46 protein-coding genes and 13 tRNA genes (2 of these 59 running past the window's edge) are annotated in these 57,671 nt (G+C 41.9%); 18 read left to right on the top strand and 41 right to left on the bottom strand.

Annotation, left to right across the window (positions count from 1 at the left end; genetic code table 11):
* The 5 genes from glyA to S4054249_RS05440 all read right to left on the bottom strand — a co-directional run.
* A protein-coding gene (glyA, locus tag S4054249_RS05460; protein WP_023398518.1) for a serine hydroxymethyltransferase crosses the window boundary here: on the bottom strand, positions 1 to 170 show its beginning. The gene continues 1,087 nt to the left of window position 1, outside the view; the window shows 170 of its 1,257 coding nt (coding positions 1-170); its start codon is at positions 168 to 170; its stop codon lies beyond the left edge, outside the window.
* 257 nt (positions 171 to 427) lie between these two features.
* Positions 428 to 1,711, bottom strand: coding sequence for a threonine synthase (gene thrC, locus S4054249_RS05455; protein WP_046356683.1), 1,284 nt, complete (start codon positions 1,709 to 1,711; stop codon positions 428 to 430).
* Positions 1,712 to 1,721: 10 nt separating this feature from the next.
* Positions 1,722 to 2,651 carry a homoserine kinase gene (gene thrB / locus S4054249_RS05450; protein ID WP_046356684.1) on the bottom strand — a complete coding sequence of 310 codons (930 nt, stop codon included), beginning with the start codon at positions 2,649 to 2,651 and terminating at the stop codon, positions 1,722 to 1,724.
* 11 nt (positions 2,652 to 2,662) lie between these two features.
* Positions 2,663 to 5,080 (bottom strand): bifunctional aspartate kinase/homoserine dehydrogenase I, encoded by a 2,418-nt coding sequence (thrA, locus tag S4054249_RS05445; protein WP_046356685.1) that lies wholly within the window; start codon positions 5,078 to 5,080, stop codon positions 2,663 to 2,665.
* A gap of 293 nt (positions 5,081 to 5,373) precedes the next feature.
* Positions 5,374 to 5,739, bottom strand: a complete 366-nt coding sequence (locus S4054249_RS05440; RefSeq protein WP_046356686.1) for a response regulator — start codon at positions 5,737 to 5,739, stop codon at positions 5,374 to 5,376.
* A 209-nt stretch (positions 5,740 to 5,948) separates the two neighbouring features.
* On the opposite strand from S4054249_RS05440, the gene S4054249_RS05435 reads away from it, so the two are divergent.
* Together S4054249_RS05435 and rdgC are read left to right on the top strand one after the other, a co-directional pair.
* A complete protein-coding gene (locus S4054249_RS05435) occupies positions 5,949 to 7,709 on the top strand; it encodes a sensor histidine kinase (protein WP_046356687.1) in 1,761 nt (586 codons plus the stop codon).
* A 150-nt stretch (positions 7,710 to 7,859) separates the two neighbouring features.
* Positions 7,860 to 8,768, top strand: a complete 909-nt coding sequence (gene rdgC, locus S4054249_RS05430; RefSeq protein WP_046356688.1) for a recombination-associated protein RdgC — start codon at positions 7,860 to 7,862, stop codon at positions 8,766 to 8,768.
* 52 nt (positions 8,769 to 8,820) lie between these two features.
* Here the strand turns inward: rdgC and S4054249_RS05425 are convergent, their stop codons facing one another.
* On the bottom strand, positions 8,821 to 9,660 hold the full coding sequence (locus S4054249_RS05425; protein WP_039611633.1) for an HDOD domain-containing protein: 840 nt from the start codon (positions 9,658 to 9,660) through the stop codon (positions 8,821 to 8,823).
* Positions 9,661 to 9,879: 219 nt separating this feature from the next.
* Between S4054249_RS05425 and S4054249_RS05420 the strand changes: the two genes are divergently transcribed.
* Complete coding sequence (locus S4054249_RS05420) at positions 9,880 to 11,565, top strand: dipeptidyl-peptidase 3 family protein (RefSeq protein WP_046356689.1); 1,686 nt, start codon at positions 9,880 to 9,882, stop codon at positions 11,563 to 11,565.
* Between the two features lie 12 nt (positions 11,566 to 11,577).
* On the opposite strand, the gene S4054249_RS05415 is transcribed toward S4054249_RS05420, so the two are convergent.
* The 4 genes from S4054249_RS05415 to dinB form a co-directional block, all read right to left on the bottom strand.
* The gene (locus tag S4054249_RS05415; RefSeq protein WP_046356690.1) at positions 11,578 to 11,973 is read right to left on the bottom strand and encodes an HIT domain-containing protein; all 396 of its coding nucleotides are present in this window, start codon (positions 11,971 to 11,973) and stop codon (positions 11,578 to 11,580) included.
* Positions 11,974 to 12,061: 88 nt separating this feature from the next.
* Positions 12,062 to 13,594 carry a M17 family metallopeptidase gene (locus S4054249_RS05410; protein WP_046356691.1) on the bottom strand — a complete coding sequence of 511 codons (1,533 nt, stop codon included), beginning with the start codon at positions 13,592 to 13,594 and terminating at the stop codon, positions 12,062 to 12,064.
* 64 nt (positions 13,595 to 13,658) lie between these two features.
* A complete protein-coding gene (locus S4054249_RS05405; protein ID WP_046356692.1) occupies positions 13,659 to 15,356 on the bottom strand; it encodes a carbon starvation CstA family protein in 1,698 nt (565 codons plus the stop codon).
* Positions 15,357 to 15,468: 112 nt separating this feature from the next.
* A complete protein-coding gene (dinB, locus tag S4054249_RS05400; RefSeq protein ID WP_230851910.1) occupies positions 15,469 to 16,500 on the bottom strand; it encodes a DNA polymerase IV in 1,032 nt (343 codons plus the stop codon).
* Between the two features lie 374 nt (positions 16,501 to 16,874).
* On the opposite strand from dinB, the gene S4054249_RS05395 reads away from it, so the two are divergent.
* From S4054249_RS05395 to S4054249_RS05375, 5 genes are all read left to right on the top strand, one after another.
* Complete coding sequence (locus S4054249_RS05395) at positions 16,875 to 17,927, top strand: aldo/keto reductase (RefSeq protein ID WP_046356694.1); 1,053 nt, start codon at positions 16,875 to 16,877, stop codon at positions 17,925 to 17,927.
* A 74-nt stretch (positions 17,928 to 18,001) separates the two neighbouring features.
* Entirely contained in the window at positions 18,002 to 18,523 is a 522-nt protein-coding gene (locus S4054249_RS05390) for an NUDIX hydrolase (protein ID WP_046356708.1), read from the top strand.
* 383 nt (positions 18,524 to 18,906) lie between these two features.
* Positions 18,907 to 20,748 (top strand): methyl-accepting chemotaxis protein, encoded by a 1,842-nt coding sequence (locus S4054249_RS05385; protein WP_046356695.1) that lies wholly within the window; start codon positions 18,907 to 18,909, stop codon positions 20,746 to 20,748.
* Between the two features lie 151 nt (positions 20,749 to 20,899).
* On the top strand, positions 20,900 to 23,578 hold the full coding sequence (locus S4054249_RS05380) for a bifunctional acetate--CoA ligase family protein/GNAT family N-acetyltransferase (RefSeq protein ID WP_046356696.1): 2,679 nt from the start codon (positions 20,900 to 20,902) through the stop codon (positions 23,576 to 23,578).
* Positions 23,579 to 23,591: 13 nt separating this feature from the next.
* Positions 23,592 to 24,539, top strand: a complete 948-nt coding sequence (locus tag S4054249_RS05375) for an ion transporter (protein ID WP_046356697.1) — start codon at positions 23,592 to 23,594, stop codon at positions 24,537 to 24,539.
* Here S4054249_RS05375 and S4054249_RS05370 read toward each other — a convergent pair.
* The 3 genes from S4054249_RS05370 to S4054249_RS05360 are packed head-to-tail and all read right to left on the bottom strand — an operon-like array spanning position 24,536 to position 29,618.
* Positions 24,536 to 28,990, bottom strand: a complete 4,455-nt coding sequence (locus S4054249_RS05370) for an EAL domain-containing protein (protein ID WP_187301382.1) — start codon at positions 28,988 to 28,990, stop codon at positions 24,536 to 24,538. The genes S4054249_RS05375 and S4054249_RS05370 overlap by 4 nt on opposite strands.
* Entirely contained in the window at positions 28,987 to 29,412 is a 426-nt protein-coding gene (locus tag S4054249_RS05365; RefSeq protein WP_046356698.1) for a GNAT family N-acetyltransferase, read from the bottom strand. The genes S4054249_RS05370 and S4054249_RS05365 overlap by 4 nt, the downstream gene beginning before the upstream one ends.
* 2 nt (positions 29,413 to 29,414) lie before the next feature.
* Positions 29,415 to 29,618: a DUF3283 family protein gene (locus S4054249_RS05360; protein ID WP_023398497.1), complete on the bottom strand. Its 204-nt coding sequence runs from the start codon at positions 29,616 to 29,618 to the stop codon at positions 29,415 to 29,417.
* A gap of 157 nt (positions 29,619 to 29,775) precedes the next feature.
* Here S4054249_RS05360 and S4054249_RS05355 point away from each other — a divergent pair, with 157 nt between their 5' ends.
* Positions 29,776 to 30,456 (top strand): hypothetical protein, encoded by a 681-nt coding sequence (locus S4054249_RS05355; protein WP_230851802.1) that lies wholly within the window; start codon positions 29,776 to 29,778, stop codon positions 30,454 to 30,456.
* On the opposite strand, the gene S4054249_RS25820 is transcribed toward S4054249_RS05355, so the two are convergent.
* From S4054249_RS25820 to S4054249_RS05300, 12 genes are all read right to left on the bottom strand, one after another.
* Positions 30,440 to 30,706, bottom strand: coding sequence for a DUF1289 domain-containing protein (locus S4054249_RS25820; protein WP_080928375.1), 267 nt, complete (start codon positions 30,704 to 30,706; stop codon positions 30,440 to 30,442). The two genes, S4054249_RS05355 and S4054249_RS25820, sit on opposite strands and share 17 nt — an antisense overlap.
* A gap of 369 nt (positions 30,707 to 31,075) precedes the next feature.
* Positions 31,076 to 31,151, bottom strand: a tRNA-Thr gene (locus tag S4054249_RS05350).
* A 12-nt stretch (positions 31,152 to 31,163) separates the two neighbouring features.
* A tRNA-Phe gene (locus tag S4054249_RS05345) sits at positions 31,164 to 31,239 on the bottom strand.
* Between the two features lie 119 nt (positions 31,240 to 31,358).
* Positions 31,359 to 31,434, bottom strand: a tRNA-Thr gene (locus S4054249_RS05340).
* A gap of 11 nt (positions 31,435 to 31,445) precedes the next feature.
* A tRNA-Phe gene (locus tag S4054249_RS05335) sits at positions 31,446 to 31,521 on the bottom strand.
* Between the two features lie 197 nt (positions 31,522 to 31,718).
* Positions 31,719 to 31,794 (bottom strand) — tRNA-Thr (locus S4054249_RS05330).
* Between the two features lie 11 nt (positions 31,795 to 31,805).
* Positions 31,806 to 31,881, bottom strand: a tRNA-Phe gene (locus S4054249_RS05325).
* 116 nt (positions 31,882 to 31,997) lie between these two features.
* Positions 31,998 to 32,073: transfer RNA gene (locus S4054249_RS05320), tRNA-Thr, on the bottom strand.
* Between the two features lie 11 nt (positions 32,074 to 32,084).
* Positions 32,085 to 32,160: transfer RNA gene (locus tag S4054249_RS05315), tRNA-Phe, on the bottom strand.
* 183 nt (positions 32,161 to 32,343) lie between these two features.
* A tRNA-Phe gene (locus S4054249_RS05310) sits at positions 32,344 to 32,419 on the bottom strand.
* Between the two features lie 46 nt (positions 32,420 to 32,465).
* Positions 32,466 to 32,541, bottom strand: a tRNA-Thr gene (locus S4054249_RS05305).
* Positions 32,542 to 32,552: 11 nt separating this feature from the next.
* Positions 32,553 to 32,628 (bottom strand) — tRNA-Phe (locus tag S4054249_RS05300).
* A 253-nt stretch (positions 32,629 to 32,881) separates the two neighbouring features.
* Between S4054249_RS05300 and S4054249_RS05295 the strand changes: the two genes are divergently transcribed.
* Entirely contained in the window at positions 32,882 to 35,902 is a 3,021-nt protein-coding gene (locus S4054249_RS05295; protein WP_046354149.1) for a hybrid sensor histidine kinase/response regulator, read from the top strand.
* Positions 35,903 to 35,958: 56 nt separating this feature from the next.
* Here S4054249_RS05295 and S4054249_RS05290 read toward each other — a convergent pair whose 3' ends face one another.
* The 4 genes from S4054249_RS05290 to S4054249_RS05275 form a co-directional block, all read right to left on the bottom strand.
* Complete coding sequence (locus tag S4054249_RS05290; protein ID WP_046354148.1) at positions 35,959 to 36,138, bottom strand: hypothetical protein; 180 nt, start codon at positions 36,136 to 36,138, stop codon at positions 35,959 to 35,961.
* Positions 36,139 to 36,316: 178 nt separating this feature from the next.
* The gene (locus tag S4054249_RS05285) at positions 36,317 to 37,447 is read right to left on the bottom strand and encodes a sodium ion-translocating decarboxylase subunit beta (RefSeq protein ID WP_046354147.1); all 1,131 of its coding nucleotides are present in this window, start codon (positions 37,445 to 37,447) and stop codon (positions 36,317 to 36,319) included.
* An 11-nt stretch (positions 37,448 to 37,458) separates the two neighbouring features.
* Positions 37,459 to 39,243, bottom strand: coding sequence for a sodium-extruding oxaloacetate decarboxylase subunit alpha (gene oadA, locus S4054249_RS05280; RefSeq protein WP_046354146.1), 1,785 nt, complete (start codon positions 39,241 to 39,243; stop codon positions 37,459 to 37,461).
* 10 nt (positions 39,244 to 39,253) lie between these two features.
* Entirely contained in the window at positions 39,254 to 39,496 is a 243-nt protein-coding gene (locus tag S4054249_RS05275) for an OadG family protein (protein WP_046354145.1), read from the bottom strand.
* 498 nt (positions 39,497 to 39,994) lie between these two features.
* Between S4054249_RS05275 and S4054249_RS05270 the strand changes: the two genes are divergently transcribed.
* Positions 39,995 to 40,459: a YcxB family protein gene (locus S4054249_RS05270; RefSeq protein WP_230851800.1), complete on the top strand. Its 465-nt coding sequence runs from the start codon at positions 39,995 to 39,997 to the stop codon at positions 40,457 to 40,459.
* A 45-nt stretch (positions 40,460 to 40,504) separates the two neighbouring features.
* Here S4054249_RS05270 and csrA read toward each other — a convergent pair whose 3' ends face one another.
* The 6 genes from csrA to S4054249_RS05240 form a co-directional block, all read right to left on the bottom strand.
* Positions 40,505 to 40,693, bottom strand: coding sequence for a carbon storage regulator CsrA (gene csrA, locus S4054249_RS05265; protein WP_023399613.1), 189 nt, complete (start codon positions 40,691 to 40,693; stop codon positions 40,505 to 40,507).
* Positions 40,694 to 40,783: 90 nt separating this feature from the next.
* On the bottom strand, positions 40,784 to 42,004 hold the full coding sequence (locus S4054249_RS05260) for an aspartate kinase (protein ID WP_046354143.1): 1,221 nt from the start codon (positions 42,002 to 42,004) through the stop codon (positions 40,784 to 40,786).
* A 3-nt stretch (positions 42,005 to 42,007) separates the two neighbouring features.
* Positions 42,008 to 44,611 carry an alanine--tRNA ligase gene (alaS, locus tag S4054249_RS05255; RefSeq protein WP_046354142.1) on the bottom strand — a complete coding sequence of 868 codons (2,604 nt, stop codon included), beginning with the start codon at positions 44,609 to 44,611 and terminating at the stop codon, positions 42,008 to 42,010.
* A gap of 59 nt (positions 44,612 to 44,670) precedes the next feature.
* Positions 44,671 to 45,132: a regulatory protein RecX gene (locus S4054249_RS05250; protein WP_046354141.1), complete on the bottom strand. Its 462-nt coding sequence runs from the start codon at positions 45,130 to 45,132 to the stop codon at positions 44,671 to 44,673.
* Entirely contained in the window at positions 45,132 to 45,953 is an 822-nt protein-coding gene (locus S4054249_RS05245; RefSeq protein ID WP_046354140.1) for a BPSS1780 family membrane protein, read from the bottom strand. The genes S4054249_RS05250 and S4054249_RS05245 overlap by 1 nt, the downstream gene beginning before the upstream one ends.
* A gap of 185 nt (positions 45,954 to 46,138) precedes the next feature.
* Positions 46,139 to 46,765, bottom strand: coding sequence for a GTP cyclohydrolase II (locus tag S4054249_RS05240; RefSeq protein WP_046354139.1), 627 nt, complete (start codon positions 46,763 to 46,765; stop codon positions 46,139 to 46,141).
* Positions 46,766 to 46,939: 174 nt separating this feature from the next.
* Here S4054249_RS05240 and S4054249_RS05235 point away from each other — a divergent pair, with 174 nt between their 5' ends.
* From S4054249_RS05235 to S4054249_RS05225, 3 genes are read left to right on the top strand one after another with little or no spacing between them, the layout of a single operon-like run.
* The gene (locus S4054249_RS05235; RefSeq protein WP_046354138.1) at positions 46,940 to 48,157 is read left to right on the top strand and encodes a hypothetical protein; all 1,218 of its coding nucleotides are present in this window, start codon (positions 46,940 to 46,942) and stop codon (positions 48,155 to 48,157) included.
* Positions 48,157 to 48,591 (top strand): hypothetical protein, encoded by a 435-nt coding sequence (locus S4054249_RS05230; RefSeq protein ID WP_046354137.1) that lies wholly within the window; start codon positions 48,157 to 48,159, stop codon positions 48,589 to 48,591. Before S4054249_RS05235 ends, S4054249_RS05230 begins: the two co-directional genes overlap by 1 nt.
* Before the next feature lie 22 nt (positions 48,592 to 48,613).
* Complete coding sequence (locus tag S4054249_RS05225; RefSeq protein WP_046354136.1) at positions 48,614 to 50,140, top strand: sensor domain-containing diguanylate cyclase; 1,527 nt, start codon at positions 48,614 to 48,616, stop codon at positions 50,138 to 50,140.
* Here the strand turns inward: S4054249_RS05225 and S4054249_RS05220 are convergent.
* Entirely contained in the window at positions 50,137 to 50,643 is a 507-nt protein-coding gene (locus tag S4054249_RS05220; protein WP_046354135.1) for a DUF3087 domain-containing protein, read from the bottom strand. The two genes, S4054249_RS05225 and S4054249_RS05220, sit on opposite strands and share 4 nt — an antisense overlap.
* A gap of 116 nt (positions 50,644 to 50,759) precedes the next feature.
* On the opposite strand from S4054249_RS05220, the gene S4054249_RS05215 reads away from it, so the two are divergent.
* The 3 genes from S4054249_RS05215 (at position 50,760) to S4054249_RS05205 (ending at position 52,676) form a co-directional block, all read left to right on the top strand.
* The gene (locus S4054249_RS05215; protein WP_230851799.1) at positions 50,760 to 51,404 is read left to right on the top strand and encodes an energy transducer TonB; all 645 of its coding nucleotides are present in this window, start codon (positions 50,760 to 50,762) and stop codon (positions 51,402 to 51,404) included.
* Between the two features lie 88 nt (positions 51,405 to 51,492).
* The gene (locus S4054249_RS05210) at positions 51,493 to 52,050 is read left to right on the top strand and encodes an RNA polymerase sigma factor (protein WP_046354134.1); all 558 of its coding nucleotides are present in this window, start codon (positions 51,493 to 51,495) and stop codon (positions 52,048 to 52,050) included.
* The gene (locus S4054249_RS05205) at positions 52,047 to 52,676 is read left to right on the top strand and encodes a hypothetical protein (protein WP_046354133.1); all 630 of its coding nucleotides are present in this window, start codon (positions 52,047 to 52,049) and stop codon (positions 52,674 to 52,676) included. The genes S4054249_RS05210 and S4054249_RS05205 overlap by 4 nt, the downstream gene beginning before the upstream one ends.
* Here the strand turns inward: S4054249_RS05205 and S4054249_RS05200 are convergent.
* The gene (locus S4054249_RS05200; RefSeq protein WP_046354132.1) at positions 52,673 to 54,049 is read right to left on the bottom strand and encodes a Na+/H+ antiporter NhaC family protein; all 1,377 of its coding nucleotides are present in this window, start codon (positions 54,047 to 54,049) and stop codon (positions 52,673 to 52,675) included. The two genes, S4054249_RS05205 and S4054249_RS05200, sit on opposite strands and share 4 nt — an antisense overlap.
* A 292-nt stretch (positions 54,050 to 54,341) precedes the next feature.
* On the opposite strand from S4054249_RS05200, the gene S4054249_RS05195 reads away from it, so the two are divergent.
* Positions 54,342 to 55,190, top strand: coding sequence for a MurR/RpiR family transcriptional regulator (locus tag S4054249_RS05195; RefSeq protein WP_046354131.1), 849 nt, complete (start codon positions 54,342 to 54,344; stop codon positions 55,188 to 55,190).
* Between the two features lie 18 nt (positions 55,191 to 55,208).
* Here S4054249_RS05195 and S4054249_RS05190 read toward each other — a convergent pair whose 3' ends face one another.
* From S4054249_RS05190 to S4054249_RS05175, 4 genes are all read right to left on the bottom strand, one after another.
* Entirely contained in the window at positions 55,209 to 56,327 is a 1,119-nt protein-coding gene (locus S4054249_RS05190; RefSeq protein ID WP_046354150.1) for an exo-beta-N-acetylmuramidase NamZ family protein, read from the bottom strand.
* A gap of 87 nt (positions 56,328 to 56,414) precedes the next feature.
* Positions 56,415 to 56,669: a hypothetical protein gene (locus tag S4054249_RS05185; RefSeq protein ID WP_046354130.1), complete on the bottom strand. Its 255-nt coding sequence runs from the start codon at positions 56,667 to 56,669 to the stop codon at positions 56,415 to 56,417.
* Positions 56,670 to 57,464: 795 nt separating this feature from the next.
* Positions 57,465 to 57,541, bottom strand: a tRNA-Arg gene (locus S4054249_RS05180).
* A 58-nt stretch (positions 57,542 to 57,599) separates the two neighbouring features.
* A tRNA-Arg gene (locus S4054249_RS05175) sits at positions 57,600 to 57,671 on the bottom strand (it continues 5 nt past the right edge of the window).

Genomic DNA, 57,671 nt, shown 5'->3' with positions numbered 1-57,671 from the left:
TCTGCGTACTTGTTTGTAAGTTGTGACCCTTGAGCCTCTAAAACACGCGGGCTACAGTAGTTTTCAGATGCGATAAGCTCGATGTGCTCTTCTTGACGAGTCGTTTCAGACTGGATCGCGTTAAATAATTCAGGGTCAAAATCTGCAATATTCATGTTACGTTCTAACATGGTTTCTCCTAGGTGCACGTATGATTAAATTTACCGAATGCAATTGTACGCAATTTACATCCAATTGCCTACGAAATCTGCGTGGCTCTATTTAAGCAAGGATTGAATTTATTTCACAGTGTTTCTGGGATGATATTTTTTTATTTAAATATAAAAAATATTTATATGAATTGATTAGATCATTTAAAATTAAAATGTGCATACATTCACCCTTCATCAATGAATGTATGCACAAGCGTAAAAAACAAGAAACTAAACTAGCCTAATTTTTCAAATAGGCGCCGCTTAAGCCCCTCGTAGTCGGCTGAGATGCATTCAGCTAGGCAAGGCTTATTCAGCGCATCTGAAAGTACTTTAGGCATGTCAAGTTGTTGTTCTAAAACACCTTCAACAGATTCTTTGAATTTAGCCGGATGAGCCGTCGCTAAAAAGATCCCGATTTCATGGGAAGATTTATTGATTTGCAAGCCTTCATAAGCAATTGCAGTGTGCGGCTCTGCTACATAACCTTGCTTGTTGATTTGTTTCATCACTTCTTGAGTACGAGATTCAGACACGGAACATGAATAAAAATCATCTTTATCGAATACTCCTCTTTTAAGCATACTCTCAACACGAGGCCAGTTATTAGGTTTACTCACATCCATCGCATTGGACAAAGACTCTAAAGTTGCGTTCGGTGACCAATTGCCTGTCGCTATGTAACGCGGTACTGTGTCATTCTGATTCGTCGTAGCACTTAGCTTTTTAATCGGCAAACCAATTGCAGCTGCAATCATTGCAGCACAGACATTACCAAAATTACCACTGGGTACAGATACATGCACTTGCTCTCGTTGAGACTGAGATAACTGTGCGAAAGCTTCGAAGTAATAACATACTTGCGCCAACAAACGACTGATGTTAATTGAATTGGCCGAGTTCAGGCCCAACTTAGACTTAACTTCTTCATCTAAAAAAGCTTGTTTTACCAGTGCCTGGCAGTCGTCAAAACTGCCTTCCACGGCATAACAATGAATATTATTACCAAGCGTTGTGAATAACTTTTGTTGTGCCAGCGAAATTTTGCCTTGCGGGTATAAAATTACTACGTCTACGTTTTCTTTACCGTAAAATGCATGGGCAACCGCTGCGCCAGTATCTCCACTGGTCGCTGTTAAAATCGTAACCCGCTCGCCTTGACTAAATAAGCCAATGCACTCAGACATAAAGCGCCCGCCGAAATCTTTAAACGCCAGTGTCGGACCATGAAATAGCTCTAAACAATACGTATTCTTTTCAATTTCAACCATTGGCGCCGGAAAATTAAATGCGCTATTCACCATTTCATCAAGCGTATCACTTGGCAGCTCATCACCGATTAAATGCTGTAAAATTTTACTACTGCGGGCTTTAAATGGCATCGCTAACAACGCATCAACATTTTCAATTGCTGCTAATTTCTCTGGAAAAAACACGCCTTGATTACGCCCTAGGCCAATTTTCACCGCTTCTGTAAATGAAACCTGCTGCTCAGGCTCCATAAGATTAACTAAATTCATTTTTAATTCCTTAAACCAGTTCTCTAGTGCCCAGACTGTCTATTTTACAAATATGACTAAACCCTTGTCCGTTCAAGTAGTGTGACTGCAGCCAGTGTTGACACTTTTGCGCAATCTCTAATGAATGACACAGCGCAAAAAGCGTCGGACCAGCGCCAGATATGCTGACCACACTGGCGCCCAACTCAGGTAAACTCAGTTTTGCCTCTTCAAATCCTTCAATAAGTGGCGAACGACTTGGTTCTGCCAGATTATCTCGCATGAGCGCAACAGCCTCATCAAATCGATTCAACTGCAGCAAAGCACAAAATGAGGACATTCTCTGGGCAAACTCAACACTTTCACTTAATGTAAGCGTCGCAGGTAAAACCGCCCTCGCTTTAGCTGTATTCAATGCAAACCCGGGATATGCCACAACAACATACCAGTTCGGGTCAATCGGTAATGCCAGTGCTCTGTCTGGCACTAATTCCGCTGTAAGTTGTAACCCACCCAAATAACATGGCGTAATATTGTCATAATGACGTGCGCCACTCACTTTTGCCTCAAAGTCCGCCATCAGTTCAATCATTTGTGACTGCGACAACTTAGTGTCAGCAAACGCGTTCAGTGCCGCAAAGGTTGCGACAACAGAGCATGCACTGGATCCAAGCCCTGAACCAACCGGCAGTTTTTTCTCTAATCTCAAAAAAACACTGGGCATATCAGGCTTCACTTGCGCCCGAAAATGCGCTAAACATTGAAATGCTAAATTTTCTTGTGGGTCTGATGGGAGCTTGTGCGCGTACTCACCGATACACTCAAAACTATCTTTATCAGCATCTTGAATATGAACGACATCCCCTAATAATTGCTCATCAATCGGCGTGATTGCCGCACCAAGTGAATCAAACCCAACACAGAAATTACCAATAGACGCAGGTGCATAAAATTTTCTCATAGTGCCTTCCTCTAACGAGATAGTGTTTTCAAAATATCAGCAAACACACCTGCCGCAGTCACCTCAGCACCTGCACCATAGCCCCGAATCACAAAAGGTTTCGGCTGATAATATTGACTTAAAATAGCCAAGGCATTTTCCCCATCACGAATATCATATAGCGCATGTTCAGCATCGACCGCCTCGATCCCCACACGGCATACTCCGTCTTTAATGCTGCCGACATACCGTAATTTTTTTCCTTCACTGGCAGCACTTTGAACGCGATCCGCAAAGGCCGCATCTAACTCAGGCAATTGCGTCATAAAGTCTTCTACGGAAGTACCTGCTGCAAACTGCTCCGGTACCACAGGCTCAACTTGAATATCACTCAACTCCAGTGCCAATCCAGCCTCACGAGCAATGATCAGTAGTTTCCTAGCGACATCGGTACCAGATAAATCATCTCTTGGGTCCGGCTCAGTAAACCCATTTTGCTTCGCTTGAGTCGTCGCTTCAGACAGACTCAGTCCATCCTCTATCGCGCCAAACATGTACGATAAAGAGCCAGACAAAATACCGCTGAAAGACAATAACTCATCTCCAGCCCCGAATAACAACTGCAAATTATCTAATACAGGTAAACCCGCGCCCACGTTTGTTTCATACAAGAACTTACGCCCTGATGACTGAGCAGCCTGCTGTAATGCACGATAATAAGCCATATTACCAGTGTTGGCTTTTTTATTAGCCGCAACAACATGAAAACCTGCCTTCAAGAAGTCTGCATACTGGTCTGCCAATTGCTCAGATGAGCTGCAATCTACAATGACCGGGTTGATGAGATGGTTACGCTTTACAAATTGCTCAAGTTGATTGAGAGAAAATGCCGTACTTGATTGCGAAAGCGCACTTTCCCATTGGTCAAATACCACGCCATCTTTACTTAAGACGCATTGGCGCGAATTAGCAACACCATATAAGTTAAGTTTTATGTTGCGGTTTGCAAGCCACGCCTGCTGCTTTTCTAACTGCTTAATCAGCTCTTTGCCGACTAAACCACAGCCGAGTAAAAAGACGTCTATGGATGGTACATGAGTGAAAAAGTTCTCATGACATACCTTCATCGCATCTTTACATAGGTCTCCAGATATCACCGCAGAAATTGCACTTTCGGTTGAGTCTTGCGCGATTGCAACAACATTGACCTGCGCCTGTGACAGTGAAGCAAAGAATTTAGCGGCAAGGCCTTTGTGCGATTTCATGTTGTCGCCTACCAAAGTTACAATGGCGAGCTCTTTTCTTACTTCTACTGGTTCAATCAACCCAGCCTGAGTTTCCAATTCAAAAGCGGCTTCTAACGCATTCAATGCGAGTGATAGATCCTGTTCATAGACACAGAAGCTTATACTAAATTCACAGGATGACTGAGTAATGAGTACGATTGAGACATTATCATTGGCCAGCGCCCCAAACACCCTCGCTGCCATACCTACTTTACCCTTCATGCCTGGACCTGAAACTGTCAGCATAGCAAGGTCGTCTAAACTAGATAAAGCTTTAACAGGTGCGTCTCCCGTTCCCTGAGAAGAAATCAATGAACCAGGTACATCTGGATCATGCGTATTTTTAATTTCACACGGTACATTCGCTTTCGCACACGGCAAAATAGTTTTTGGATGTAACACTTTCGCACCAAAGTAAGCGAGCTCCATCGCTTCTTTATAAGATAAGCGATCAACCTTTGTTGCTTTCTTGATTAGCCTTGGATCTGCACTGTACACACCGTCAACATCTGTCCATATTTGGCAGATATCCGCATTGAGGCTTGCTGCTATCACCGCAGCAGAATAATCAGATCCATTGCGACCTAGTGTGGTTAATTCACCTGATGCATTGCTCCCAGTAAAGCCTGCCATGATATAAATGCCAGCTTCCGCAATATCTATTTGTTTATTAACAGCGTTTCGCGTGCTTTCCAGTTCTACCTCAGAGTCTAAATACTCGGAACGCGTTTTAATACACTCTGTTGCATCTAACCCTTTCGCACCACACACTTTTAACATAGTGACCATCAAGGACACACTGATCCTTTCGCCAAAGCTAATGACGAACGCATTCACCGATGCGGGGCATTGCTTTAACAGCTTAACGCCGTCTAATTTATCACGAAGCAAGCTCAATGACGGCCAGTTAATTACGTCACCATATTGAGCCTCAACTTCATGCTTAAGCGCCGCACTGCGAGACGCAAAGGCATCCCATTGCTGGGTAAAGTCTTCACCTGCTTGTGCATGCTCTGCCAATGACACCAAGCTGTCTGTCATACCACCTGGGGCTGATAACACAACAACTGCTTTCTCACTGCCATAATTGAGAATGAGAGACCGAACTCGCTCCAAACATGCCATGTCAGCAAGAGATGAGCCTCCAAACTTTAAAACTCGCATAATTACTTTTTCCTCATTCCTAAACCAAAAAAGGCCTGTGCTCTCGGTGAGCACAGGCCTTTTTTAAATATGCACGGACCTATGCCACTATCCAGTAAGGATGGTGGTCGTAATAATAATCGTCGCGTTACATGTAATTGGGTTCATGGTTTGTACGTTAACCTAAATAAAATTTGCTTATAAATTGTCTACGTGATTTAGATTGCCCGATTTACAGTCAAACTGTCAAGACGATAAGTAAAAATTAAATATGCAAAATGTTCAAGATACATACAGAGAAGTGCAAAGCTTATCTAACGGATACCGTATTCACTGAGTAGAGAGAGCAATTGTTCAGACTTGACAGGCTTTTCAAGAAATTTCAATGCACCAAGCTGCGCTACTCTCACTTTCATTTGATCTTGAATATCCGCAGAAATAACCACCACATAGGTTTCTATTTTATTTGCCTTAATCGCTTCAAGCACGCCTATGCCGTCCAAAATAGGCATGGTAAGGTCTAAACACAACAAGTCAATTTGCGAATTTTGCAATATTTCAACAGCTTCTTGGCCGTTTTTAGCCTGACTAATCTCAACATCTAGGTTGGAGCTCAAGCAACGCACAACTTGTTTACGTGCGACAGTAGAATCGTCGCACACTAACACGGAATAGCTCATAAGAAGGTAAATCTTTATTGTTCTAGTAACAAATAAACGTTATTGTTGTCCTAATCTTATAACACAATAATCAACATCCAGTAAGTTTTTTATATTCACTTATATGTTGTAAAGATAGCAAGATAAACATTTATTTTTAGCCATTTATTGGCTAACTTTAAGTTTAATATGCGTGCTATAACATGGTCGTCAGGAGCTAAGAACACTCCATGCTACAGAAAAGTCTGTCGAAAAAACTACTTACAAACGTTCTGTCAGTTTACTTTCTACTAACGTTCGTTGTCACTTGTGGACAAGTTGTCGCTGAGTATGTCAATACCAAAGACTATATCCGTAACGAACTGACTATGTTACAAAAAACATTTAGCCGAAGTCTGACACGCGCGATTTGGGAATTAAACACCAAACAAACGGTTACAACAGCAGAAGGCTTACTCGCGATCCCGATGATAGAAGGGATCATTGTACGAGACGACAGTGGTGAAATAATTTCTCAACTTGGCCGTTCGCTCAACATTCATGAACTCTACAGCCAACAACTTGTGCAAGACGAAGCCTTAATTGAAGATACGCCATCTGGGCTATTTGGATATACTTTTCCTTTGATTTTCGAGTTTTCAGGCCGGGCCACACAAGTGGGTGATGTCACGCTATTTTCTAGCCGAGAAGTGGTGTTTAGCCGCATTATGATCTCTATCTACTTTTTGATAGGGAATGCCATGGTCAAGACGACATTCTTGATTATTTTGTTTTTACTTGCATTTAGAAAGCTCCTTACCGAGCCCTTAACCGACTTAACCGAGCAAATTGAAGATTTCGAAGTTGATAACATAGACGGTCATAAAATAGACATCGATACTACCGAGCGCAACGAACTTAAAGTAATGGAAGAAGCGTTCAACAAATTAATTGATAAAGTAGCTGAGTATCGCAAACAGCTAGATCAGACTCAAAAAGAGCTCATTATAAGTAATGAAAAATTAGATCAGCATAATATTCAACTCGAGCAAGAAGTTGCTCGGAAAACCTCAAACCTCAGTCAAGCTATGATGGATCTGCAACAACAAAAATATGAACTTGAAAAGCAAAAACTCACGTTGACAGAAGAAATCGATTTGAGGCGTCAAACAGAAGAAGAGCTGTTAACGAAGCAAAATGAGCTAGAGAAGTATGTTGAAGAACTTAACATGGCACAAGAGCGCTTGGTTGGCTCTGAAAAAATGGCAGCGTTAGGTGGTCTGGTAGCCGGTATAACACATGATATCAATACCCCTGTTGGAATAGGTGTTACAGCCACATCTTTTTTACAAGAACGTTTAGATCAATTAGAGGCGGCTTACAAAGAAAAAACCCTATCACCAAAAGCACTTGAAGAATTTATGCATGAAGCAAAGCAAAGCGCCAGCCTGTTGACCAATAACTTAGCAAGAGCATCTGAGCTGGTGGCAAGCTTTAAGCAAATTGCCGTCGACCAAGCAAGTGAAGCGGTAAGGACGATTAACTTCCAACAATATTTAGAGGAAGTGCTGCGTTCACTGCATCCAAAATTAAAAAAGACAGCTCATGAAGTCAATATTGATTGCCCGGCGGACCTCACACTGAACTTGCCGGCAGGGGCAATTAGCCAGATCTTTACAAACCTCATTATGAACTCACTGATCCATGGTTTTGAGGGGATAAATAAAGGCACCATAAATATTCAAATCACAGACGATAATGACGATGTTAGGATTGTATATAAAGACAATGGTAAAGGGGTATCAGCGGCTCAGTTAGAAAAGCTTTTTGACCCGTTCTTTACAACTAAACGAGACCAAGGTGGCAGTGGTTTAGGCACACATATTACCTTTAATCTTGTAAAGCAAACACTCAACGGTGATATCGAAGTGAGCTCAGAAGAAGGGCAAGGTTTAACATACCATATTCGTTTCCCCAAAGAGATGAAAGCGCAGCAAGCAATGTTTAGCTAATGACTTCTGTTTTAGACGTGAACAAGCTTCTCTGCTCACGTCTCATCGCATAAGTGCTATAAAGTACCAATCTTACCCATTTTAGCTTTGCCCGACCCACAGTAGGTTTGTTATGATGCAATTCGATTTTTCACTTGGATATTTGAATATATGTGGTTCAGCAACCTAATCTGTTACCGTTTTAAACAAGATGTTTCGTACACACAAGAAGACTTTGAAAAGGCACTCGAGCAAGACATATTTCGCGCTTGTGGTAGCCAAGATATGAGCACCTTTGGTTGGGTAAACGCATTAGGGAAGCACGGCCAAACTCTTTCTCACTTCTCTCAAAACAGTATTTTATTGTGTGCGAAGCGTGAAGAAAAAGTCCTTCCTGCAGCGGTTATCAATGATATGGTTGCTGAAAAGGTAGAGCTTATTGAGCGCGAAGAAAACCGCCCAGTTAAGAAGAAAGAAAAAGATGAGTTAAAAGAAAATATTCTGGCGACCTTACTTCCTCAGGCGTTTAAAAAATCCAGTTTACAATTTGCATTTATTGACCAAGAAAGTGGTTGGGTGATTGTGAATAGCGCAAGCTTTAACAAAGCTGAAGAAATGATGGCTTTACTACGTAAATCTCTAGGTACACTGCCTATCGTTCCGGCGTTTGCAAATTATGACTTGGACGTATTTTTAACTGATTGGTTAACTAAATTTGAGGCACCTGAAGGGTTTGCAATTGGTAATGATGCAGAGCTACAAGATGCTACTGATGAAGGCGCTCAAGTCAAGTTAAAGCAGCATGACCTTGCCAGTGATGAAATAAAGCTGCATTTGGAAAATGGTAAACGCGTTACAAAACTGGCGCTTGACTGGAAAGAACGTGTTCAGTTTTTATTACAAAATGATGGTTCAATCAAGCGCGTCAGCTACAACGATGCATTAAAAGAGCAAAACGCAGATATTCCAAAAGAAGATCTAGCAATAAAACTAGATGCAGACTTTATCCTTGTCTCTGAAGAAGTCAAAGAGCTTCTAGAAGACCTCACCAGAGAATTAGGCGACAAAGACGACCTATAAAAAGAAAAAAGGGCCTATTGTCAAATGGCCCTTTTTTACTATTCATCATTTCTTAAGCAAACATCGATTTCACATCTGTCAGTAAGTCTAAATAGGCATCATCAGTAAACATGTCTATAGAGCGAAGTACACCTTTTTCCTCGTAAACTCCCAGCGCAGCCGCCTTATCTGACACTTGTAAAATACCCTCAACAATGGCACCCGCTCGAATAAAATCAACGTAGCAAACGTGCTCTGGCTTATAATTAGGGTTAGCCCAACTCTCTGCAACCTCAACAAAGTCATCTGTAAAGCCCCATTCGCGCATAATCGCACCACCAATACGTCCAGCTAACTTCTGTATTGCATGTGCTAAGAAGCTTGGATTGGCAAATACTTCCGGGTGTTTTTCAGCTTCTGTTAAAATCGGCAACACGCCGATGTTAAAGACCAAAGAAGCAAGTGTAATAGTATCTTTATTCAAAGAGGTATGTTTGTTTAAACGAAGATAAAACTCCATCGTAGAGATAGCCTGACACGCAACCTTTAAAGTTTTCTGCCACGCTTTGTCCATATAGGTTTTAATTAGCTTATTGTTTGAAACGAACAACTGCTCCATCGCCATCGCTGTCGCGATATTTTTTATTTGCCGTAAGCCAATCCGCGTCACCGCTTGGTTCAGCGTATTTACTTTAATCGAACGTCCCATAAACCCACTGTTCGCGACTTTAATCATGCGCGCGGCTAAAGCAGGATCGTGTGAAATGACATCCGCCATTTGTAACAAGTTGACTTCAGGATCGTCAGCTGCTTGACGGACTCGAACTGCGACCTCAGGGAGCGTAGGTAATACAAGTGTGTCATTATTGATTTTATCGACAAGAATCGTAAGTAATGCGTTTTCTGTAGACATATGGTCAAAGTCCTTTAAATTCGCCACTTAACTATGGCCTTATAATTTTTACTGCTTTAAGTATTGTCTAACTTCTCGATAAAGTTAAGAAAAGTATAAAAATTATTCTGAGTAATTACACGCAAACAAATACTTTGTTTGAACCGTTTGCTCAATTAATATTTTTTGAGCATCATAGATGCCTCACAATCATAATAACTAAAATCTCAAGGGTAAATGATGAAACTTTCTAAACTGTCCAGTGCAATGCTCGTCACTTCAGGTCTGCTAGTAAGTGCATGCTCTCAACAAGCATCAGACGCACCAAAAACCAATCAAGCAGAAACGCAAGCACCAGTCACATATACACTACAGCATATTGATAAGCAACGACTCAATATCTATACCCCTGTTACCTTAACAAGTGACTTGAGTCACCTTAATGACAACCAAAAAAAGATGATCTCCTTGCTGATTGATGCATCGAAAATAATGGATGATTTATTTTGGAAACAAGCATTCGGTCAAAACAAAGACACCTTTCTCGCTGGGATACAAGATGAACAAGTGCGTCAATTTGCCAACATAAACTATGGGCCTTGGGATCGCTTAAATGGCGACAAAGTCTTCCTTAGCGGATTTTCTGAAAAAGCACCTGGTGCGCAATTTTATCCACATGACATCACCAAAGATGAGCTAAACCAGTCAGAGTTTAAAGATAAGCAAGGCCTCTACTCTATGGTGAAACGAGATGAACAAGGACAATTATACGCTGTGCCCTACGCGACTGAGTTTAGAGCAGAGCTCGAACAAGCTGCGCAACTTCTCAGAGATGCAAGTTCACTGGCAGTTGATAAGCAATTTGCTCACTACTTAAACTTGCGCGCAGATGCCTTATTAAACAATAGTTACCAGCCTTCTGATTTTGCATGGATGGATATGAAGAATAACCCCATTGATGTCGTTATTGGCCCTATTGAAACATACGAAGATCAATTATTTGGTTATCGTAGCGCATTTGAGTCCTATGTTTTAATTAAGGATTTGGCTTGGAGTGAACGCCTTACTAAATTCGCAGCATTCTTACCGGAGCTTCAAACAGGCCTACCTGTTGCACAGCAATACAAACAAGAAGTCCCAGGCTCTGATGCAGACCTCAATGCATACGATGTGGTTTACTACGCTGGGCACTCAAATGCAGGCAGCAAAACGATAGCCATTAACCTACCTAATGATGAACAGGTTCAGTTAGAAAAAGGTACGCGTCGACTCCAACTTAAAAATGCCATGCGCGCAAAGTTCGACAAAATTTTAGTCCCTATCGCAGACGAGTTAATTGTACCAGAACAACGTAAACACATTACCTTTAACGCATTTTTTGCCAATACCATGTTTCACGAAGTCGCCCATGGCCTAGGCATCAAAAATACCATCACAGGAAAAGGCACCGTGCGCCAATCTTTGCAAGAGCATGCTAGTGCGATAGAAGAAGGCAAAGCCGATATCCTCGGATTATATATGGTTGAACAGCTCTTGAAAAAAGGTGAAATCACAGAAGGGACATTAGAAGACTATTATGTCACCTTTATGGCTGGGATTTTCCGTTCAGTGCGTTTTGGTGCATCAAGTGCCCACGGAAAAGCAAATATGATCCGGTTTAATTTCTTTGAACAAGAAGGGGCGTTCTCTAAAAACGAGCAAGGCCTTTATCAAGTAAATATGGATAAAATGGGTGCTGCAATGGAAAAGCTATCAAACCTTATTCTAACATTACAAGGCGATGGCGATTACCACAAAGTCGACCAACTCATAGCAACACATGGGGATATAAAAGCGGCCCTGCAAGCCGATTTAGATAAACTTGCGAATGCAAACATTCCTGTCGATGTCACATTCAAACAAGGTAAAACGATATTAGGCCTATAGTTTTTAAAGGCGCTACAGTGCGAGCGCCTTTTTCAATTCTACCAGTTGTTCGTGCGTGTATGGCACGGTAGGGTGTAGCCCCCACACAGGTTTAGGCCACGCCACATCAGATATAAAACGCGCAATATGATGCACATGTAGCTGCGGTACCATATTACCTAACGCTGCAACATTGAGCTTATCTGGTGAAAATACGCCTATCAGTAATTCACTTAACTGCTTTGATTCCAGCCAAAACTGCTGTTGCTGCTGTTCGGTTAAATCAATGATCTCGCGCGCACCATCTACTTGTGGGACTAATATAAACCAAGGGTACTGACTGTCATTCATCAAAAGCACCTTACTCAAGGGCCATTGTGCCAATTCAATACAATCTCTTTGTAATTCTGGGGCTAGTTCAAATGCCATTTTTCTACTCCGATAAAAAGCAGATACGGAGTATCTGCTTTATCATAGTTTTATTCAGTTAGAGTACCTGTCTCTCTCACTAAACGACTTACAAGCAATAACGGGCAAATAAACTGCTCACAGTTGCTGCTGTTGGCTTACCATGCTGCCAGTCACCACCTTCAACACCACTACCTGCAATGTCCATATGTACATAAGGTAAAGGTAGATCAGAATCACAACCATGCTTATCTAAGCCGCCCACAATCGCTAAAAACGCCATTGGGAACTGGTGACCACGTGCAGTCACAGCTGATGGTGCATTGTTACTAGACAGCACGTCATCCGCCAGTGTGCGAGGCTGGACAAAATCGTAATCTTCACGGCGACTACGCGATACTTCCGCACAATCAGCCCAAATGTCGCCTTGATCTGCAATTTGACGAGAAACCGCATTGGCTCTTGCTGGACCATTTTCTACAAACGCGCTGTATGGACCCATTGCACGTGCCGCGTGACCAGTCAATGTAGCGACAGTGAATAATTCAGGGTTGATTTCAGACTTAGCTAAGTCTTTCATTTCACTTAATAGATCACCCATTGCTAATCGGCCTTCTGCGTCGGTATTACCGATACGCACGCGAACGCCTTCACGAGTCTCAATGATTTCATCTGGTACAAAACAATCAGAACCAATTGAATTTCGCACTACAGCTAAGTAAGCGATCACTTTAACGCCTTTAGGCTGATAGTCTGCGACTGATTTCATGAAACCCGCCACTGAAGCTGCACCACCTTTGTCACGGCTCATTCCAGCCATAAAGCCGCCCACTTTCAGGTCTGCACCACCCGTGTCATAAACAAGGCCTTTACCAACAAACATCAAGGTACGCTCGATATCACCTTCAGGCACATATTCCATCTTAACCACGCGTGGGTGATGACGCTCAACGGCATACGATGCACGCGCCACAGTGCCAAGCATAGGGTAGTCTTTATCAATGGCATTAATATCTGAGATCACCTCAACTTTGACTGAGGTGTTTTCAAACAAGGAAACACAGTAATCAGCAAAACGAGGCGGCGCCATACGCTCAGGCTCAGTACCACATAAATCACGCGCCGCATACTGGCCGGCTGCAATTGCGTTGACCTGAGCGCAAGTCGCCTCATCAGCACCAACGAGGAAAATGCTTTCAATTGGTTCGATCTGCTCACCACGATATTCACGTGCTTCAAGCGGTTGCCAAAGTGTCTGACAAGCCCCCAAAAAAGCAACTTGTAGCGCATTTTGATAACGTGTATCACTTGGTATACCCGCTAAAACAATCACAGGTTTTACAGCACCTGACGCTTTTGCTTGCGCAATGCCTGCTTGGCCGGCAGAAAAAAAGCGGCGAACATCATCATAGTCACGATTAAGTGGGCCTGTAGGCGCGATGATTAAACGCTGTCCTGGCAACTGCGGTGCTAACAAAACATTCGCTTGAGTGGCCAAACGCGCATCAACAGCTAAATACGGCGCGGCTATGTCATTAAGTTGCTGATCACCTAGGTTACTTACATCAGATGTGATGACGATTACGGCGTCCGCGTCGCTTTGCTGCCAATTCGATGCTGGCAATGAGAGAGGAAAAGACATAAAAATGGCCCTTATTCTTGTAATTTAAGGGCCAATTATCGGTTATTTAAACCAAAGAGCCAAGTTAGCTACTCGATTCTTCACTGTCCGGAGCAGCTTCCGCTGTACTTTTGAGTTTACTGACGACACTCCATGCTTCTAGCATGACAAGGACACTCACCACCAAAACCACAATATCCAGACCAACCAATAGCCAATTTCCTTTTTCATAGTACTCACCCAACTTAATAAGACCAGCAAAAAAGGCCATTAAAATGACGAATATCATAGGTATCAAGGTAAACTTTGCAGGTCTTCCGAGCTTGATTAAATACACAGAAATCACCAACAAAGTCAAACTTGCTAAAATCTGATTGGTTGAGCCAAACAGAGGCCAGATGATCATCCCACCGCTACCAGATGCCCCACCAGCACCAAAGGCAAGCAACAAACAACATCCGACTGCGACCAAAGTAGCGATAATGCCATTTTTCAAGATTGGGAGTTTATAAATATCGCCCCATTCTTGGATGATGTAGCGCTGTAAACGCACACCAGAGTCCATAGTTGTACCTGCAAAAAGCACCACCATCACTGCCAAAAGTGTCGAGGCTATCTCAGCAGACAAACCCCACCCTGTACTTATCAAGTTTGACCCACCTTGAATAAACGCGCCCACAGAGCCGGCACCTAAATGACTATAAATCTCATGCCATTCTTCTGGAGAAACCGCTAACATTACACCACTGACCGCCACCAGCGTAATGAGTGCTAAAGATCCTTCGCCAATTGCCCCTAGATACCCAACAAACCGTCCATCAGTTTCTTTGTTTAGTTGCTTTGAACTTGTGCCTGAAGACACAATGCCATGAAAACCAGAAACGGCACCACATGCAATCGTGACAAATAAGAGTGGAATGATACTTGGCGTATCTATTGCTGTTTGCGTGTTAAAAGCCGGCGCCGTAATATCTGGCATAACAACAAATACTGCGCCATATAAAAGGACAAGACCAACGAGTAACTGCATTCCATTAATGAAATCACGAGGCTGTAGCAGCATCCATACAGGTAATAGAGATGCAACCGCTGCATAGACAAATAAAATCAAGATCCAACTTGCTTTATCTGTTAGTCCAAACACTTCACTTGGCAGTGCAATCGGCATTCCACTACCCGCATAGATGGTTGCATAAAGTACAACCACACCGACTAAACACAGTGGGATCAAAGGTACTTTACGCTTTAACAGTTGGCCGATGATAAGTGCGACGACAATAGCAGCCCAAGCAGGGAAAACAGCATTTGGATTAGCAACAAATGAATTTGCGATCACCACACCAAATACGGCGTTGACCATCAGCAATACCAAAAATACCACAATCATAAACAGTGAACGTGTACGTTTACCTATGACGGATTCAGACAGCGCCCCCATGGACTTACCTTTGTGACGAGCACTGGCCCACAGAGCACCCATATCATGCACACCAGCAAAAAAGATGGTACCAAATACTACCCATAAAACAGCAGGCACCCAACCCCAGTATACGGCAATGGCCGGGCCGACAATCGGCGCTGCCCCCGCGACAGATGTAAAATGGTGACCCCAAAGTACCACTTTATTCGTGGGGACATAATCAACACCGTCGTTAAATTCGTGTGCAGGTGTGACGAAATTATCGTCCATTTTAAAGATTTTCGTTGCGATAAACTTGGAGTACACAAACCAGCCAAATAGCATCCCCAAGATACCAAACAATACTATCATGATAGATTGCATGGGTTGTCCTCTGTGTTATTGTTGTATTAACACCACTTTAACACGGAAAATCGCAATTTCAGTTATATTTTAGTCGCACTGAGGCACTGAGCTAGCAGTAAAAACCTGCAGCTTAATTAAATAAGCCCATTTGAATCTGATTGCTCGGCGCATCACCCAGTCCAATTTGTACACCGACTAACCGAACAGGTTTATTACCATGACGAGCAATGGCTTGCTCTAAAAGTGTACACAGAATATCTTGATCAATATGACTACACTGGCACTCTTTCGTGGTTTGAGAAAAATCGTAAAACTTCACTTTTACACCCAACTTAGTAAAGGTTCGCTCAGCTTGGTAGCCAGCACTTCGGCGCGTCAGTTCAGGTACAAGCTTGTCACATAAAATGGCTTTTAATTGGCCGAGATCTTTGATGTCTTTTTCAAACGTGGTTTCTACGCCAACGGATTTGCGTACACGCTCTGTTTCAACGCCTCGCTCGTCAATTCCTTGGCAACGACGCCACAACACCCTGCCAAATTTACCAAATCGATGCGACATTTCATCTAAACTTAACCCTTTAACATCCTTGCCATAAACTAAACCGCAAGCTAGCAGTTTTTCATGTGTCACTTTGCCAACACCAGGAATTTTACGAAGTGGTAACTCATCAATAAAGGCATCGACATGATCGGGGGGGATCACACACTGTCCATTAGGTTTGTTTTCGTCACTGGCTATTTTTGCTAAAAACTTGATAGGGGCAATACCTGCTGATGCAGTGAGTCCAGTTTCATCATAGATATCTTTTCGGATCTGCTCGGCAATTAGCGTGGCACTTCCATGATATTCATCACAATCAGTCACATCGAGATAGGCTTCATCTAATGATAAAGGCTCTATCAAGTGTGTATATCGCGAAAAAATGGCACGAATTTGCTGGGAAATTTCTTTATAAACCTGCATACGTCCCGGAACAATCACAAGTTGAGGACACAGTTGTTTGGCCTTGTAATTTGACATTGCTGAATGTACACCATATTGACGTGCAATATAATTGGCTGTTGATAGCACTCCTCGGTGGCTCCTCCCCCCAATTGCCATAGGCACATTAGTAAGTTCAGGATTGTCACGCATTTCCACCGCCGCATAAAAACAATCCATATCGATATGAATAAACTTTTTCACGAGCGCCACCCTAACCACTGTTTACTTATACAGTATACTGGCAGTTTTTTTTACATTTGTCTATGGCTGCTTTACTCATCTCGACAGATTAAAGCTGAACACATAAAAACCCAAATAGGTGATCATATAAATATCTCTGGTCAAAGTAATGCCCTCAGATAATACAAGCACTTAACCTATCTTGCTCAGATAAGTACAGGTATCTACCTAAGACGCACTCTCGCATTACTTATCTGCGGCAACAAACACCTGCAGAATAAGCAGAAATGCTCTACACTGCTGTTAGTGAATATTAATCATGATGCTGCGCATAAGCAGTGTGAAATTGTCAAATTTTGCAAGGAGTATCTATGAAGTTCAGCCAATTAGGCCACTCACCACTTAAGGTTTCGCGCGTTTGTTTAGGAAGTATGACTTGGGGGCTGCAAAACAATCAGCATGATGCTGATGAACAAATAAATTACGCCTTAAGCCAAGGTATCAATTTTATCGATACTGCTGAAATGTACGCTGTGCCTCCTTCTCCTGAGACCTACGGAAAAACCGAACAAATTATCGGCGACTGGCTTAAGCGCCATGAAGAAAAAAGACACGAAATCGTATTGGCTACTAAAATTGCAGGCGCGGGCTTAAACTGGGTTCGAGGCGGCAAACCAATTAACAAACAAGCCGTGGTAGAATCCGTCGAGCAATCTCTTAAACGCCTACAAACAGACTATATCGATGTTTATCAATTACATTGGCCAAATAGAACATCACCTCACTTTGGCAAGCATTGGCATGGTATGCTGGATCTTCACGCCGTAAGCAAAGCACAACAGCTAGAAGAAATGGGTGATATTCTCGAAGGCCTAAAGGTATGTTTAGACCAAGGCAAGATCCGCCATTGGGGGCTGTCCAATGAAACACCTTGGGGCGTCAATACCTACCTAAACTTGTGCGAGCAGCACAATATTGAAAAGCCTGTGTCCATTCAAAACGAGTTCAATTTACTGCATGAAAAAGACTGGCCATATCTGTTAGAAAACTGCGTCAATGAAGATATCGCCTATTTACCTTGGTCACCCTTGGCTGGTGGATTGCTAACTGGAAAATATTTAGGCGGTGCTCGACCTGAGGGGAGTCGTTGGACGCTCATGCAGCGCCATGGCCTATTCAGAGATACACAGTATTCACAACAAGCAACAGCCGCATATCAAGAGGTAGCGCATGAGCACCACCTCTCTACCACACAACTGGCATTAGCATGGTGTGATCAGGTTGACGGAGTCACGTCTACAATTATTGGGGCAACCTCGATGGCCCAGTTAAAAGAAAATATCACCGCATTTGACATCCCACTCCCCCCAGAAGCGTTAGCTGAAATCGATACTATACTGAAAACTTATCCTGTGCCTTTTTAATCGGGAGGCCTCCATTCCACGAGAATGTAAATATGGTACACTGCCAATTTGCATTCTCTATTAATACAATTTTTATGAAGCGACTCAATATTGAACCTGCTAAGCCATTGTCAGGTAGCCACTTTATTAGGCATGCAGCGCGCGCAATCGTGACTCAACAACAAGACATTTTACTGCTCTACACCGCCAGATATGATGACTACACACTTCCGGGCGGTGGTGTAGATGAAGGAGAAGAGTTAGAAGTTGCGCTTGAAAGAGAGCTGCTGGAAGAGACAGGCGCACAATCCATAACACACATCAAGCCATTTGGTATTTATGAAGAATTTCAACGTTGGCACAAACCTGATTTTGATAATGTTCATATTATTTCACACTGTTTTGAAGTAGAGATTTGCGGTACATTCACAACGCCGAAAATGGAAGCCTATGAACAAGCTAACGGCATGCGACCTGTTTGGGTAAACATTCAAAAAGCCATTGCACATAACCGTGACACGTTAGCCAATAGCGATAAAAAAGGACAGTCCATTCAACGTGAATTAACCATTTTAAAAACCGTTGCGGCAGACATTATGGGCTTGGACTGCGACTAAGCCATAGAGTCAAAAATAAACACACTAATCAATCCTCTCCTAACAAGCAGCAGGGTAAAAAAAGAGACCCCTGTTGCACAACAAACGGTGTGGTAAACATACCTAATAGCCCTTCAGACTGGTGCAAAAAAGTAAACCAGTTGGATATAACATCAAAGAAAAAAGATATCTGACTTATTAGTTAGTGATACCAAAGTAATACTGCTCAAATACATGGGTACCACTTAGGTATAGATGTAATATAAATGTAATAAAAAATACACATTACGTTGCTATGTAAAAGTGGTTGGACAAATAATCTCAATAAATTTCTTCACTGATTGGTAATTTTAAAATTCTGTTCTAAGTTTTGTGATGGGAGTATCGAAGCTAAGGAGTAGACTATGACCATCCGTCACACTTTCATTTTACTTTCTTCTCTAGTCATGATCGCACTGTTCTGCATGGTGGGAGTTTTGTGGTACGAAACAACCCATATAGCTAATTTGGGACAGCGCCTAGCAACCAGCAAAGAAATTAGTAATGATCTATTGATGCTCAGACGTCACGAAAAAGACTTTTTACTTCGTAAGCAACAAAAATATGTCGACAAGTTTGATTCACGTATCAAGCTCATGAGACAAAACATGTCACAATTAAGCGCCCAGCTTCCTCCGCATTTGCAACAGGCGCTTAATGTCGCCGAAAAAGACTTGAATAACTACGAGTCAAATTTACGCAATTTGGTTGCGCTCGACAAAAAAATTGGCTTGACCCCCAATCAAGGGTTGCGTGGAGAGTTCAATCAAGCAGAAGTTGAACTACATGAATCGCTTACCAATATTGGTGACATTACCGCCATGAGCAAAGCACTCAGATTAGTGTTACTCGAAAATGATTTCCAAACCAATTTAAACATGTCGACTAAAAATGAAGTGACAGAGCAGCTCGCTATTATGAAAGTCTATTTCAATGACCAATTCAGTGGCGGGCAGAATGACCTCACTTTGTTTGAGAATACCGCGCGTGCGCTCACTACCGCTCTTGTCGAACGAGGGTTAGATGCCAGTTCAGGCTTAAGAGGTGAGCTCAGAGGCAGCATTCATAAAGTCGAAGGGACCATGAACCAGCTATCTGGAGACATAGATCAAGGGATCCAGCACGAACTTATTAATGCTAAAAACCAAGGTATGATGCTCGCTGGCATACTGACTGTTATCATTGCCGGATTACTCCTTTGGAAAGGCGCACACATTGTTCAGAGGCTTAAAGTGGCCAATGCCAATATGGCGACAATCAGTCATGGTGAAGGTGACTTAACTCACCATATTGAACTGACCGGTCGTGATGAAGTCACCGAGTTTGCAGGTTCAGTTAATCAATTTATTGATACAACTGCAGATATCGTCCGAGAGATCAAACACACAGGTGAAACCGTAGAGAGCGGCGCCCATCAGTCCGTAGAGGTAACTAAACGCTCACAACAAGCCATTAGAGAACAGAAAAATAATACACATGCCGTCAAAGTTGCTGTGAGTGAATTAGTTCAAGCGGTATCATTAATTGCCGAGAACAGTGTCGCTGTTCAAAATAATGTCAACGAAGCAGATGAAAATATGGCGCGTGGCTCCGAGATCATGCACAAAGCGCATCACAACATGTCGGAGCTGACAGGGCATATCAATGAAAATAGCCAACTGATGCAACAACTATCGTCAGCCAGCAGTGAGATTGAAAGTGTAACATCAGTTATTCGGGGTATTACTGAACAAACTAACTTGCTTGCACTTAATGCAGCTATCGAAGCCGCACGCGCAGGAGAAAGCGGCAGAGGATTTGCAGTCGTGGCAGATGAAGTGCGTACATTAGCTAAGCGTACCCAAAACTCTACCGTAGAAATAGAGCGTATGATCCACGGCCTTCAGAGTTTGGTTCATGATTCAGAGCAAGCAATGCAAACAAGCTTATCACTGAGTGAACAGATGTACGAAGGGATCACTGATGCACAACAAAGTATGGATGATAACAAGCAAGCTATGGACAAGATCCGCGATATGGTTATTCAAATCGCGGGCGCGACGGAAGAACAAATGGCAACTGTACAAGGGGTAGAAGATGCTGCGGCCAACATTTCAGTATCGGCAGAGCAGTTATATGTCGACTCCTGTCAAAACTGCAAAAACTGCGAAGCGCTAGAGTTTGATGCGCATAAAATGCAAGAAGATGTCTCACGATTTAAAGTATAAACATACGACCCTGTTACCAACAGGCACTGTTGTATTGCACAAAAGTGCCTGTGAGTTCAAAGTTATTCTCTAATCTGCTCAAAATCCAATGTAAACATGTTACAGTCATGTGCAAGCAGCTAGCTTGATATCAGTCACCAAAGGAGTAGGCATGAGTGTTAAACGAATAGGTCAGTTTTTTAATCCCAAATCTGTCGCGGTCATTGGTGCCTCTAACAATCCGAGCCGAGCTGGCAATGTAGTGATGAGAAACTTACTTCAAGGTGGTTTTAAAGGCCCTATTATGCCAGTTACCCCAAAATATACTGCGGTTAATGGCGTATTAGCCTACCAAGATATCGAACATTTACCCTGCATCCCAGATCTGGCCATTCTATGCACCAATAAAAGGACACTTTGCCAACTTATACAGGAACTTGGTGCACTCGGCTGCAAACATGCAATTGTCGTCGCAGCAGGTTTAAATAATGCGGAGAAACAAGCACTCACTCAATGTGCGCAGCAAGCAGAAGTCACCTTACTTGGGAGCAACAGTTTAGGGCTTATTTTGCCACATATTGGCCTCAATGCGAGCTTTTCACATACCATTGCCAAGCCTGGTAAGTTAGCTTTTTTGTCGCAATCCGCTGCGGTATGTTCCACAATATTAGACTGGGCACAAAATAAGCATATAGGATTTTCACACTTTGTTTCCGTCGGCGATTGTCTAGATATCGACTTTGACGAACTGCTCGATTATTTAGCTCGAGATAGCAAAACATCCGCTATCTTACTCTACATTGATAATATTAAAGATGTGAGACGATTTATCTCAGCAGCACGCGCAGCGGCGTTCAGTAAACCGGTGATCGCCATAAAAACAGGTCGAACCGTTGCAGGTGCTCGCGCTGCATACCACCATACTGGAGGTAAAACATCTGATGATGCCGTTTATGATGCCATGTTTCAGCGTGCAGGTATGTTGAGAGTAAATGACTTAAGAGAGTTATTTGCTGCAACACAAACTTTAGCACTACATCCAAAGCTGCTCAAAGTAGAACACTTGACCATTTTAACCAATGGGGGTGGTCCGGGTATTATGGCCGTGGATACACTCTTGATGCGCTCGGGAAAACTCGCACAATTGAGTGACAAAACCATTGCCGCACTGAATGATATCGTTCCACAATCGTCACAAACCGATAATCCAGTAGACATCTTTGGTGACTCATCACCTGAACGATATCAGCGTGCTTTGGAAGTACTATTAAAAGCCGATGAAGTTAAAAACCTACTTATCATTCATACTCCTTCAGCATTGGCGCCCAGCTCAGCTTACGCCAAAATCATTGCTCAGACACTAGATAAAATCCCAAAAATGGCCCGCCCTTTTGTCATGACCAACTTTATGGGTGAAGAAGCGGCGCGATCAGCAAGAGATATTTGCGTGCTAAGCAATATCCCAACTTATCGAACTCCTGAAGGTGCTGTCAGTGCATTTATGCACTTGATTACCTACCGTCGGAACCAAAAGCACCTGACTCAAACGCCTGAGTCTATAATTCAAGATGAATTGATAAACAGCAGTGCTGCGAAGCAGCAAATAAGCACTTTTTTACGTACAGGGCATAAATACCTATCAACTCACTCTGCCAGCCAGATATTGGCTTGCTATGGTATTGACTGTATCGAAACTGAAGTCGCACTCACTCCCAGTGAAGCCAAAGAGCAAGCAGAAGCAATTGGGTTTCCTGTTGCATTGAAGCTAATAAGCTCTGCTATCCCTTCAAAATCAGAAGTAGGTGGTGTGGTACTTAACCTCAATGATGGAAATGAAGTTGAACAAACCGCTTTTTCTATGCTACTTCGAATTAAACAATCCTACCCGGACGCTGAAATAGAAGGGTTTTCTCTACAGAAAATGGCATCCCGAGCGGGCACTCAAGAATTGCGCATTGCGATTAAAACCGAGCCCGACGTGGGGCCAGTCATTTTATTAGGTGAAGCCGGTACTGGATTAAACTTTTCTCAAGCCGCGGTGGCCCTGCCGCCTCTGAACATGAACTTAGCCAAGTACTTGATTGCAGCAGCCCATGATAAGGGTGTGTTAAAGGAACGTACACTCCCTGATAAAGTGGATAAATATCGTCTTTGTGCACTTCTGACACGAGTTTCTCAGATGGTTATCGAGCAACCAGATATACATAGCCTTGAACTAAATCCTATTCTAGCAAGCTCCGGACAATTCTTAGTACTAGATGCTCAAATTGGGTTATCCCCCTATCAGCCTAAAGCACACCGTAAACGTTTAGCTATTAAACCTTATCCAAAAGAGCTAGAACGCGCGATCACACTCAAAAACGGCCAGCAAGTGACATTAAGACCCATTAGACCTGAAGATGAGCGAAACCATCAAGAGTTTGATCAATCACTTACGAAAGAAGATCGGTATAAGCGCTTCTTTGGTCAACTCCCCCAGTTCACTCATGATCAATTAGCTAAAATGACGCAAATTGATTACGATCGCGAAATGGCTTTTATTATTAGCGAACGCCATAAAAGCGCATATCGAACATTAGGGGTTTCACGCGTATTAATGGATCCGGATAATACACAAGCAGAGTTTTCGGTCATTGTACGCTCAGACTCTCAAGGCTTGGGGCTAGGAAAAATCTTAATGAGTGCAGCAATTGATTACTGTCGAGAAAAAGGGGTAAATACCATTGAAGGTATTACCTTATTTGAAAATACGGGCATGATAAACCTAGCAAAACACCTAGGCTTTGATGTAAAAAGAGATTTCGAAGAGGGGGCTGCCATTATGACTATGCCACTTCAAAATACACCTTGATAGCACGTACACCATGAGCTTAACGCTAAGACAAAAAGTAGCCGCAATTTTAGAAGGCAGCGGTAAATATCGAAAAGTAGCACACTGTTTAGATGTCTTTTTAATTGCTTTAATTGTGTTTAATGTCGTTGCGATTGTTTTAGAGTCCGTTCCTACATTAACACAGCAGTATTACCGTGCCTTTTTTTATATTGAAGTCATATCCGTCGGCATATTTTGTATTGAATATTTACTTCGCATTTGGTGTTGTGTGGATAAACTTAATTTTAAAGACGAGTCTAAAAGCAACTTCTCCATTCGCTTAAAGTATATCCGCTCACCACTCGCTGTTATCGATTTGATAGCCATTTTACCTACACTGCTCATGGTATTTTTTACATTCGACCTGAGGTTTTTACGCGTCGTGCGTTTGATGCGAATTTTTAAGCTCACTCGATACTCACGCGCCATGCAACTTCTGTTAGCCGCATTTAAAGAAGAAGCCAGCTCATTAATGGCTGCTTTTTTTATTATGTCATTGGTCTTAATCGTTGCATCTTGTGGTATTTATCTTATTGAGCATGATGTTCAGCCTGATAAATTTGGTTCCATCCCTGCCGCTATGTGGTGGGCCATGGCCACGTTAACCACGGTAGGTTATGGGGATGTTGTGCCAATCACCCCGCTGGGGCGGTTCTTTGGTGGTGTCATCACATTGTTGAGCATGGGTATGGTGGCAATACCAACTGGGTTATTGGCATCAAGCTTCGCAGATCAACTGCGTAAGCGCAGAGATGCATTTCACGAAGCCGTGCTGCATGCTTTGGTCGATGGCGAGTTGGATGAAAGTGAAGCTGAACACCTTGAAGCGCTTCGAATAGAGCTAGGTCTAAGTGCGACAGAGGCCAATCAAGCAATTAAGTTGATGACCTCCGAGCGAGCACAGAGCCTGTACTGCCGCCACTGCGGGGAAAAGCTCTAGCTTATAAACATATCTTCCCATGTGTTGACCATAAGGTGAGCAATCATATCGCCAGGTAAAGGTGGACTGAACAAGTAACCTTGAAAACGCTCGCAACCAAGCATGCGTAGAAACCTCAGTTGTTCAACATTTTCCACACCCTGAGCGATACACAACTTGCCAAGGCTATGCGCCAACGACAGTGTGGAGTGAATAATACTTTCATGGTCTTTGTTTTTACCAATATCAACAATGAAGCCTTCATCTATTTTCAATGTAGTCACAGGGAATTGCGTCAGGTACATTAAAGAAGAATACCCAGTCCCAAAATCATCCATAAACACACGGCAACCCAGTGAACTCAGCGCTTGCATTCGCGCAATGGACTGCGTGACATTTTGCATCATCACCGACTCTGATATTTCAAAAACGAGGCAACTTGCAGGCAAATTGATTTTGTGCAACGTCGACTGTATACCATCTACTAAACCATCAAAATGCAAAGCATGAGCCGAAAGGTTTACCGATATATATAAATCGGGCCAAGTCAAATGCCATACTTTCAACTCGATCAGTGCTCGCTCAATTGTTTGTAAAACCACTTCAATGCCTAACCCTGTTTTCTCAGCTGCCAGCGAAAACTCTTCAGCACTGACATAAGGGTCATCCGGCCACCTCAGCAACACTTCAAAACCTTCGATATGACCTTGAGTCGCATTCAATATTGGTTGATAGTAATTACAAAGCAGCTCTTCGTGATAAACAGCGGTCAAACGCCGTTCAATCTCAATATTTCGTTTTACTTGCTGATTAATATCATGATGGTAAAACTGGTAGTGACTCTTTGTACTTTTTTTAGCATGACTTAAAGCGATTTGTGCAGCCTGATTGAGTTCAAATGCATCGCTTGCATCGTCTGGATACAATGATATGCCAACGTGAACATCTACTTGCACCGCTTGCTCATGTACGCGCATTCCCTCTTCAAAACGTGCCATTAAACAATGAATATAGCGAGTCACGGCATCCACATCATCAAGGTGTTCCATCAGAATATAGAAATCTCTCTCTTGACCAATAGCCAAGCTATCTACTTCTCTAAAGCAACATTGTAATGTCTTGGCTGCTTGACGCACTACAGCCAAAACAAAGTCATCACCAAATGTATCAGCCAAACGCTGCAAACGACCAAATTTAATGGCCAAGATAGCCAAAGACTGCTCGTTTTCTTCACTCTGTTCAATACCGTGCTGCACCCTATCCATAAACAGCACTTTATTCGGTAATTTAGTCAATGCATCATAGTTGGCCAACTGATAAAGCTCTTTCTCTGTGCGCTTTTGTTTACTGATATCTGTCAAGACGATAATATAGTTTTGTCCATGCGTAGCCGTAACTTTGACCAATACATGCCTCACCTCACCACTCGGTAAACGCAAAACTTCTTCCGCACTATGAAACTCACCTTCAGCTAAATTGCTCATAGCTCTAAGGTAGTGCATTCGAACATGACGCTCTAAGCCTAAACTTACACTGGTGCTCGATAAGGGGTTTGCTTCAACAGCAAACGCATCCTGCAATGCTTTATTACATGCCAAGATCCTAAAACGTCTATCAAATATCATAACCCAATCGCGAGTTTGTTCGAACGCCTCACCAAACAGTGCAGCCCGCTCTTCAAAAACACGCTCTCTGGTCAAGTTGGTATAGGTGCCCGCTACGCGCATTGGCACGGCCTCTCTCCAAGCCATCACCTTGCCGTAATCTTTATACCAGCGCCATTGACCTACCCGATTTCGCAACCGATAAGTACAATCGATATACCCTTTCGCTGTAGAAACAAACTCCAACCATTCTATTCGGAACAATGCTCTGTCTTGCGGATGGATCAGCTCTAAGTAATCATCCAAATTGATGTATTCATTTTTATAACCTAGCTCATTGACTAACCGAGGTTGATAGACCAGATTGGTACCCGATTGCCAATCCCAAACCCCTGAATTACTTCCTTCAAGTGCCATTTTAAGCCGCGTTTCACTGTTTCTCGTCTCTTTATGCGCTTCCATTAACAGCTGGGCGACTTTATTTTTTCTATGAACCCAAAGTGCAAATAACGCGCTGGCTAAAATGAGATAGCATGCTAAAGCCAGAGGCGAGCGCCAAAAAGGGTATTTAACTCGAATATTCAACTCCGCTGGTTGAGTGTAATCTCCTGTAAGCGGATCTTTTGCCCATACTTTTAATCTATAATGGCCAGGATTCAGCTTCGGAAATACAACTCGATTACTATTACGACTCAATATTCTTTGTTCACCAGAGAGTTGATATTCATACACAATTCGCTCTTGCGCGGTAAAGGCCATCGCGGAGAAAGATACTTCCAAACCAATATCATCGTGATTAAGCTCTATTGAGGAGAATGATTTCAGTCCGGCAGGTTTAAGATCCCTAGACATTAAATCTACATTGGTGATATTAACGCGTGTTAGTAACGGTCTATTTGGCCTGTTGACCTCAGGATCAAAAATCGTGATCCCCTGTAATGACCCATAAGCAATATGACCATTTTCTAATTTTACAGACGACCCACTATTAAATTCATTGCTCATCAAACCATCATTAATAGTAAACCCTTGCAGGTGAAAGTTATCAGGATCCAACCGCCATATGCCTTGATGAGATGACATCCAAATCATGCCCGCGTTATCCTGCTGCATCTCATACAAGATAAAGTTAGTGACAGATAAAGAGTCTGTAGGTAACGGTAAAGGCTTATATCCATCTGCAGTTAATCGCACTAACCCATGGGTCGCAAAAGACAGCCACAACACGTTATTTTTATCTATGGTATAACTCAGCAAGTCTACCGCTGATTGCTTATGTGCTTTGGGTACTTGGTAAATCTGCGTTAATTGTTGTCTTGGGCGATCATACCTGAACAAGCGGCCTTCACTGTAAAACACAGGCTGAGTAGGGTGGCTAGATAAGGGCGGAAAAAAGCCATAACTTAAAAACGGATCAAACTGTTCGAAACTCGGTCCAAGCGGCTCTAAGATGCCATTATTCATATTAAATAAATAAAAACCCGAGTTACCATCAACAAAATACAAAAAGCCTGGCTCAACCAAAACAGCACCTTTGACAAACCCTGAAAGTATCTCGGTAGACTCTGGGTTTTGTGCTCGAGGGCGCGAAATTGTTTCAGTCAATGGGTCAAAAACAAATAACCCTCGGTTACTTATCAGCCACAGTTTATCTTGAAATGCGAATAGCTCGAATATCGAGTACTCTGGTAAAAAACTCTCTCCCATATAACCCTGAAGTAATGCCTTTGCCTCACGCGTTTTTGGATCGTATCGTGTTAAACCATCTCGAGTTGCAGCCCAGATGTACCCTTGAAACTCAACAATTCCCCATACAGCCCCATGGGAGAATTCCCCTTCAATTGACTCGTTTTGCACATTGTCAAAAATATGGTTATCTGGCGGCAAATAAAATGCCCCATCTGTACGAGTAGCCGCCCACACACCGCCATTATTATCCTCATTCAAATGAATGATACTGCTATCAGAAATGGAAAAACGACTGTTCAAAAGTCGTTTATCAGGCTCAACTTCACCCGTGTGCGGATCAAAACGCATCAGTCCTTTGTCTGTACCAAGCAATAAGTAAGCTTGCTGCTTTAGCATATGCCATATATTAAACTCTTCCAATAGTGTTTTATAAGCAGGCGCCGCATCAAAATTGGTTTGCAACTCACTAATATCAAGCTCATACAATCCCAATACCGCCCCGACTAACAGCGTCGAGTCATCAAGCAACAGTAAAGATTTCGTATTATGCTGAAACGGATGTTCAGGGTCATCTATATGCTTAATCGGTTTAAGCTGTTTGCTGGGAATATGATAGGCAAATAAATGTTCTGTGGTTGCGATGTACAGAATGTCTTCAAATTGCAGCAAGGCCCTGACTAAACTGCGATCATTCATGCCTGGAATAGGAATAACCTCTGTTATTTGTCCTGTCTTTTTATCTAATACCGACACATTTTTTGTTCGACCTAACCACAATTCATTAGGGCTTTTTTCTAGCATTTGAAAAACGCTATTTTGGATATAATCCTGTTCAGAAGAGGGAGCTTGAATATATTGTCGATATAGGTCTTTTTCGGGGTGATAACTAAACAAACCCGCACGACCAGAGGCTATCCAGATTTTACCTGCTGAGTCTTGATAAATACGATCTATCTGCATTTTATCAAGGGCTTTATTTGGGCCCATTACTTCAAGTACTTGATATCCATCATATCGATTTAACCCTCCTTCCGTAGATAGCCAAAGATATCCTTTTTTATCAAATAGCAATGTATTTACATAGCTTTGTGATAACCCTTCAGCAGGAGAAATACGGGAAACCTGTGCTGTACATAAAGCACTAAAGAGGAATATCACTAAAACAATAAGATAATTCATGCATTTACGTCCCTTTGAAAACACATCGCTGTTATCTCTCTGCCTTGTTTCGTATAGTTTACGAACATATCCCGTAATTTTTCTGGCAAAGTATCTGGGCTTATATCGAGAAAATCGAGTTGCTGATACAAAGGAACAACATCTTGATAAGCGAAGGTGTACACAATATGCTCTGATCTGATGGCTGATGCTACTAACTGCTTCGCAATGCCCTGCCCTCGATATTTAGGCGCGACAAAAACCGTTGATAAAAAGGCATCTTGCTCCACTTTCTGAACCCTGCATGCTGCAATCAATTCAGTAAGTTTAACAACCCAAATTGTATCTTGCTTAGTCGCTCGGCCACGCACCCTGTTAGCCTGATAGAATTTATTAACTAATGGTGTTTGAATCGCAGGCAAACAATAACAACTCAATTGCATAACTAAACTAACATAAGTCCCAAGTATTGCTCAAATTTTGCCTTAAGCGTATCCCGCTCAGATAACGGTCTGCTATTAATCGCATCATATATCGCTTCTCGAGTATTTTTACCACGCTTTATTTGATATGCCCAAAAAGACGCTTCGTACTCTAATTGAACTTGATATTTTTCTGCTCTAGAAAGGTTACACAGGTTATAAGACATCGTACTGTACAATTATTGAAAATTATAAAAACAGTGTATCATATATGTACTTGGCAACGGCAGTATTGAATTACAAAGTTAATTATTACAGTGTATTTATTGATATTTATAAACTAGAAAGACACACTCTTCATTCACTGTAAATTAGGGGGACTATGTGAGAAATATCAAATTATTATGGATGATTTTATTATTCCACTGTTCATTCGCCCACGCAAACACACTGTACTTCAATCGGCCTGCCGATACACCACAAGCGAGATATGTCGTCGAATTATTAAGTCTCGCTTACAAAGATATCGGCCACAAATTAGCGCTGATAGATTTTGATCAACAAAGCGCACTTATCGCTGCCAATGAAGGGGAACTTGACGGACAATTAGGAAGGATAGCAGGCGTCACGGATAGTTACGCTAACCTCCTCTACGTGGATTTCCCCCTCTATTCATTTAACCTACAGCTCATTAGCCATTGTACCTCCTGTTCATTCGAACAAATTGAGTCCATGGTGGTACAAAGTGGCTACCTCGTAGCCTATCAATATATGATGGACAATCGTTATCAAGGTGAGCTTATCGAAGTGAAAAGTAGTGCCGCTCAACTTAACTTACTTATGCAGAAAAAAGTACAGGGGGCACTGATCATAGACTTTCATCTGCGTGAGCACTTACCTTATATGGATGTTGATACGATAAAAATTGAAGATCTAATGACCATAGATAGTTTTCACTATTTGCACCAGAAACACGCGGCTCTCATCCCTAAGTTAAAAGTCACTCTAAAAAAGCTAGAACAAAAGGGCATCATTGCAGTCTTAAAAGCTAAATATCGAATTTAAACAAATCATCTTGTATTTCAGTCAGTTCGTTAGTACTTGAGGCAGTTTGCTGAGATTGTTTTTTTGCCATTACACGTTTTTGTCGGCGCTGGCATAGATCTATAACCATTTTTTTTTGGTGATCAGTCATTTGATTCCAACAAAAGCGCTCCTCTCGACTGCGAAAGCACCCTTTACAGTAACCGCGGTTGTTAACCTCACAAATCCCCTTACACGGACTAGGGATCGTAAATATCTCAATTTGTTCCATACTAGTGGTCAAAGATCAAACCTGCACACAAAACGTCCACACTGATCGAAATACTACCTAACTTAGAATCTTAATAAAATACTAGTTGAAATATCGTAAAGTAGCTAAAGCTTATGAGTATGAAGAGAAGCAAAATCAAATAAGGTACCAATCCCAGCTTTGTAAAATACTTAGAACATTAAGTGAACAATAAATCCAAAAAAGTCCTGCTCATGCTGGGCTTATCTGATCAATGATCCCGAGAGGAGGAATCGAACTACCGACACGAGGATTTTCAATACAATTGCGATAAACACTACTGAATGAGCTATCTGGAGTATAAATTTTTACGTCGAGTAAAACTTTGGAATAATATACAACATGAAGAGATGGTGCCGACTATCCGAGTCGAACGGATGACCTACTGATTACAAGTCAGTTGCTCTACCAACTGAGCTAAGTCGGCACACTATAAGAATGGTGCCCAGAGGCGGAATCGAACCACCGACACGAGGATTTTCAATCCTCTGCTCTACCGACTGAGCTATCTGGGCAAATAAGATTTTTACGTGTATTAAAACTCTCTAGGGATTTTCAATACAATTCCACACAGCTCTACCGAATTAGCTATCTGGGGAAATCAATTTTTATATGGTGTCACATGTTTTATAAATGGTGCCGACTATCCGAGTCGAACGGATGACCTACTGATTACAAGTCAGTTGCTCTACCAACTGAGCTAAGTCGGCACACCTAATTATGGTGCCCAGAGGCGGAATCGAACCACCGACACGAGGATTTTCAATCCTCTGCTCTACCGACTGAGCTATCTGGGCAAATAATTTTTACGTGTATTAAAAATCTCTATGGATTTTCAATACAATTCCACGCAGCTCTACCGAATGAGCTATCTGGGCAAATAATTTTTACGTGTATTAAAAATCTCTATGGATTTTCAATACAATTCCACGCAGCTCTACCGAATGAGCTATCTGGGCAATAATTTTTTATATGGTGTCACAAATTTTATAAATGGTGCCGACTATCCGAGTCGAACGGATGACCTACTGATTACAAGTCAGTTGCTCTACCAACTGAGCTAAGTCGGCACACCTAATAATGGTGCCCAGAGGCGGAATCGAACCACCGACACGAGGATTTTCAATCCTCTGCTCTACCGACTGAGCTATCTGGGCAAATAATTTTTACGTGTATTAAAACTCTTTAGGGATTTTCAATACAATTCCACATAGCTCTACCGAATGAGCTATCTGGGCAAATAAATTTTATATGGTGACACATGTTTTATAAATGGTGCCGACTATCCGAGTCGAACGGATGACCTACTGATTACAAGTCAGTTGCTCTACCAACTGAGCTAAGTCGGCACACTTAATAATGGTGCCCAGAGGCGGAATCGAACCACCGACACGAGGATTTTCAATCCTCTGCTCTACCGACTGAGCTATCTGGGCAAATAATTTTTTACGTGTATTAAAACTCTTTAGGGATTTTCAATACAATTCCACACAGCTCTACCGAATGAGCTATCTGGATAAATACTAAATATGTTTGAAATGAACTTGACGCATTTCAAAAAACTAAACCGCTTTTATAAAGCGTTTTAGTAAAATTCTTTATTTTACATCTTTAAGAGATGGTGCCCAGAGGCGGAATCGAACCACCGACACGAGGATTTTCAATCCTCTGCTCTACCGACTGAGCTATCTGGGCAACTAATTAGCTTGGATTTATTTCCAATACAAACCAAATTTAAAAATGGTGCCGACTATCCGAGTCGAACGGATGACCTACTGATTACAAGTCAGTTGCTCTACCAACTGAGCTAAGTCGGCGCACCTAAAAATGGTGCCCAGAGGCGGAATCGAACCACCGACACGAGGATTTTCAATCCTCTGCTCTACCGACTGAGCTATCTGGGCGTGCGGCGTATTAAACGGGTTTTACCCTTTCAAGTCAACTATTTTTTTGCAATATAATTTGTTTGCGCACAATTCATGCAAAATTGACAAAAATAAGCTATTCAAGGCTGATTTTTATACTTAATTCCAGCAAGACGATCTCCAATAAGCAATAATAAAGAAGTAAAAACGTAGAGAAATCATCCATTATAGGTGTTAGGATGTGAAGTTATTATAAAGCTCGATTTGAAAGTTACTTGTTCGGACGATTTCAATGGAAAAATCTTCACAAGCACAGATCAAAGGTTTCGTGCCCCTGTTTGTATTTGTCACACTTATTATTACCAGTATTGCGTCACTGGGTGCCTATCTTTGGCCCAAGCAAGAAGTTAATACCACTCATAGCCAACCTGACCTCGCTTTACAGGCTCAGGACTTAGCAGCACCACTAAGTAACACCATGATGAAGCTAGGCTATAACTACGCCAAGCAAATGCTCACATCAGTCAAAGCAGGTAATCCAAATATTGATGCCTACTTATACGCAGATAGTGGAATGGGCAAGCCTAGTCTGGTATTCCAGTCGAGTGATAACCCTGTTGCACCAATCAAGCAACGCACTAAATTGACGCTCAATGGGCAAGTTATTGTCCACCAGCCTCTCACACTAGACGATATTCCCGTGGGTGAGTTAGTGCTTGTATATACTGAGCCCACTGTCATCGTAGCGGCAAGTAATCCTCTGAGCTATGCACTGGTAGTCATTGCCCTGATATTGACTATTGCCTTTGCAATATTCCTGAAGAAGCAGATTGTAGGCAAATTGGCCAAAGAGCTTAACTTATTAAATTCAGAGCTTAAGCATCTTATTAAGAAGAAAGATTATGATGTTCATGTCACTGAACAATTAAGTTTTGGCCTCTCCTCAACCGCTATAGGCATCAACTCCTTAATAAATCAGGTCCGTGACATCATTAAAGGTAACAAAGCCTCTCAGAATGAATTAAGACAATTACAAACTAGCCTTGAAACTGAGGTTCAGGCACGTACCTTGGCACTAGAAAAGGCAACGCTCAATGCTGAACGAGCATCTGAAGCTAAAACTACCTTTTTAGCGACTATGAGTCATGAAATTAGAACACCTATGAATGGCGTTATCGGTACCATTGATTTACTACGTCAAACTGAATTAGATGGAGCACAGCACAGACTGACCACGATTATTCGTGATTCTGCGTTTTCTTTACTTGGGATCTTGGATGACATTCTAGACTTCTCAAAAATAGAAGCTGGGAAATTACAAATAGACAGTAGTGCTTTTTCTGTCTCAGAGACAATTGAAGAAGTTGCACGTGTACTCTCCTCAGTTGCCAAAAAGCGTAAATTGGACCTTCAGTTAGCCATTGCGCCTGATATTCCAAGCAATTTGGTAGGTGATGCCGTACGAGTACGTCAGGTACTTTATAACCTATGTAGTAATGCCATTAAATTCACTACAACCGATGAAAGCAAACAAGGCTTTGTCAAAATCTCCGTGGAAGTGGCACAAAATACCTCTGAGCACTATACCTTGCGTTTCAAAGTTACCGATAATGGTAAGGGGATGACGCAAGCCCAGTTGAGGGAGATTTTTAATCCCTTTATTCAAGCAGAAGGCTCTATCACACGAGAATACGGCGGTACCGGTTTAGGATTATCTATTTGTAAAAGTCTTGTTGAGCTGATGCTTGGCTCAATTAATGTCAACTCTGATATCGGCATGGGTAGTGAGTTTATTGTCGAGCTGCCGTTTAGCATTAGTGGCAAAGTTGAGTATGCCAATAAAGGTGTATTAGCTGGCCGCAAAGTAGTAACGTTTACCCATAATCCAAATAGACGCGCTATTTTAGCGCGCTACCTGTCCTTTATGGGGGCAAACTCAGCCATTGTTGTTGACCCAAGTGAAATTGACGAGCATCAATATGATAGAGATGTTGTCTGGGTGCTCGATGGCCTTGATGGCATGGATAAAGTAAATCAGCAATTGAGGGATTTGCTCTATTCTATTGAGCACAACAACCAGCAAGTGATTGTGCTGAGCACGATGGATGAATCCGCGCTCAATCATGGCCACATATTCTACCTAAATGCAGCACCTCTTTGTAAAACAAGCTTTATGACAGCAGTACTAGTCGCTGTGGGACTGCACAAGCCCAAGCAGCTGAAACCATCTCGCACGATGAATAGCTACTTAAATATTGAGGATGCTAAAGCTGAAAATAAATTAGTTCTTCTGGTAGAAGATAATGTATTAAATCAGCAAGTGCTCACAGATCAGCTTCATTTACTTGGTTACGGTGTTGAAGTAGCCGAAAACGGTGAAGAAGGTTTAAAAATGTGGCAACAAGGCCATTATGCAGTTGTATTGACCGACCTACATATGCCTAAGATGTCTGGCTATGACATGGTTACCAAAATCAGAGATATTGCTGAACAATCACCGGATATCAATGCACAACCATACATCATTGCAATCACAGCTAATGCGCTTAAAGGTGAACGAGACCGTTGCCTGGCTTCGGGCATGAATGATTACATCACTAAACCAGTAGAATTAAATGTGTTAGAAGCCACGTTAGAAAAATGGCAGAACGCCTCTGGGCATAAAGCAAAACCAGTACCACAACACCCAGAGTCCAATATTCACATACAAGAAGAACATCCTGAGGAGACTACTGCGCCCAAAGAGGCTGTAAGCACTGAGGCCGCGATCAACTTGGATGAAAATGTAAGAACTGCAGATACAAGTGAAAGCGTTGAAGCCGTGCCTGTTTCTTCAGAAAGCGCCGCACTGCCAAGTTTTACATCACAGGATAATAACTCCACAGTTGATGAAGAAGCGCCTATCACTATGGCACTAGAACCAGAGGCCATGAACACGGCGCCAATAGAAGAGTCTACTGTTGAACCTCCAATCAACATGGATCAGCTTAATAAGTATGTTAACGACGATAGCGCTAAGCGACTTCGTTTCTTTAGGATGTACTTAGAGCAGAGTAGCGAATTGGCACGTGATATTAACGGTGCGGTAATTTCATCGAGTCAAAATGAAATCATTGAAGCGTGCCATCAACTGAAGTCCATTTCTCGTACTATTGGTGCAGAGCAAGTTGCACTGATTGCTGAAAAATTTGAATCAAGGTGTAAAACGCAAGAGATGAGCAGTGACCAATTGATACAGCTGCGAGATGAACTTGAAGAATCGTATATGAAAGCCACAGAGTTCATCCAAAAGTACTTGCAATCAGCCAATTAATATTTGATTGAGTTAGCGCAAAGCCATTTCGGTGGCTTTGCTTCATACTTATTATTTTAACTTTGCATCATAGAGTGAATGATATTCACGACCACCCCAAGCATAGCCAAAGGCAGTATATATTTACCGTACTTTTGAGCTTTGTCTAGCCCCATTTTACCTTGATACTTTTCTAGCAGCGGAATAAGAATAAGCAAGGCTGCGACTAAACAAACTAATATCACAATAATATACATAGGATTCCTTAACTTTGTCCGACTTATCACTTTATAACACGGACTCAATCACTTGGCCCGTTATTTATACAAATCCGAACAAAACTTAACAACAAAAAAGTGAGCTTTATTTAGCTCACTATTTGAAAAGAAGGAAAAATGTGGGGCAAACGGCCCCACTAAAGGTTGGAGAGTGTGGTTAATTCACCAAAGCAAGCAAGATACCTGCTGCAACTGCGCTACCAAGCACCCCTGCAACATTGGGTCCCATTGCATGCATTAAAAGAAAGTTATGCGGATTAGACTCAAGACCGACTTTATTTACCACACGTGCAGCCATTGGTACTGCAGACACGCCCGCGGCCCCCACTAATGGATTAATTGGATTAGACGAAACACGGTTCATAATTTTAGCCATGTAAACGCCCGAAGCCGTACCAATGCTAAATGCCAACGCGCCAAGCACCAAAATACCCAAGGTTTCTACAGTTAAAAACTGGTCGGCTGCTAATTTAGAACCAACCGCTAAGCCCAAGAATATGGTTGTGATGTTAATCAACTCGTTTTGCGCTGTATTGCTAAGCCTATCTACCACACCAGACTCACGCATTAAGTTACCCAAACAGAACATACCAACTAGGGGCGCTGCCGCAGGTAAAAACAATAGAGTCAACGACAATACCATCAATGGAAACAGAATCTTTTCTCTTTTAGAAACGACTCTTAACTGTGGCATTGCAATACTGCGCTCCTCATCCGACGTCAATAAACGCATAATAGGTGGCTGAATAATAGGCACCAGAGCCATATATGAATACGCTGCAACGGCAATGGCCCCCAGCAACTCAGGTGATAACTTAGACGCTAAAAATATCGCTGTCGGTCCATCTGCACCGCCAATAATTGCAATGGCAGATGCATCTTGTAAGGTAAATTCAAATCCAGGAATAAAGTTCAGTAAAATCGCACCAAATAAAGTCGCAAAAATACCAAACTGTGCTGCTGCACCAAGTAACAACATACGAGGATTCGCAATCAGCGCACTAAAGTCAGTTAAGGCACCTACCCCCATAAATATCAGTAAGGGGAATATGCCACTGTCGATCCCGATATAATAAACGTAATACAGTAATCCACCCGGCTCAGATAGCGCTGCCACCGGAATATTAGTTAATATCGCACCAAAACCGATAGGCACCAGTAAAAGTGGCTCAAATTTTTTCGCGATAGCCAAATACAGAAGACCACACCCTACAGCTATCATAGATAATGCAGGAAACGTTAAGTTAGCAATGCCGGTTGCCTGCCATAAATTTAACAATCCATCCATCTCAAGCGCTCCTATGCCATTTCAATAATAGCGTCGCCAGCAGAGACAGAATCACCTTCTGAGACTAAAATATCTGCTATTTTACCCGTCGAGGTTGCACGAACTTCCGTTTCCATTTTCATCGCTTCCATGATGAGCACAACATCACCTTGAACAACATCATCGCCTGGTCTTGCATGTACCTTAAAAATATTACCTGCAAGGGGGGCATTAAGTGTTTCACCTGAACTAACGGATGCAGACTGTGGCATCAGCTCGCTGTCTTTCACTGCAATCTCTTGCAAGTCACCACCTGCGGACACTTCTACATCGTAAACCTTGCCATCAACTCTTACGCTGTAGCGCTCATTTTCTTGTTTTCGAGCAGGCGCAGGGCGACTAACCGCTTTTTCAGTAGCGGTGTTAACAACTAAGCTTGGACTTGGCTCAAACGCTTCAGGATTGTATCTGTTTTTTAAGAATTTCAAGCCTATCTGAGGGAACAGAGCATAAGTCAGTACATCATCGACAATTTCCTCGGCAAGCTCAATTCCTTCTGCTTTAGCCTTGGCCAGCAGATCAGCTTCCAAACTGTCCATTTCAGGCTCGATCAGATCAGCAGGTCTGCATGTAATTGGCTCAACACCATCCAAAACACGCGCACGTAACGGCTCATCCACAGGGGCTGGTGTTGACCCATACTCCCCTTTCAACACGCCAGCTGTTTCTTTGGTGATGGTTTTATAACGCTCGCCAGTCAGTACATTTAATACCGCCTGCGTGCCTACAATTTGCGATGTAGGTGTGACCAAAGGGATATAACCTAAGTCTTTACGGACATGAGGAATTTCACTCAGTACCTCATCGAGTTTATCACCTGCACCTTGCTCTTTAAGTTGATTTTCCATATTGGTCAACATACCGCCGGGTACTTGTGCAGATAAAATACGCCCATCAACCCCTTTAAGGCTGCCTTCAAATGCCGCGTATTTTTTACGTACATCTCTAAAATACGCTGCGATGGACTCTAACTGTCCTAAATCAAGCCCAGTATCTCTTTTTGTGCCCTCAACAATCGAAACCAGAGTTTCTGTCGCACTATGTCCATAAGTCATACTCATTGACGAAATAGCGGTATCCAACATATCGATACCCGCATCAATGGCTTTTTGGTAGGTTGCGGTACTTAACCCCGTCGTCGCATGACACTGCATCGCAATTGGCACAGTCACAGTCCGTTTGAGCTCAGAGATCAAGGTATCTGCATCATATGGATTAAGTAGCCCCGCCATATCTTTGATACAAATTGAATGGCAGCCCATCTCTTCAAGCTGTTTAGCCTGCTTAAGCCAGCTTTCAAGATTATGTACTGGGCTGACAGTATAGGAAATAGTCCCCTGCGCATGTGCGCCAACTTTGATGGCAGCACGGATGGCCGTTTCTAAATTACGAACATCATTCATGGCGTCAAAGATCCTAAACACATCAACACCATTTTGATGTGCTCGAGTCACAAACCTCTCCACCACATCATCGGCATAGTGGCGATAACCAAGTAAGTTTTGACCGCGCAATAACATCTGCTGCTTTGTATTAGGCATGGCTTCTTTAAGCGCGCGGATCCGATACCAAGGATCTTCACCTAAATAGCGGATACACGCATCAAATGTTGCGCCACCCCAAGATTCGACAGACCAATAACCAACCTTATCGAGTTCTTCCGCAATCGGTAACATATCTTCAAGGCGCATGCGAGTGGCAAGTAAAGATTGATGAGCATCTCTTAGGACTAATTCAGTAAGTTTTAGTTTTGACATGAGATACCCCTTAGTTTTTTTGTCTAAATTGAGAAACTGCTGCACTAATTGCGGCGACATGTGCCGCGGACACACCTGTTGATACTGGTTTTGAAGATTTTTTAATTGCAGGTTGCTGTGGTTCTTGCTCAGTTGCAGCAAGCCTAGACAGCCCCTTCACTGCAAAGATAAGAATTGATAAAAATAAAAATACCCCAATCATGCCTGTTAACATAAGATTGGCAGCCTGCGCTAGCAATTCGCTGATTTCCATTTCCGCCCCCTTAGTTGTTATTTATTTGTTTACACCCACCCATACAAAGAAATAGATAGGCAACTTTTGTAAATATTTATTCAACCATCATATCAAACAAATCTTTCATGTAAAGGTGGTTGTAAATTGGTATTACCAATAAGTGTTTTTGTTGTTATTTCACACACTTAATCAACAATAATGGTAAAAAAAAGTGTAAAACACCTAATAAATATGAGAAATACTCAAGATATAAAGGCTAAATATAACTAATCCGGGGGGAGGAAATATGACAAAAGTACTTTTAACACACAAAAAACAATTGGTCTTACCTATAAATCCATCTTAAAATCCGCAACAAGAGTAAATACTCAACAAATTGAGGTAAAACACCATAAATAGTGACTTAGGTACGAATATAGGGGCAGCCCACAGTAAAAATGCAAAGGGAACATTTTCAGATTTAAACGCCTTGGTGAAGATCGTATAATTAGACATTAATCAACTTGAGGAATACTCGTGTTTCAAAGTGAATTCACCTTAGACAAGCAATATTTTCAGGAATGCTTTGATGAATCAGTGGCATTAAGCCAGCATAATAAACCCAAATATGGCCTTATTGGCTTTCTATTAATATTAGGTGCTTTATCTCACTACCTTGTCAACCAAGCTTACCTTGGCAACTTTTTATTTGTACTTGCTGCTATTGAGGGTATTTCTTTTTATTATCGTCGACCTTGGTGGGTTGCCAGACAAATGGTCAGTAGAGCAAGTGGCTCTAAGGTGTCTCTGGAAATTAATGAATCAGGGATTAAAGCACAAAACCCATATCGCGCGTTCGAATTGCGCTGGTTAGAAGTCGATAAGGTAATAGAAACAGACAAAGGCTTGTTAATTGAGCACGCTAAGTACCGACAATACATATCTCGACAAGCATTAACCCAAGAAGCGTATGACTTTATCGTACAGCAGACAAAAAAATAGCCACTTTTAGTGGCCATTTCTCGAACATTGATAACATCAACTCTGTTACATGTTACCTGTCGGGTTAGATTTTTCCGCTTGAATTCGCATGTAGATTTCTTCACGGTGTACCGAAACGTCCTTTGGTGCATTAACGCCGATACGAACTTGGTTACCTTTAACACCAAGTACCGTCACTGTCACTTCATCACCAATCATCAGAGTTTCGCCTACACGACGAGTTAGAATTAGCATTCTCTTGCTCCTGTTATTCCAAAATTTAAAAGATTCCGCGTCAAATTCATTTTAATTAAAAGTTCATGTAAAAGTAAGCAAAATTATCGCTTATTCACTACTTTCTAAGCTAAATGCACTATGAAGTGTTCGAACTGCTAGCTCTAAGTAACGCTCTTCTACTAAAACTGAAATTTTTATCTCTGAGGTCGACACTAAAAGTGTATGAATATTTTCTTTAGCTAACGCATCAAAAAACGTACCCGCAACACCGGAGTGAGACTTCATGCCAACTCCCACTGCAGAGATTTTAGCAACTTGTTGATCACCTTCTACATTTGAAGCACCTAATTCAGATAAGTTGGTAGTCAACACGTCTAGCGCTTGTGCATACTCATTACTGTGTACAGTTAAAGCATAGTCTATTTTACCGCCTTGATGATTAATTTGGCTTATCATGTCCACTTCAATATCATAATCGGCAAGTAAACAAAGGATTTTTGCTAAAGAGTGAGGGTTTTCAGGTAATTGACGCACAAGCAATAGAGCTTCATCTTTTTGATAAGCGATACCAGATACGGTTTTAGTGGCCACTTTCGGCTCCTCATAGCTAATTAACGTGCCAGAATCAGGCTTAAAGGTGGATAAAACCCTTAACGGTATATTGTACTTACCAGCCGCTTCTACAGATCTGATCTGTAGCACTTTTGCACCTAAACTTGATAACTCGAGCATCTCTTCAAAGGTTATCTGCGCCATGCGTCGAGCGCGAGGCTCCACTCTGGGATCTGTGGTGTAAACACCATCTACATCAGTGTAGATCTGACACTCATCTGCACAAATCGCTGCCGCAATTTCAACCGCTGAAGTGTCGGTTCCACCGCGTCCCAAAGTTGTAATATTGCCCTCAATATCTCTACCTTGAAACCCTGCAACAATCGCTATCCTATTGTGCTCAAGCTCTTGTTGTAAACGGTTGACATCAATACTCTGTATTCGCGCTTTGCCAAAGATGTTATCTGTTTTTATACCAATTTGGTCAGCCAAGAGACTCACGGCTGAATGACCGCGTTTTATTATTGCCATAGCCAACAAAGCTATTGAAACCTGCTCGCCAGTTGTCAAAAGCACATCGAGCTCTCTCGCACTGGGTCTATCATCAATTTGCTTTGCCAGTGATAACAAGCGATTGGTTTCTCCTGACATCGCTGAGACAACCACGACAACTTGATGACCCTGTTGTTTGGCCCTAATAACCAAATCGGCGACTGCCTCAATTCGCTCTATCGAGCCAACCGAGGTGCCGCCAAACTTTTTAACGATTAAAGCCACAAGTTATTGCGTTTTATCATTCAACCATACAGGAACGCTTGCTAAAGCAGCTTCCAAGTTTTCAGGTTGTGAGCCACCAGCCTGTGCCATATCAGGACGGCCGCCGCCTTTACCACCGACTTGTGCTGCCATGTGATTAACCAGCTCGCCCGCTTTAACCTTACTGGTTAGATCTTTGGTCACACCGGCAATTAGGCTTACTTTATCACCGTTTGCTACACCTAATGCAATCACACCTGAGCCCATCTTATTCTTTAAGTCATCCACCATGCCGCGCAGTGCTTTTGACTCGGTACCAGCTACGTTCGCAACAAGTAACTTTATACCATTTACATCAACCGCTGACTCAAGTAGAGATGCACCAGCCGCGCTTGCTAGCTTGTCATTCAACTGACCAACTTGCTTCTCAAGACCTTTTGCTTTTTCAATCAGAGCAGCCACTTTTTCAAGTGCACTTGCACTGTCGCCTTTTACTAATGCAGCGATATCTGCAAGCGCTTTTTCTTGCTCTGCAACGTAGTTCACTGCATCTTCACCAGTCACGGCTTCAATGCGGCGCACACCCGCGGCAATACCACTTTCAGATACGATTTTTAGGAAACCTATGTCACCAGCACGCTCTACGTGTGTACCGCCACATAATTCGATTGAGTAATCGCCTATTGATACAACACGTACTTCATCATCATATTTTTCACCAAACAGCGCCATGGCCCCTTTGGCTTTTGCATCTTCAATATCCATCAACTGAGTATTTAGCGCGAAGTTAGCACGGATCTCATTGTTCACAGACGTTTCAATCTCTCGCAGTTGCTCTTTTGTCACCCCTTCAAAATGAGAGAAGTCAAAACGCAACTTATCAGGCATTACCAATGAGCCTTTCTGCGCCACATGATCACCTAAAATTTGGCGAAGCGCCTCGTGTAAAATATGAGTTGCAGTGTGGTTTTTCTTAATGCGTTCACGGCGCTGAGCATCTATTTGCGCATCGACTTTATCGTTAATGCCAATACGCCCAACAACATAACCATGGTGTGCAAATGCGTTACCCAGCTTTTGAGTATCTGTGACATTAAATTCGCCACCAGCAACTTTTAATACACCCGTGTCACCTACCTGACCACCTGACTCAGCATAAAAAGGAGTGCGATCCAGTACAACAATACCCTTTTGTTGCTCTGTCAATTCAGAAACACTTTCACCCTCTGCAAATAGCTCAACTACAGTGCCACTATATTGCACGGCATCATAGCCTTTAAAGTCAGTTACTTTTTCAGACTTCAACTGTTCATTGTAATCAGCACCAAATTTACCCGCTTGTTGCGCTTGCTTTCGCTGCGCTTCCATAGCCGCTTTAAAACCGCGCTCATCTATCGTCATGAATCGTTCACGCGCAACATCGGCAGTTAAGTCTGCTGGGAAACCATAAGTATCATATAGCTTAAATACCAAGTCTCCAGGGATAACATCCCCTTCAAGACCTGCTAAGTTTTCTTCTAAGATAGCCAAACCACGGTCGAGTGTTTTGCCAAACTGTTCTTCTTCAATACGGAGTACTTTTTCGATGATCGCTTGCTGTTTAATAAGCTCAGGGTATGCTTCACCCATTTGCTCAGCTAATGCACCCACTAATTTGTGGAAAAATGCACCTTGCGCACCCAGTTTGTTACCATGCCTTACTGCACGACGGATAATACGGCGTAAGACATAACCACGCCCTTCATTTGAAGGCATAACACCATCAGCAATCAAAAATGCACATGAACGTATATGGTCAGCCACAACGCGCAACGATTTATCCTCTAAATCTTGCGCACCTGTAACTGCTGCTGTCGCTTTGATCAAGGCTTGGAAAAGGTCAATTTCATAGTTTGAGTGCACACCTTGCATGATCGCTGAAATACGCTCAAGGCCCATACCCGTGTCAACAGACTGGTTAGGTAATGGTTCCATCGTTCCATCAGCGTGACGGTTGTACTGCATGAAGACTAAGTTCCAGATCTCAATGAAACGGTCACCATCTTCTTCTGGGCTACCCGGAGGCCCACCCCAAATATGCTCACCATGGTCAAAAAAGATCTCAGAACATGGACCACAAGGTCCAGTGTCGCCCATAGACCAAAAGTTATCAGAGGTGTCGATGCGGATAATGCGCTCTGCTGGAACACCTACTTGATTAGCCCAAATATCATAGGCTTCTTCATCAGTGTGATACACTGTCACTAACAGCTTCTCTTTTGGCAGTTGAATCACATCTGTCAAAAACGCCCATGCAAATTTGATAGCGTCCTGCTTAAAATAATCGCCAAAACTGAAATTACCCAACATTTCAAAAAACGTGTGGTGTCTTGCAGTATAACCAACATTTTCTAAATCATTGTGCTTACCACCAGCACGTACACAGCGCTGTGAGCTCGTCGCTCGATTATATGGACGTTTTTCAGCGCCTAGGAATACATCCTTAAATTGCACCATACCTGCATTTGTGAACAGAAGTGTGGCATCATTCCCTGGTATCAGAGAACTTGATGGCACCACTTGATGGTGTTGTTTAGCAAAGAAGTCTAAAAAGCTTTGCCTAATCTGTGCGGTAGTCATGTGCTGCATGTGATTATTCACCCTTTATTGCTGCTATATGCTCTAAATCGCAAAGGAAGTTACCAAAATTAACTTTCACTCTGTGATTGTATTGCAAAATCTATTTGGTCATAGCTAAAGCCTCGATACATCATGTACCTGACACGCTTTGACCTTTCTTGATAGTCTATCTGTTTTGCCGAATAGCCGTATTTTTTCTCGTAAGTTTGTTGAGCTAATGCGAACCAATCTATTTCTCTTTCTTCGATGAGCTGCGTTAAATGCGCACGTTCTACACCTTTATTTATGGCATCCATAAGTATTCTTTTTTCTCCAAGCCCTTTAGCGAGCTGGCGATTTAGATAACTTTCACAGTGCCTTAAATCATCTAAGTAGCCTATATCACATAACCACTCAATTAAAGAGTCGGCATACTCATCTGATGCGCCTTTCTGTCGCAATTTTTGACCGAGTAGTTTACGTGAATACTCTTGTCTAGATAACAACCAAACGGCGTAATTTTTTAACTTTTGTTTATCTTTATCATCCATCACGCGTCAAAACGGCCTGTTTGACCAGCACCTTCTTGATCACTTTTAGCGTCATTTTCTCGATCAGTCTCAATTGCACTTTGAGGGGTTTGATCCGCAAAAATAGCCTGGAAAGATACAAAAAAGCCGATATAGATAATTGGCATGATAAATATTAACGGCACCAGAGATAATGGCGTTGACGCGATAATAAGCAGCGCGGCAATACCACCAAACACAGAAAGTGGCGCCACATTATAGTAAAATACTTTGAGAGATTGTTTCATCGCCCCAAAAATATTTGCTTGCTCTTTAAAATAAATGAGCGGCAATGCATAAGCAAAAGCCATCATGGCAAGTGATTGTAAAACAATGAAGATAGCAATATCTGCAAGACTAATTGCAGCTGCAATTTCTGCCATCACTGCCTGCATATCTTGCTCTGGTGTATGGTTTTGTAAGGCGCTGGTAACAGGCTCAAACAATAAACTCATCACAACACCTAAGATCAGTGCCACCCCGAGTTGATACAAGCCAAGACGAAAAATATTTAAGCGGCGCCCTTTAGCAGAGAATGGTTTCAAAATATCTGCAAGCATGATTGACTTGCCAGCTTGTATATTGAGCGCAGCATTATAAAAGCCGACAGTTAAAAATGGGCCCGCAAGCGCGCACAACATCTGAACTATCGGATTGGGCATGATAAAAGGAAACAATCCCACTATCACGATAAAAATGTACATCATCATAAAAGTCAGGGGCTGAGTTTTAAAAACCGCCCAACCGGCCTTAAACCAATTTACCCCAAAACTTGCTTTAAATGTTCGAAAATCTGCAGACATAAATGACTAACTTAGTTATAAAACAGGTTAATTATACTGATTCAAAAGAGTACTTGAAAGGCGCTTTATGAGGCTAATCGCCAGTAAACGCAACAAAATGGCCAAAAACCAAGAAATTTAGTAGCCAAGATTGCGATTGCCCTATCAAATTCATCAATGCAATAGAGCATTTCAACATCATTTGCTTACTTAGGCTTGTTTATTTTTTCCATATCCAACATATGAGAGCCATGCTTTACTTTGGTCTCTAAGTAGCTTTGATTGCCAGAATCTCCAGCTTTTACGTGCGCCTGAGTACCCACAACACTTTCCACTTCGATGCCAGCACGGCGCAGTGCATTTAATTTACGTGGATTGTTCGTCATTAACTTAACATGACTTAACCCAAGTGCTTTTAACATGAGCACCGCATCAGAAAAATCACGTAAATCATCATCAAAGCCCAAGTGATTATTGGCTTCATAGGTATTCATACCTTGGGATTGCAGTACATAGGCGTCAATTTTATTATACAACCCAATACCTCTTCCTTCTTGTCTCAGGTAAAGTAGTACACCACCGCTTTGATGCATTTCCTCGATACATTCGTTTAGCTGTTCACCACAATCACACCTTGATGAATGAAAAACATCACCAGTCAAGCACTCAGAGTGCATTCTTATTAGTGGCACTTCTTGATTGGTGTCAGCACCGTTAAACACTAACGCCACATGCTCTTCACCATCTTTCAGTCCTTCAAAAGATACAATCTCTGCGGGAATATGACTACGCTGCCCTACATTCAGCTCAACTCTTGCTCTAACTTCAGCCACGACTCGAAAATACCTAAATAAAAATGTGATACTATCACAAAAGCGGATATATCTGTTTATATGGTGACAAACAGACCATTTTACAAGTAAAAATACACAAAACTGGTAAATGTGTACATTAACGCTAGTCTTTATTTACAGACATAAATTATATATGGCAGCAGCGAGTCATCAATGAGGCTGTTCACCCTACTTTTTTCATTACTCTCTTTTTATAGTGCAGCCGAGCAACTAAAGGTAGACGGCTTCGCAACTATTGGTTTAGTCATCACAGATTCAGATACCGCAGGCATAAGGCAACATATCTCCCAACCTCATGCTACTTATAAAAGTGAGTTAGGATTCACCAACTCTTCAATTGGTGGCCAAATTGAATGGCAAGCGAGCAGTGCTACGCAATTAGTAGGACAAGTGTTGCTTAAAGATAATGAAGAGCAAAACATAGATAACATTGTACAGATGGCTTTTTTACGTCATTCATTCAATGCGAATTGGCAAGTTAGATTGGGTAGGACTGGCCTTGACTTGTTCATGATGACTGAACATCGAGATATCGGCTACACCTATACCTATGATCACCCCCCAACAGAGTTTTATGCCATTGTGCCTCATCAAAATTTAGACGGCGTGGATATCAAGTATACACACCCCTTACCTCACGGTTTGTTTAGCGGTAAATTTTTTGCAGGTAAATCCACGGCACCTATTGTCAGTGACGACAGTTTTTTTTGGGATGTCGAATTAAAATCTCTTTATGGCCTCGTAGTCGAATGGCAATCCTATGACTGGACACTAAGAGCGAACTATACAGCTACTCAATCAGGTAATGAAAACGAACAGCAGAAACAGCTTCAAGCAGCGCTAACTGTTGTGCCCGATTCGATTTGGCCACAAAAGGCCTCTTTACTTGATTCACTTAACATCATAGGAAAACGCTTCAATTACTCAGCCATCGGGGCGCGTTACGATGACAGTGATTGGTTTTGGCAAAGCGAGATCTCTTATATTGATTCAAATTCACAGGTACTAAAAGCACTCACCGCAGGTTATATCAGTGCAGGCTTTTATATTGATAACCACACATTTATGGCGACCTTTGCGCAGGCTAAATCAAATAATAGAACACCGCCGCGGCCGCTCATATCAACACCTGATCTTGACCTTTTATACAACACACTGATCAGACACACGAATTTTTATTTAGTTGACCAAAACACAATTTCATTAACGATACGCTCAGAACTCAGCCATTCATTAGCACTTAAAGTTCAAATGGAACATACCGCTGTGAATAGCTTGCCATCTGCTTTTTATTTGCATCGAAATTTAACAAGCGGAGATTTTGACAATTCATTTAACACGCTGGGTATCAGCCTAAACTGGGTGTTCTAATGAATAGAGTGTTATCGAGTCTATCGCTGGTACTGGTACTTATTTGGTGCAGCTTTGTGTCTGCTGAGAGTAACCTTGTCATCGTTGTCAATAAACATAACCCAATTGAACGTATTGAAAAGCGACAACTGATTGATATGTATATGGGCAAATATCTTGCGTTTCCCAATGGTCACCTAGCTGTCACTTTAGACTACACCAAAGGACATAACCTGCGCGATATCTTCTTCGAGACCCTTACTGGGCGCAGTATTACCCAAATAAATGCGTATTGGTCACGAGTAAAGTTTAGTGGTAAGGCTTCTCCTCCTCAGGCGTACCCAACAATTGACGCTATAATTGATAAAGTAAAGACAACCCCAAGCGCAATTGCTTACATTCCAGCAACTGCTGTTACTGATGAACTAAAAGTAGTGTACCGTTTTGCTAAGTAGACAAAGCTTGATAATTAGATTGATGATAATTTTAAGTTTTTCAACTTTTATATTTTCTGCTGTGTATGCGTATATCTATTACACCTACGTCTTCGAAACCGAGTTAAGACACTCCGATGAAGCAGTTTCACAGATCAGTCAAACAATTTCGTCAACGGCATCCATTGCGGCATATTTAGAAGACAAAGATTTAGCGAATGAAGTTGTAAATGGCTTAGTGAGTAATGACATCATACAGTCTGCCGCATTGACTAACCAACAAACGGTACTCGCTAAAAGCATCCTATTCACAGAGCGCGACGCGCAATCTTTTAACTTACCTAACCCGTTTATCTTGCAGGAGAACATAGGCTTTATCCACGTTGTGCCAAATACACAATTTATTCGCCAAAATGCTCGCGAAATTGCGCTGTCTTCAGTGCAAACACTGCTTATTGTAATTATCCCGATGTTATTGCTTTTTGCAGTCTTTTCGTTCTTGCTGATTTCTAAACCGCTAGGACAACTAAGCCAACAACTCACGAGTATCATCCCAGGAAGCGCACACCGAATTAAAATTAGTGAAGACCATGAACACACCGAAATAGGTAAGATAGGAAAAAATATCAATGCAATGCTAAGCAATACCGAAATGCTCTTCGAGCAAGAGCGCAGCTTGCGGCTCGAAATAGAGCAGCTTGAAAAAAGGTTTCGCTTGATGTTTGAGAGAAGTTCATCCCCTACACTGCTTGTTCGAGAACAAGGTGATGTTACGTTGGTTAATGATGCAGCCAAAGACTTACTGGCAGGTATGGGAGTAGATTGTGAAGAACGCTTCCCTGATAACCTAGGGCAATACTGCAAAACCCCTGATATTTTATATACGTTTACCGAAAACAGCATAAAGCAAAAGCAAGTTATGCAGGCTGAGTTTGAATTTACGAATCCACTCACATTATCGTCGGTCTGGTTAAGCATCATTATTCTTAACACTGAAAGTGACGGGCAATGGTACTTTCAAGTATTCTTGGCTGACATTACTTCACGGAAAACCATGCTCAACCAACTCAGTCATCGTGCACAAAGAGACAGTTTGACCAGCTTATATAATCGCTATGGCGCTGAGCTTACACTGATTGATTGGATTGATTCAAATACTGAATTTAGCTTGTTGTTGCTCGATCTTGATGAATTTAAACCGATAAACGATATTTATGGGCATAATGCCGGAGATGAAGTGTTGAAACATGTTGCACAGAGCATTTCTTATATTGTTTCCAACAGCGATTTGGTGTGCCGTTGGGGCGGTGATGAGTTTGTCGTCGCAATTAAAACTTCTGACAGACATACCATCAACAACATTGCCCAACAACTCCTCGAGGCCATTAATACACCGACACTATATGAGCGAAATGGACACCAGCTAAAGTTGCATGTAGGTGTCAGTATTGGAATTTCGCACTTTCCTACACACGCTAATACTTTAAAAGGCTTGGTCGAGTGTGCCGATGTCGCCATGTACTCAATTAAAAAGACTTCTAAGAATCAATTTACTTTTTATTCTACTTAAAAATTTTGCAATATCTTTTCATCGTATTGCTTAACATCTAACGTCGCATCGTATTTCTTCGCCAAACTATCGAGCTCTGCTTGCCACATAGTCAGTTCTTCCATGGTAATTGTATTATCATCTAGGTTCCACAATTGCCGAGAGCCTGTATAACTAAATTGTATGGCAAGCATGGCATCTACATCGCCCTGCACAGCCGCCTTTTTTAATCTAGGCATTTTGCGTGTTACTTGATTCAGCGCTTGCTTTAACTCCCACACATAGACAACTTCAGTCATAAACGGGTGATACTTAACTTTTTTCAAAATAAGCGTGATAACAACACATGTTATGATTACCCCAAGCAAGTTCCAGTGAAAATGGCTGCCATCAGCATCTGGAAAAAAGCGGATCAATAGTTGAGCAATCCCTAAACTGCCAGCGGTTAAACTAATAATGCATATACCAATGACCCAATTGAGATGTTGTCTGTACTTTGATTTATCAATATCTTGTAACTGCATGGTTTTTCCTATTGAGCGACTTCAGAGCATTTTAATGACTTAAAAAAGAAAATAAAAAAATATATCACCCCTTTTTTTGACCTAGTCCGTTTTACTAGCAAAAAGAGGAGAAAATTATGACAAATACAATGACGAAGATACAATTAACTGCACCATATAAAGCACTTAATAAACTCGTTTTATCATTCATTGGCGCACTTGTAGTTACGTTCTCTTTATTTGCGTTCATGCATCAATTGATTAGCCAAGACAAAGTGTTCATCGCTGAACAGCCACCGGTAATTGATGTTATTATCGCTCAAGATATTGAGGATAGCCCAGTGAGAACCCATCGAGTGCTTCCTCCTCCTCCAAAGCCTGCACAAAAAGCACCACCTAAACCAAATACGCCCCCAGCTGAAACCACAGGCGTTAATGTAGAGGTAAATATAACATCTGGCGTAAAGTCGTCTCCCATTCAGATGAACAGTACATTACAAATAAGTGATACCCACGCGGCCCCTATCGTGCGCATTGAGCCAACATACCCTGCCATTGCAGCAAGAGATGGTATAGAAGGCTGGGTTCAGTTAGCATTTAGTATCTCGCCCAATGGACAAGTGATTGATGCCCAAGTTATCGATGCAAAACCAAAACGGGTGTTTAACCGCGCAGCACTCAAGGCACTGAAACGTTGGAAGTACCGCCCTAAAATGATAAATGGCAAGCCGGTCGTTCAAGCTGGGCAGTCAGTTGTGTTAGAGTTTAATTTAAGCCAGTGACAAAACTGCGCAAAACCGCTGGAGACAACCCAGCGGTTTAAATATACAGAACTCGTGAAATAAATAAAAAATTAACTACGGAGAGCCTATGCTACTTGCAATAAAAAACTGGTTTATCCAAGACAAAACAGAAGCACATGACCCTCTGTATGAATTTAAACGCAGCGGTGAAAATCGTTATCTAGAACAGGCAATTGATAATTTTAACCCCGACCTTTATCACTATTTATGCACTCAGAGTGATCCCCAAACAGCTGAAGATATATGCCAAAAAACGTGGCTTTCAATTGTTGAAAAGCGTCAATATTATCAAAGTAACCACACACCAAAGGCGTATATATTTAGGATCGCACGTAACGCATTAATTGACGAATTCCGCAAACAGAATAAACACATATGTGACAGCGACAATACAGATATTTGCACAGAAGATGACGACAGCAGTTTCACGTCCGCTTGCTGCGAGCAATTATACAGCGCAATTAAGGAATTACCCCAGGCACAAAAAGAAGCTATTTGTCTGCAACTAGAAGGGTTTTCGCTGAAGCAAATTGCACAGATCACTACCGCTAACCCAGAAACAGTTAAAACACGCTTAAGATACGCAAAGCAACAATTGAAACAAATTTTAGGAGAGCAGAGATGAACGACTCACAGCCGAAAATAAATGAACTCCAGCAAGCGTATAGTGCAGCTAAAAGGCATCACAAAATGTCGCCTAAGCAAGTCCGTAAATTGAAAAGGCTAAGTCGACTTGAAAACCGTAAACACACAAGACAATTTTGGCTAAGAACGAGCTTATGGGCTAGCTCCTGCTGTCTAGTTGCGCTTGTTGGCAGTTTGTCATTGCAGAATATTCTTTACGACTTTGAAGTGTTCCTCGCACAACTTGAGCCCAACTCGTTCTCAGCACAACAGTACGATATTGTTGAAACACATAATATTGTGGAGGGAAGTTATCAAACAACGATTGCACAACAAAAAACACAATTAGACGAAGCACTAACAGGTTCAAAAGAAAAATTACTAAAGATCAGCCAGTTCTATGGCAAGTTAGTGCACTCACAAGAGGGCGTTTGGTTTATCGCAGACTGCAATAATCAAACATTAATTGAAGTACGAGAAAGCTTACTCAATGAATTGATTGTGCCCGAAGAGCGTGCATTTGACTACCAGCAAGGACAACTTTTAGCTTTAAGTAAAAACCAATCTGGTCAGCTAATTAACATTACCGCGCCGTCATCAGGCAAAGGCCTTTATGCCTGCCCTTAAAGGAGGATAAAGCCCGCCACAATAAACCCAGTAAGCGCTAGTGCTCCTCCTGTTAATGCGTAGGGAAGCTGGGTTTTTACATGTGTTAATAAGTCGCAACCTGATGCCAATGCAGACACTGCCGTGGTATCAGAAATGGGCGAACAATGATCTCCGAATACGCCACCACTCAAAATCGCACCGACCACTAATGAAGGAGGCAACCCTAAAGTTTGAATTAGTGGCACGCCAATTGGTATTAAAATAGCAAATGTTCCCCAAGATGTACCCGTTGTAAAAGACATCATGGCCCCAGTTAAAAATATGGCTGGCACAATGAGGTAAATCGGTAAATAGGCTCCAACTAACTTAGCGACAAACACACCTGTTCCTAACTCCTTTAAACTGGCACCTAATGTCAACGAAAGTAATACAATACTCACTAAAGGTAACAACTCGCCCATGCCTTTAAAGCCGATATCGACTAGCTGGTGGTGTGTAAATTGTCGTTCTATTATGAGCAATAAGTAAGCAACTGAACATGCTAGAGTGGTTGCATAAAGCACAGATTTTGAGCCACTCCCATGTGCAAGGACACCGTCACCAGTCCAAAACATAAACCCTATCATACCTATAATCAGTGTACCTAAAGGCAGTAACATAAACCGCGCTTTAGACGATTGAGGGCCTGAACCTAGCTCAATTTGTTCTCGCTTAAGGTCATCTTCAGCACCCTTCATCGGACCATGTACTTTGTCAAATACGACGGTATAAAATACAAGCATTAACGCGATAATCGCGTAAAAATTAAAAGCTACACTGCCCCACAATACACTAACCGCCGACTGCCCCAATTCATAGTTACTTAACAACCCGAGTACAAAAGCTCCCCAACCATTGAGTAAAATCAAAGTACATACAGGAGCGCTTGTGCTATCAATTATATAGGCAAGACGGGCACGGCTCATTTTAAATTTATCAAATAGACCTCGAGCAACAATGCCCGAGGTAAGCACACTCATATTGGATTCTATAAACACAGCAGTGCCAGTAAACATCGTTAATATGCCAACTTGCTTTCTACTTTTAGCAACGCCCAGATCCATCAATTTGTTTACTGTGGCGGATACCCCGCCTGATTCTCTGATAAACGCCAGTAGAGCACCAATCACAATACTAAAAACCAGTATTCGACTATTCCCTGCGGAGGTTGCTACCTCAATTATTCGTTCAATACTATTAATAAATGTAACGAAAACTGATTGCTTGTTTGCAGTGAAAACCAGTAAAAACTCCGATGAAATTAAAGCTAGAACTAATGCCAAAATAACTTCTTTTCGCCAAAAAACAACGACAATGGCTATTAGCGGCGGCAAAATAGAATACCAAGACATAGCTTTCCTTTTTGTTTTGATTAGGTGAAAAGCACTGAAACCAGTAGCTAAATAACTTTGCAGGAAGTGACCCCCACAGTAACTGAACAAATTATCACCACGCTAGCTTAAACACTTTAGTAAAAAAGCCAAGTATTTCGGCAACCTAATTTCACAAATGCAACAATAGTACCTTAACCGGAACCGCATAAATCAAAAAACGCAATAATATTCCGAAACAATCTATCGCAACGTTCCAATTGAACCTATAATATGGACAGTTTAAGTTAGTTTTAGTTACCAGGTGATCCTCATGTCTACTTTTGTAAAAATAAAGGCTCTGAAACCTTCACTGTCACAAAGTGAAGCAAAGTTAGCAGACTTTACGTTAAAGTCAGGTTCAAAAATTCGTGGTCTATCTTCGATAGAACTTGCAAAATCAGCCGGAGTTAGTCAGTCAAGTGTTGTAAAGTTTGCTCAAAAATTGGGTTACAAAGGATTTCCAGCATTTAAATTAGCTGTAGTCGATGCGCTCAATGAACAAACACAAGAAGATACTCCACTCTCAAATGAAATTGACCAAAATGATTCTATTGCGCATATTTCAGAAAAGCTGATAGCTAACCAGCAGGCAACTCTTGTCGCTACCAGCAAATTAAATACACCAGAACTATTTGAGCAAGCTGTTCAAGCCATAAAAGGCGCCAAAAAGGTAATGGTGTGTGCGATTGGTTCAACACATACGATGGCTCAAGATTTAACACTAAAGTTACAAAAGCTAGGCGTATGTGCAGTCACACATGTTGATGAGTTAAGTGCAGCTAGTTACGTAGCTACAATGGGTAAAGATGATCTCTTTATTTGTTTGAGTAATTCAGGTGCAGTAAAAAGCATTGTGAAGCTTGCACAACAAGCTAAGACGAACGAATGTCAAATCTTAGCTTTGACTCGCTACGGACATAGCGAGTTGGCGACATATGCAGATAATTGCTTATACTGCATTCAAGAAACAGAAGCGGTCAAGCATTCAGCAGTGTTAACACGCGCATCATTAGGATATTTGATTGACGTACTATTTATTTCTTTAGCCCAGTCTAACCTGCATTGGCAACGCCGTGCAGACCGCTCAAATGAATACATGAGTGATATGCTAAACATCTAGTAATACATCCCATGTGCCTTATCTCTTATACAGCAGATAAGGCACTCTTTTCTTCTCGAACTCAGCCACCTCTTGGCGCCAAATGGCTTCTATCTGATGTGCTTTTAAGCCTTGTTTAAGTGCTAGCCTAATGATATTCGTGCCCGCCAATTTATCCAAAAACTTAGGCGATGTAACAAAGCGCTGATTTTGTTGTTCAAATGCAGTATAAGCTGCAACAAACCAAGTTAAATCAAACCCTTTTTGAGCGTTTTCACGTAGATCTTGACCCCATACATGCTCTCCTTTTAATTTAGGAAAGCGAGCAGCTCCAATGATAGAACGAGGTACAAAACTAAACTCTCCTAATCTTACTTGATGGTGGCCAAATACTTGAAAGGGAAAATCAGTCCCACGCCCAATAGATACTGCTGTCGCTTCAAATAAACATAACGAAGGATACAAATAAATCGCCTGCTGGTTGGGCAAATTAGGGCTAGGTGCAACAGGTAGAATATAGTCGTCTAACGCATCATATTGGGCGACAGGGATTATATTTAAGTTCAGCTTATTTGGACCAGTTAACCACCCTTCCCCTTCTATCATTTGCGCAAGTTCACCCACAGTCATTCCATGCAAAATAGGAATTGGGTGCATGCCTACAAATGAACGAAAAGCCATATCAAGCACAGGCCCCTCAACATATTGAATATTAGGGTTCGGCCTATCTAACACGATAAATGCTTTTTGCTGTTCTTTTGCTGCTTGCATCATATAATGCATCGTACTGATATAAGTGTAAAAACGCACACCAACGTCTTGAATGTCAAAAACAAGCACATCCAAATCAAGCAACATATCTCTTGTAGGACGCTTTTGTTTCCCATACAGCGATACAATAGGGAGTCCGGTTTTTACATCAATACTATTTTCAATATACGCGCCAGCGTCTTGATCACCTCTGAAACCATGCTCAGGAGAAAAAATCCGTACAACATTTACTTGATTCTCAATCAGAAAGTCGACCAAGTGCTCTCCTTCCACTCGCGAAGATTGATTAACAATCAATCCAACACGCTTCCCCTTTAACAAAGGTAAGTATCTATTTGATTGCTGGGCCCCCACTTCAATTGCAATAGCTACCTTTATATTTAGCATCAAAAAAAGAAAAATAACCTTCAAGGTGAATAAACGAATAAGCACTGCAAATCCTTAAGTAAATAAATGCCATGAGAATATGCCTGATCAAAAACTAAAAAAGAATCTTTTTTTAACTTTTACATACTCTTCAATTTGAATGTTTTTTAGCAAAAAGAAGGGTTTCACACTTTCCAATTGGGCTTGCGTGAGACGCTTTCTTTTAAGTGCAGATAAAATTTCTTTTTGTTCTAATGTCGCACCTTTAAAACCGCAATCAACAAATATAATGCTTTCTTCATGTTCTAACCTAATGTTCTGATATAGCTGAGCTAATTGCTCACCTGTGTACGTTTTATCCATCTTCTTTTCCCTATAAACCAATCAGTTGCTAGCATATTAGGGATTTGATTAGAAAACTTGGATAAATACGACACGGTACTTAATTTGAATACCATGAGATTGAAGTTAACTGTCACCTCCAAAGAGGTGGTGGACGCAGGACCTGCTTTATGAAGAGTGAACCTCTGACTTGCTCAGGGCATCTCGGGCTATTCGGATCTTTAAACTGATCCAAATTTCAGGCATAAAAAATGATATTCGTCGATATCTATCTCATGTTTTACTACTTGAGTGAAGTAAATATATGTCATCTCGAAAGAGATGGCGGACGCGGGACCTGCTTTATGAAGAGTGACCTGACTGGTTTAGGGCATCTCGGGCTATTCGGATCTTTAAACTGATCTAAATTTCAGGCATAAAAAATGATATTCGTCGGTATCTAACTCATGTTTTACTACTTGAGTGAAGTAAATATATGTCATCTCGAAAGAGATGGCGGACGCGGGACCTGCTTTATGAAGAGTGACCTGACTGGTTTAGGGCATCTCGGGCTATTCGGATCTTTAAACTGATCTAAATTTCAGGCATAAAAAATGATATTCGTCGGTATCTAACTCATGTTTTACTACTTGAGTAAAGTAAATATATGTCATCTCGAAAGAGATGGCGGACGCGGGACCTGCTTTATGAAAAGTGACCTCTGACTGGTTTAGGGCATCTCGGGCTATTTTCAGGCATAAAAAAACCGACTTTCGTCGGTATCTATCTCATGTTTTACTACTTGAGTGAAGTAAATATATGTCATCTCGAAAGAGATGGCGGACGCGGGAGGATTCGAACCTCCGACCGCCTGGTTCGTAGCCAGGTACTCTATCCAGCTGAGCTACGCGTCCGCAATATCATTTTTAACACCTGATTAGTGCCTCTTTTATTTAACCACTTAGAGATAAGTGGCGGACGCGGGAGGATTCGAACCTCCGACCGCCTGGTTCGTAGCCAGGTACTCTATCCAGCTGAGCTACG

The organism is Pseudoalteromonas luteoviolacea, assembly GCF_001750165.1.
Lineage (GTDB): Bacteria > Pseudomonadota > Gammaproteobacteria > Enterobacterales > Alteromonadaceae > Pseudoalteromonas > Pseudoalteromonas luteoviolacea_G.
The sequence above is the reverse complement of the archived record's forward strand: the minus strand, read 5'-3'. Positions and strand labels throughout refer to the sequence as shown.

What these genes read in the sequence shown, in the direction of transcription:
- S4054249_RS05410 (WP_046356691.1), bottom strand. Translation starts at nt 13,594, where the DNA reads ATGTCTTTTCCTCTCTCATTGCCAGCATCGAATTGGCAGCAAAGCGAC.
- S4054249_RS05380 (WP_046356696.1), top strand. Translation starts at nt 20,900, where the DNA reads ATGAGTGTTAAACGAATAGGTCAGTTTTTTAATCCCAAATCTGTCGCG.
- oadA (WP_046354146.1), bottom strand. Translation starts at nt 39,243, where the DNA reads ATGTCAAAACTAAAACTTACTGAATTAGTCCTAAGAGATGCTCATCAA.
- S4054249_RS05375 (WP_046356697.1), top strand. Translation starts at nt 23,592, where the DNA reads ATGAGCTTAACGCTAAGACAAAAAGTAGCCGCAATTTTAGAAGGCAGC.
- S4054249_RS05435 (WP_046356687.1), top strand. Translation starts at nt 5,949, where the DNA reads ATGCTACAGAAAAGTCTGTCGAAAAAACTACTTACAAACGTTCTGTCA.
- S4054249_RS05365 (WP_046356698.1), bottom strand. Translation starts at nt 29,412, where the DNA reads ATGCAATTGAGTTGTTATTGTTTGCCTGCGATTCAAACACCATTAGTT.
- rdgC (WP_046356688.1), top strand. Translation starts at nt 7,860, where the DNA reads ATGTGGTTCAGCAACCTAATCTGTTACCGTTTTAAACAAGATGTTTCG.
- S4054249_RS05195 (WP_046354131.1), top strand. Translation starts at nt 54,342, where the DNA reads ATGTCTACTTTTGTAAAAATAAAGGCTCTGAAACCTTCACTGTCACAA.
- S4054249_RS05425 (WP_039611633.1), bottom strand. Translation starts at nt 9,660, where the DNA reads ATGTCTACAGAAAACGCATTACTTACGATTCTTGTCGATAAAATCAAT.
- S4054249_RS05210 (WP_046354134.1), top strand. Translation starts at nt 51,493, where the DNA reads ATGCTACTTGCAATAAAAAACTGGTTTATCCAAGACAAAACAGAAGCA.
- S4054249_RS05385 (WP_046356695.1), top strand. Translation starts at nt 18,907, where the DNA reads ATGACCATCCGTCACACTTTCATTTTACTTTCTTCTCTAGTCATGATC.
- thrC (WP_046356683.1), bottom strand. Translation starts at nt 1,711, where the DNA reads ATGAATTTAGTTAATCTTATGGAGCCTGAGCAGCAGGTTTCATTTACA.
- S4054249_RS05440 (WP_046356686.1), bottom strand. Translation starts at nt 5,739, where the DNA reads ATGAGCTATTCCGTGTTAGTGTGCGACGATTCTACTGTCGCACGTAAA.
- dinB (WP_230851910.1), bottom strand. Translation starts at nt 16,500, where the DNA reads ATGGATTGTTTTTATGCGGCGGTGGAAATGCGTGACAATCCTGAACTT.
- S4054249_RS05205 (WP_046354133.1), top strand. Translation starts at nt 52,047, where the DNA reads ATGAACGACTCACAGCCGAAAATAAATGAACTCCAGCAAGCGTATAGT.
- S4054249_RS05295 (WP_046354149.1), top strand. Translation starts at nt 32,882, where the DNA reads ATGGAAAAATCTTCACAAGCACAGATCAAAGGTTTCGTGCCCCTGTTT.
- csrA (WP_023399613.1), bottom strand. Translation starts at nt 40,693, where the DNA reads ATGCTAATTCTAACTCGTCGTGTAGGCGAAACTCTGATGATTGGTGAT.
- S4054249_RS05230 (WP_046354137.1), top strand. Translation starts at nt 48,157, where the DNA reads ATGAATAGAGTGTTATCGAGTCTATCGCTGGTACTGGTACTTATTTGG.
- S4054249_RS05190 (WP_046354150.1), bottom strand. Translation starts at nt 56,327, where the DNA reads ATGCTAAATATAAAGGTAGCTATTGCAATTGAAGTGGGGGCCCAGCAA.
- S4054249_RS05415 (WP_046356690.1), bottom strand. Translation starts at nt 11,973, where the DNA reads ATGGCATTTGAACTAGCCCCAGAATTACAAAGAGATTGTATTGAATTG.
- S4054249_RS05285 (WP_046354147.1), bottom strand. Translation starts at nt 37,447, where the DNA reads ATGGATGGATTGTTAAATTTATGGCAGGCAACCGGCATTGCTAACTTA.
- S4054249_RS05245 (WP_046354140.1), bottom strand. Translation starts at nt 45,953, where the DNA reads ATGTCTGCAGATTTTCGAACATTTAAAGCAAGTTTTGGGGTAAATTGG.
- S4054249_RS05360 (WP_023398497.1), bottom strand. Translation starts at nt 29,618, where the DNA reads ATGTCTTATAACCTGTGTAACCTTTCTAGAGCAGAAAAATATCAAGTT.
- S4054249_RS05370 (WP_187301382.1), bottom strand. Translation starts at nt 28,990, where the DNA reads ATGAATTATCTTATTGTTTTAGTGATATTCCTCTTTAGTGCTTTATGT.
- S4054249_RS05235 (WP_046354138.1), top strand. Translation starts at nt 46,940, where the DNA reads ATGAGGCTGTTCACCCTACTTTTTTCATTACTCTCTTTTTATAGTGCA.
- S4054249_RS05215 (WP_230851799.1), top strand. Translation starts at nt 50,760, where the DNA reads ATGACAAATACAATGACGAAGATACAATTAACTGCACCATATAAAGCA.
- S4054249_RS05220 (WP_046354135.1), bottom strand. Translation starts at nt 50,643, where the DNA reads ATGCAGTTACAAGATATTGATAAATCAAAGTACAGACAACATCTCAAT.
- S4054249_RS05395 (WP_046356694.1), top strand. Translation starts at nt 16,875, where the DNA reads ATGAAGTTCAGCCAATTAGGCCACTCACCACTTAAGGTTTCGCGCGTT.
- S4054249_RS05200 (WP_046354132.1), bottom strand. Translation starts at nt 54,049, where the DNA reads ATGTCTTGGTATTCTATTTTGCCGCCGCTAATAGCCATTGTCGTTGTT.
- thrA (WP_046356685.1), bottom strand. Translation starts at nt 5,080, where the DNA reads ATGCGAGTTTTAAAGTTTGGAGGCTCATCTCTTGCTGACATGGCATGT.
- S4054249_RS05185 (WP_046354130.1), bottom strand. Translation starts at nt 56,669, where the DNA reads ATGGATAAAACGTACACAGGTGAGCAATTAGCTCAGCTATATCAGAAC.
- S4054249_RS25820 (WP_080928375.1), bottom strand. Translation starts at nt 30,706, where the DNA reads ATGGAACAAATTGAGATATTTACGATCCCTAGTCCGTGTAAGGGGATT.
- S4054249_RS05250 (WP_046354141.1), bottom strand. Translation starts at nt 45,132, where the DNA reads ATGGATGATAAAGATAAACAAAAGTTAAAAAATTACGCCGTTTGGTTG.
- S4054249_RS05420 (WP_046356689.1), top strand. Translation starts at nt 9,880, where the DNA reads ATGAAACTTTCTAAACTGTCCAGTGCAATGCTCGTCACTTCAGGTCTG.
- thrB (WP_046356684.1), bottom strand. Translation starts at nt 2,651, where the DNA reads ATGAGAAAATTTTATGCACCTGCGTCTATTGGTAATTTCTGTGTTGGG.
- alaS (WP_046354142.1), bottom strand. Translation starts at nt 44,611, where the DNA reads ATGCAGCACATGACTACCGCACAGATTAGGCAAAGCTTTTTAGACTTC.
- S4054249_RS05390 (WP_046356708.1), top strand. Translation starts at nt 18,002, where the DNA reads ATGAAGCGACTCAATATTGAACCTGCTAAGCCATTGTCAGGTAGCCAC.
- S4054249_RS05225 (WP_046354136.1), top strand. Translation starts at nt 48,614, where the DNA reads ATGATAATTTTAAGTTTTTCAACTTTTATATTTTCTGCTGTGTATGCG.
- S4054249_RS05290 (WP_046354148.1), bottom strand. Translation starts at nt 36,138, where the DNA reads ATGTATATTATTGTGATATTAGTTTGTTTAGTCGCAGCCTTGCTTATT.
- S4054249_RS05275 (WP_046354145.1), bottom strand. Translation starts at nt 39,496, where the DNA reads ATGGAAATCAGCGAATTGCTAGCGCAGGCTGCCAATCTTATGTTAACA.
- S4054249_RS05405 (WP_046356692.1), bottom strand. Translation starts at nt 15,356, where the DNA reads ATGCAATCTATCATGATAGTATTGTTTGGTATCTTGGGGATGCTATTT.